Origin of the sequence: Aurantimonas aggregata (assembly GCF_010500835.1) — a bacterium.
In the GTDB taxonomy this organism is placed as follows: domain Bacteria; phylum Pseudomonadota; class Alphaproteobacteria; order Rhizobiales; family Rhizobiaceae; genus Aurantimonas; species Aurantimonas aggregata.
Genome location: NZ_JAAAMJ010000010.1, coordinates 109,975 through 153,851, shown reverse-complemented (window position 1 = coordinate 153,851; position 43,877 = coordinate 109,975). Strand labels below are relative to the sequence as shown.

Here is a 43,877-nt window from a genome sequence, read left to right as displayed (position 1 = left end):
ACTACGACGACATCGTCGCCCACTGCTGTGACGCTTGGAACAAGCTCGTCGATCAGCCCTGGAAAATCATCTCAATCGGAATGCGGGACTGGGCGCATGAGTTCTGATCAGCGCACGTTGGTATCAGACACTCGCCGGGCTGATGGTCGATCCTCGGAAGCGGCCGTTCGAGGCGGGTCGGCATCCGCTCTACGGCTGCGCCGCCCGTCGATGCCATGGTCACGACCGGATGGATCGCGAACGATCGGGAACTGACCTTCTCCGGGTGACCAGCCCCTGTGCCGACAGGTGGGACGGCACAGGGGCGTGCGGCTTAGGTGTTCAGGCCGCCGTCGACATTCAGGATCGCACCGGTGATATGCTTGGCTGCCGGACTCGCCAGGAACGCGACTGCCGCAGCGACGTCCTCCGGATCGCCATAGCGGCCGAGCGGCATCAGCGAACGCTGCCAGTCGGAGAACTGGCCGTCGGCCGGGTTCATGTCGGTGTTGGTCGAGCCCGGCTGGACGAGGTTCACGGTGACGTCACGTGGGCCCAGTTCCCGCGCTAAGCCGCGCGTGAAAGACTGAAGCGCCGACTTCGTCATGTAGTACACGGTTCCCGGATCGCCGACGATGCGCTCGGCGCCCGCCGAGCCGATCGAGACGATGCGCCCGCCCGCTTTCAGATGAGGGATAGCGGCCTGTGCGGCGAGGATAGGGGAGCGCACGTTCACACGGAGCAGCGCGTCGATTTCGTCCACGCCGAACTCGGCAATCGTGTTGTAGAGCGCGATCCCCGCGTTGTTGACGAGGATGTCGAGACCGCCCAGCGCGGCAACCGTCTCCTCCACCGACCGCTTGATGGAAGCTGGATCGCCGCTATCGGCCTGAATGGCCAGCGCCTTGCGGCCCTTCCCCTCGATCGTCCGGGCGACCTCGGCCGCCCGGTCCGCCGAACCGGAATAGGTGATCGCGACATCGGCGCCCTTCTCGGCCAACGCCACAGCGATTGCCGCGCCTATTCCACGCGAGGCGCCCGTCACCAAAGCGCGCTTGCCTACCAAGTCCTGCATGATCATCCCTTTCTGTGTTGATCGATACAAAAATAGGGCCCTTGTTGGCGGCGGTCAATCCAGTTATGTGTCGATCGATGCAAAATGATGGAAGTCGCATTACGAAGCTCTGTGAAACCAGACCCCGCGTTCGCGGGCGCCCCCGTGCGTTCGACCGCGAGACGGCGCTCGGCGCAGCAATGCGCCTGTTCTGGCAGAAGGGTTTCGAGGCGACTTCGATGGCCGAGTTGACGGAAGCGATGGGGATCGGGTCGCCGAGCCTTTATGCTGCCTTCGGTTCCAAGGAGGCGCTCTACGCCGAGGCGGTACGACACTACGTCGACAGCTACGAGCACCACGCCTGGACCTGCTTCCACTCAGCGAGAACGGCTCGAGAGGCCGTCGAGGCCTATCTTCTGGCATTGGCGGATGCGCTGACGGGATCGCTCTACGACAGTCCCCGGGGCTGCATGGTCACCTTGTCCTCCGTCGGGTGCGAGGGACATGCCGAGCTCGGCGCCTTGGTTCGTTCGGAGCGGAGCGTCTCGCTCGAGCGCATCAAGACACGCCTGGTCGAGGCGATAGAAAGCGGTGAGATCCCGGCATCGATCGACATCCATGCGCTCGGGCGCTTCGTGCAGACTGTTCAGAGCGGCATGTCCATCCTCGCGCGGGACGGCGCCAGCAGCCGGGAGCTGCGGTCGGTGGCCGAGACTGCTATGCTCGGATGGGACGCGCGAACAGTTCCGATCAGTCCTTGAACCGAAGCCCGGCATTGTCGGGAGGTATCGGGCCTGTCCGCTTTTGAAGATCCCGTCTCAGTAACAGAAGCCGGCGAGCCACCCTCGTCAGAAATGATTTCCGGCGGCGCTTCGGGCCGACAGCGGACCGGCAGCTTCTGGAGCTCCTTTGCGGATACCTGGCGTTCTGCTCACGACCCATCCACGACGTCGGCGACCGCCGCTACGCTACTCTAAAGCGGAAATTGCTATTAGATGCCGCGTGCAGTGCCGCAGTGTCATCCAATGCCGTTATGGAACATAGAACGTTGTATACAACTAGTCTTTGTTGGCGTCACGCACGAACGTGGCCAGTTCCTCCCCGAAGCGAACCGGCTCTTCGTAAAACGGGCTATGACCGCTCTCCTGATAAACTGAAAGCCGACTGTTCGGATGGATGGCCTGGATACGCTCCGACATGGCAATCCGAACCAGGCGGTCATGAACGCCATGCGTCAAAAGGATCGGGCCCGCATATGCTTTGAAGGCGGGTTCCAAGTCAGTTGTGTTGGATTGAAGGAACCCTTCGTTGGCCGCCCGTGCCGTCATGCCGTTGACGACAAGCATCCGCTGCATTTCGAGCTCCGTAGGAGGCTGATGGAAGCAGGCAGCGAGGAAGTCAACCGTCGCAGCCGTCCGCGTGGCGAGATCATGCGAAGTGCCCGTAACTGCAAAGGCCCCTGTCTCTTTGGTAAAAAGGTCCGGCGACAACTTGGTGACCGCATCCACTAGATTGACACCCGCAATCGCCTCGCCGCCATATTTGCGCAGGTAGGCGCCAGCCACGTAGCCACCGAGTGACCAGCCTACGAGTACGGGCCGTTGGAGTTTCGTCGCGCTGATCACGGCGGCAACGTCGTCCGCCCACTTGTCCGCTTCCGAATAGGCTTCAGGCATCTCGGGCTTATCTGAATCGCCGTGTCCGCGAAGATCGAAGCTCACGATCCGGAAACCACTGAGCGCCGGATCGGCGAGTTGCTTCTCCCAGCTCAGCCGGCTTTGCCGTAGTCCGTGGATGAGCAGAATCTCGGGCGCTTCTGGATTGCCCTGTACTTCCCCGACGAGGTTGGTGCCATCCTTTGAGCGAACGGCAAACGTCTCCCGGCCAACTGCATTTTTCGTTATTGAGAAGATGGCAGCAGTCGGGGAAGCGGGCGTAGCCTGGGCGTGCGGTGCGATGGCAGCCGTCCCGATCGCCAAAGCGACGAGGCCTGCGACGCCTGACAGGAACGCGCGTCGTGGGTTGGTCATTTGTTGTCTCCGAGTTGTTTACTGATCGCTAACTAACGCCATTGACACGGCCTGTCAAACTTTGTTTAGTGATCGGTATGCAACCTGAGAAGAAATCACGCGGCGGTCGACCTTGGAGTTTCGACCGAGACCAGGCTGTCGAGACGGCGATGCGCCTGTTCTGGCGAAGCGGCTATGAGGGCGTCTCGATCGGCGACCTCACGAAGGCGATCGGAATCGCCCCCCCGAGCCTCTACTCCGCTTTCGGGAGTAAGGAAGGGCTCTATAGGGAGGCGATCGATCGATACGAGGAGAGATACGGTTCCATTGAACTCGACTTTGGTGAAAACCCATCGTTGGCGGACGCCATGCGGACGCTGCTGGAGGGTGCCGTCCGGTCCGTGACACATCCCGACCGCGAGGGCGGGTGCATGGTCTCCAGCGGCATGATTGCATGTCATCCGGATCACGCCCCCCTGGCTCATGACGCTGCCGCACGGCGCGATGCCTTGCGAGGCAGGATCGGGACAGCGCTGCACCCCTTCTTGGACGAAGACACAGCGCAACGACTTGCCCGGCATCTGTCAGCCATCATGCAGGGCATTTCGATCCAAGCGCGGGATGGAGCCACACCGACTGAGTTGCAGGGGATTGTCGACGACGTCGTTGATGGCGTCGCTGCGCGTTTTCCCGCCTGATAACCAACAGCCCAGGGTCAGCGCGACGTACAATGTCTGCTTGTCCACAGTTGCTGCTCCGGAGCTGCCTGTCTGCATTCCACCCCAATCGGGAATAGTTTCGGTTACTCACATAAATTAACTGCGACGCTGGGACCGGGGGTGGCGCAGAGTATTGCCGAACGTGAGCCTTCGCACAACGCGTGCTACGCGGCCGCGGCGACGACCGTATCCCGACCGTTGGCCTTGGCTTGGTAAAGTGCCACATCCGCCGACTGGATTAACCCGGCGAGATCCCGCAGTTCCGCTCCCGCCCCTGCCGTCAACGTCGCAACGCCCGCGCTGATCGTCACGACACCGTGGCTGCTGCCGGAATGCGGAATCGCCAGTTCCCGGACTGCCTGACGCACGGCCTCTGCCCGCTCGAAGGCTCCGGCCGCGCTCGTGGCGGGCATCACCGCCGCAAGCTCCTCTCCGCCATAGCGCGCCGTAAAGTCCCCCGGACGCCGCAGGTTTCCCTCAAGCGCCCCGCCGATCCGGCGAAGGCATTCGTCTCCGGCTGGGTGCCCGTACGTGTCGTTGAAGGACTTGAAGCTGTCCACATCGATCAGGAGAAAGCTGAGGTCGGTCTTGGCGCGGACCGCCCTAGGGAACTCGGAGTCCAACTGCTCGTCGAGGGCGCGCCGATGGCTCGCCACCTCGGAGGCGCGCAAGCCCGCGCCGTAAGCGACCGAGAGCGCTGCCAGATGCTTCAGGCAGACGGTGGCGCCGAGCAGGCGGCGCACCTCGTCGGGGCTGAGAACATTGGGTAGGCTGCGGGGGTAGCGCAGGCGCACCAACTTGCGGGCGAGATCGGGTCGGTCGATCGTCTGGATAAAGAAGAAGCGTAGCGCCGAGACGATGGCGTTCATCGTCGGCACGCCGAGACCGGTCTCTTGGAGCGCAATATGGAAGCGGCGCAAATCCTCGGCGCTGGCCGTGTCGGGCGAGCGCCCGAGAAACGAGGCGAGGCGCCCGACGTCACGCAGATAGTTGCGCTGCGTCTCCATCGAGAAGCGGCGCATCGACATGTCGGCGATCAGGCGCTGGCGCAGCGGGCTGGCCGACGCTGCGGGAACAGGCAGGGTGTTCATGGGAAGGCTCCGTTCGAGTGAAGGAGCCAGGATCGTCCGCCCGCATCGGGCAACGCTCAATCAGCGCAAGGCGCTCATGTCAGTCCGCCAACGACGAAGCCGCCGCCCATCCCGCGGAAGCGGGTTCGTTCTTCCACCCAAAGCGGCCAATGCCGGACGCGACGAGCGCGCCTCATCCTTATCAGCACGATACCCGTTCGAACGTACTCGAATACCATCGTCTCACTCGGTGACGAAGGTGCCACACACTAGGGTCTCTAACCCCATGACCAACGCGCTCGTCCCGGAATTCGCCGTCACCGACTATCGCCGGTCGAGGAACTTCTACTGCGCTGTCCTCGGCTTCTCATGCGCTTACGAGCGCCCGGAGGAAGGATTCGGCTATCTCAAGCTGGGTTCGGCCGAGTTGATGATCGACCAGATCGGTCTGGGACGGACCTTCGGGGGAACGAGCCTCCCCGACACTTATCCCTTCGGAAAGGGGCTCAACGTCCAGATCCGCGTTCCCTCTTTGCGGCCTCTGCTTGAGTCGCTGAAGCGCAACCGGATCGCGCTTTACCTTCCCCTCGAGGAGAAATGGTACCTTGTCGGACCGATCGAGAAAGGCCATCAGCAGTTCGTGGTGGCCGATCCGGACGGTTACCTGCTCCGGTTCCATGAGGATTTGGGCTCGAGACCGGCGCGATGATGGCTTTTCGGTCGTGGGCAGCCGCTGTCGGTGCATTGTCCCCGGCCGCGCCGGTTCCCTCTAAGCCTGTCCGCGAGGCTCGGCCCGCATCGTGTCCCGACCGGCCGCCTTGGCCTCGTAGAGTTGGCGGTCCGCTCCCTCCACCATTGCCGCGGCGTCGACATAGCCCGAGCCGGCGGAGAGCGTCGCCACCCCGAGGCTCGCCGTGACGATGCCGAACTCGGATCCGGCGTGTTCACGGCCCAGCGAACGGATCGCGGAGCGGATGGCCCAGGCCCTGTCGGCCGCGCCCTCCGGAGGTGTTCCGGGAAGGATCGCGGCTAACTCCTCACCGCCGTAACGAGCGCCCACGTCGCCGGGCCGGTTGAGGCTCTGCCGGAAAACCGTGGCGACGAGACGCAGGCACGCGTCGCCTGCGGGATGGCCGTAGGTATCGTTGAAATTCTTGAAGCGGTCGATGTCGAGGATGATCAGGCTGAGATCGGTCTTGTCGCGGACAGCGCGCTTGAACTCGGCTTCGAACCGCTCGTCGAAGGCGCGACGGTTGGTCAGGCCCGTGAGAGCGTCCTCGAACGCGAGAACCCCGAGGCGACGGTTGGCCTCCTTGAGTTCCTCCTCGATCGTCACCCGCCGGGTGATATCGCGCACGACGAGCACCGCTCCGCCGCCCGCCAGCGGCCGTGCCGTCACTTCCACCCATTCCGCGACGGCATCCGGATGGCCGACGCGGAAGCGCACGTCGGAAACCCGATCGCCGCCCTGGAGCGTGGCGATCATCTCGACCACGACGCTGCGATCCTCGGGAACGCTGATCGCGGCTGGATCGGAGCCGAGCATGTCGAGAGGGTCGGTGCCCAGCACTTCGCGCGCTGCCGGTGACACGAAGGTGCACGTCCCCTCAGCGTCGAGCCGCACCACCACGTCGGCGGTGTTCTCGGCGAGCAGCCTGTAGATCGCGTCCCGTGCGGCGGCAGCTTGCTCCGCCGCCCGCACCGCCTGCAATCGCTCCGTCATCCGGTTGAGCTTGGTGCCCAGACGGCGGAACTCGGGGGCCTGCCAACGAGCGATCTCGACCCTCGTCTCGAGATCGCCGATGCCGATCCTTTCCGCCACCCTGGTCAGTCGGATGATCGGTCTGACATGGGTCCTCGTCCCGAGCCACCATGTCGTCAGGCAGGCGAGAAGGCAGACGAGGAGTGCCGTCGCCGCTGCCTTCATCGAACGGGCATATACCGGCGCGAGCGCGTCCGATTTCGAGACGCCGACCGACACGAAGAACCCCGTCGCCTCCGTTCCCGGCACCGCAGCGAAACCGAAGATCCTCTCGACACCGTCGAGGCCGACCGCATCCGTGATCCCGGATCGGGGACCCTCGACGGCGGCAAGCGCCAGCGCGTCGCCGGGAACGGCATCCGTCAGGCGTATGCCGCCTGCTTCGTCGACCGTGACAAAGCGCCCGCTTCGGCTGTCCAGCATCGATACGGTCGCACCGGCGGCCAGCTTGGTGTGATCGCTTATCGAGACGAGTTTCGCCAGATCGTAGCCGACGAAGGCAAATCCGATGCTTGGTGGGCTCCCGATCGCCATGCTCAGGATCGGCCGGTCCGTGACCATGCCCAACGTGAAATCACCGACGGCAAAACCATCGCCGCCGGCCTCTGCCACGCGCTCGAAGAGCCCGGTGTCCTCGAGCAACCCCGCCGCGCCCGCCGGACGGTCGCAGACCGACGTCCCTGCCTGGTCGACGATGCCGATGCTGTTGAACTGGGGGTTGGCATCCAGCAGACGCTCCAGCGCGGCGCCGCATCCGGGGCCGCCGGCGAGAATCGCAGGCAAGGAATATCGGAGCGTGTCGAGGAACACGCGGCTTTCCAGGAACGCTCTCGACTGGTGGCTGGCGGCTAGCTCGGCCGCAACCCGAACCTCCGCCCGAACGGCGGCGATGGTCTCGTGAAAGTCCGACCGGATTTCAACAGCGACCAAGACGACGAACGGGGTCACCGCCGCGAGGATCACGGCCAGCAGGCGGGGCCGGATGCCGACACGCTGTAACCGCGACACGAAAAGTCCCGGGGCCTGCCTCGTGGGTGCGACTGCCGGGAGTGCTGGCTGGGCATCTTCCGCTGGGATCGGTTCACGAAGCTCGAGCAATCTGGACGTTCCTTCGGACTCCGACGCACCGACGCCGATGGCCCGCTATAGGGGAAAAGCTCGCGCTTGATTGGACTTTCTCGCCGTACCCCGCCGCTCCATGGCAAGCTGGCTGGCAGGGCGGCGCAGAGCGCCTCGTCGTGCTGGTCTGTCCTCGGAGCGAAGCGCAGGCCGATCCGCCTGCCTATATCGCGGGCCGAAAACGTCCCTCTGCCGCCGGTCTTCCCCTAGATCGGCGCCACCGACTCCCTGATCTCCCCCAGCGCTTCCGTCCGCTGGGCGATGACGAAGGCCCGGCAGGACGGATAGGACAGATACCGGCCGACCTGGCCGTATTCGACCGCGTCCAGGTAGAACAGGCAGGTCTTGTCGCGATAGGCGAGCCAGGCGCGCTGCTCTTCGCGCAGCATCTCCTCGCTGGCCTCGGGGAGTTCATCGAGCAGCGCCTGCCACATCTCGTTCAGGCGCGCATCCTCGCGGTCGATCCATTCAGCGCCACAGGCGCCCATGTCCTGCATGCTGGCGTCGGCGTCGTTCAGACACGCGTCGTATTCGTCGTCGGCGCGCGCCGGCAGAGCGGCGAGCAGCAGGACGAGGATCAGCAGCAGTCGCATGGTGGTCTCCCCTTCACGTTCCTGAGGCAGCGCAACAGCCCGTTCACATCACCTGATACACCGGGCCCTCGCCGCCCTGCGGCGGCACCCAGTTGATGTTCTGGTTCGGGTCCTTGATGTCGCAGGTCTTGCAGTGGACGCAGTTCTGGCCGTTGATCACATAGGTCTCCTTGCCGTCCTCCCCGACGACCCATTCGTAGACGCCGGCCGGGCAGTAGCGCTGCGACGGGCCGGCATAGACGGCGTATTCCGAGGAATGCTGCAGCGCCGGGTCCTTCACCTGGAGATGGACCGGCTGGTCCTCCTCGTGATTGGTGTTGGAGAGATAGACCGAGGAGACCTTGTCGAAGGTCAGCACCCCGTCGGGCTTGGCATAGGTGATCGGCGTATGCTTCGCCGCCGGCTCGAGGCAGGCGTAGTCGGGCTTGCCGTGCTTGCGGGTGCCGAAGAACGAGAAGCCGAACAGCGAGTTCGTCCACATGTCGATCCCGCCCAGCGCGATGCCGAGCAGCGTGCCGTATTTCGACCAGAGCGGCTTGACGTTGCGGACCGGCTTGAGGTCGCGGCCGATGGCCGAGCCGCGCCAGGCATCGTCATAGGCGGCGAGCCGGTCGTGCGCGCGGCCGGCGGCGATGGCCTCGGCGGCCGCTTCCGCCGCCAGCATGCCTGATGTCATGGCGTTGTGTGCGCCCTTGATGCGCGGCACGTTGACGAAGCCGGCCGAGCAGCCGATCAGCGCCCCGCCGGGGAACACCAGTTTCGGCACCGATTGCCAGCCGCCCTCGGTGATCGCCCGCGCCCCATAGGCGATGCGCTTGCCGCCGGCGAGCAGCTCGGCGACGTCGGGATGCGTCTTGAAGCGCTGGAATTCCTCGAAGGGCGACAGATACGGGTTCTTGTAGTTGAGGTGGACGACGAAGCCGACATACACCTGGTTGTCTTCCAGGTGATACAGGAACGAGCCGCCGCCGGTGCCGCCGCCCAACGGCCAGCCGAAGGAGTGCTCGACACGGCCGGGCTTGGATTTCTCCGGCGCGATCTCCCAGAGTTCCTTGATGCCGAGGCCGAATTTCTGCGGCTCGCGGCCCTCGTCGAGGCCATAGGAGCGGATCAGCTGCTTGGCGAGCGAGCCGCGCACGCCCTCGCCGATCATCACGTATTTGCCGAGCAGCGCCATGCCGCGAGCGAAGGCGGCGCCCGGCTCGCCCTCGCGGGTGATGCCCATGTCGCCGGTGGCGACGCCGATCACGGCGTTGGCGTCGTCATAGAGGATCTCGGTCGCGGCAAAGCCCGGATAGATCTCGACGCCCAGCGCCTCGGCCTTCTCGGCCATCCATTTGCAGACGAGGCCGAGCGAGACGATGTAGTTGCCGTGATTGCCCATCAGCCGGGGCATCAGTGCGTTCGGCAGGCGGATCGAGCCCTTTTCGCCGTAGAGATAGAACCGGTCGTCGGTGACCTTCGTCCTGATCGGCGTCTCCTCGTCGCGCCACTCCGGCAAGAGGATGTCGAGCGCCGACGGATCGAGCACGTTGCCGGAGAGGATGTGCGCCCCGACCTCGCCGCCCTTCTCGAGCACCACAACCGTCAGCTCCGGATCGAGCTGCTTCAGGCGGATCGCCGCGGCGAGCCCGGCGGGGCCCGCGCCGACGATCACCACGTCGAACTCCATCGATTCGCGTTCCGGCAGCGTCTCGGCGTGGCTCATCTCGTCTCCCATTCTCGCATCCCCGGCCGGATCGCGCCGCCCTGGCCAGAAGCCGACAGACTAGCGCGATCCGATGTCTGGACGAGTTCTAACTTGATTGACGTGGGCGTCAATCGCACCGAATGCCTGCTGCTGTAACAGGTGAGCCGCTTGACCCGGCAAAGCGCGCCGGGAGAAGAGAGGCTTTCCGCCACCGCGAGGCTCCCCGTGAACGCTCTCTTCCTGGCCGTCGCCATTCTGTGCGAGATCGTCGGCACGACGGCGCTGAAATCAACCCACGGCTTCACGCGACTGCTGCCGTCGCTGGTCACGGTCGCGGCCTATGCGCTGGCGTTCTATTTCCTGTCGCTGCCGCTGCGCACGCTGCCCGTCGGCATCGTCTACGCGATCTGGTCGGGCGCCGGCATCGTCATCCTGGCGCTGGTCGACCTGTTCTGGTTCCGCACCTCGATCGATGCGGCGGGCTTCCTCGGCCTCGCGCTGATCCTCGCCGGCGTGCTGGTGATCAATCTGTTCTCGCAGACCGTGAGCCATTGAACGATCCCGCCCCGAACACGTCGCCTGCCGCGCCGAAATCGGCTAGGACGGATCCATGAACGCCGCACAGCCAGACATCGGCCGCGACGCCGCGATCGCGATGCTCGAATGGTATCGCGACGCCGGCATCGACTGCTTCGTCGGCGAGGCGCCGCGCGATCGGTTTGCCGAGACGCGGGCCGAAATCGCCGCGCGCGACGGGCGGCGGGCCGTGTCGTCGACGCCAGCCGTGCCGGCACCGGCGCAGCCGGCTCATGCGCCCGCCCCCACTTTGCCTGCCGAGCCCGCCGGCACCTTCGCCACCAGCCGCGCCGCCGTCCCGGACGACGTCGCGATTGCAGACGCCCGCGAGCGCGCCCGCTCGGCCGCGACGCTTGCCGAGCTGCAGGCGGCGCTCGACGCGTTCGAAAGCTGCAATCTCCGGATCACCGCCAAGTCCACCGTCTTCGGCGACGGCGCCGAGAGCGCCGAAATCATGTTCGTCGGCGAGGCGCCGGGCCGCGAGGAGGATATCGCGGGCGTGCCCTTCGTCGGCCGCTCCGGCCAGCTGCTCGACCGCATGCTGGCCGCCATCGGGCTCGAGCGGCAGAACGTCCGGGTGACCAACACCGTCCCCTGGCGCCCGCCTGGCAACCGGCCGCCGACGCCGGCGGAGACGCAGATCTGCCTGCCCTTCGTGCAGCGCCATATCGAGCTCGTGCGCCCGAAGATCCTCGTCTGCCTCGGCTCGCCTGCCGCCAAGGCGATCCTCGCCTCCGACGAAGGCATATTGCGGATCCGCGGGCGCTGGACGACCTACAGCTTCGGCCTCGGCGAGGCGGACACGATCGCCGCGACGGCGATGCTGCACCCGGCCTATCTGCTCCGCCAGCCGGCGCAGAAGAAGCTCGCCTGGCGCGATCTCCTCGCGCTAAAGGCCCGCCTGACGGAAAATTCGCCGCCGGACTGAGTTCCGTCCGATCCTCGTCATGATCGGCAGGCACAAGAGCCTCGCCAAAGCCGCCGTTAATCCCTAGAGCGGGCGAACGGCATTGCATTCCTGCCCGGCCGTCGAAGCCGGGCCCGTCGCAGACAGTCGCGCTGCCGCGCCATCCACTCCGTTTCGCCAAGGCCCGACATGCCCCTTCTGCCGATCGCCTCGCTGCTCGTATCCACCTTCTTCCTGATGGCGGGCGCCGGGCTGATGGGCATCCTCCTGCCGGTGCGCGGTTCGATCGAGGGCTGGTCGAGCTACCAGATCGGCGCCTTCGGCACGTCCTACGCCATCGCCTTCACGGCGGGCTGCATGATCATTCCGGCCATCGTGCAGCGCGCCGGCCACGTGCGGACGTTCTCGAGCCTCGCCTCGCTGATGGCGATTTCGGTGCTGCTGTGCGCCATCGTGGTCGATCCCTATGCCTGGATCCTGTTCCGGGCGCTCGCCGGCTTCGCGCTGGCCGGCTGCTACATGATCATCGAGAGCTGGCTGAACGAGCGCGTCACCAACGAGACGCGCGGCCGGATCTTCTCGATATACATGGTGGTGACGATGGGCGCGATGATGGGCGGGCAGTACGTCATGCCGCTCAGCCAGCCCCAGCTCACCGTGCCGTTCATGCTCTGCGCCATCCTGTTCGCGATGGCGGTCATCCCGAACGCCCTGTCCAAGGCGGAATCGCCGAAACCGCTGACGACGATCAAGATCAACCTGATCCCGATCTTCCGCAACTCCCCGGTCGCCGCCGTCGGCGTGCTGCTGGCGGGCGTCCTGTCGGGGGCGTGGAACAACATGGCGCCGGTCTTCGGCGAAAAGGCCGGACTGTCGACGACGGAGATCGCGACGCTGGTCGTCGCCGCCATGGCCGGCGGCATCGTCTTCCAGGTGCCGCTCGGGCGGATTTCCGACAAGGTCGACCGGCGCTACGTGATGACTGCGGCGGGCCTCATCGGCGTCGCCGCCGGCACCGCCGGCGTCTACCTCTCCGGCAGCAGCCCCGCGGTGCTCTTCGTCCTCGCCTTCCTGATCGGCGGCGTCGTCTATCCGGCCTATTCGCTCTCCGTCGCGCATGCCAACGACTACGCGGCCGATTCCGACTTCGTGAAGATCGCCAGCGGCATGCTGATCCTCTACGGCGTCGGCACGATGATCGGCCCGATCTACGCGGCGTTCCTGATGGAGACATACGGCCCGCGCGGCATCTTCCAGTCGATCGGCAGCGCCGCGGCGTTCTATGCCGCCTATTCCTTCTACCGGACCTACCGGCGCGAGGCGATGCCGATCGACGAGCGCCCGGACTTCCAGACCGTGCCCTTGGCGCGGACCCAGACCCCCGCCAGCTTCGCCCTCGACCCGCGGGCTGAGCTGGCGGATACGGCCGAGGAGCCGGCGGTGCCGAGCAAGGCCGCCTGATCGGTTGCAGCTGCCGATAATGGCATCGGCAGCCGCAACCGTCAGTCCGACGACGTGACGACGATCGGCCACCCTTGCCGAAGCCCACCCGGTGCGAATGCGCGCGGCGCACCGCCCATTGACCGCGTCGTCCGATCGGACGATGCTTTTCTGGAATGTTTACAAGCAACACCGGTGAGGCACTGATGCGGCGCGGCGGCCCTGCCACGGATACTTCCGCCGTCGCCCGGCGGACACTGCTCCAGGGGCTGGCGGCGACCGCGCTGGCTTCTGCCTTGCCTCGCCCGGCGATCGCCTCGACACGGACGGGGCTGGCCTTCGGCCTGACGCCGGTCTTTCGCAATTCCGATCTCGATCTTCTCGACAGGCTGCGCGCCTATCTGGAGAAGGCGACGGGTCTGCCGGTCGAACTGGTCAGCCGCCGGACCTACCAGGAGATCACCGCGCTGGTCGTTTCCGGCCAGGTCGATGCCGCCTGGATCTGCGGCTATCCCTTCGTGCAGTACGAAAACGAACTCTCCCTCGTCGCCGTGCCGGTCTGGCGCCAGCAGCCGCGCTACCAGTCCTACCTGATCGTCGACCGGAACCGGCCCGGCAGCGACTGGCGAATGCTTCGCGGCGACGTCCACGCACTGTCGGACCCGGATTCCAACTCAGGATACCTGGTGACGGCGGCGCTGCTGGCGGAAGCCGGCGAGAGCGTCGGGAGTTTCTTCCGCAGCAGCTTCTACACTTACGGGCACCGCAATGTCGTGCGGGCGGTGGCTTCGGGTCTAGCCGGTTCGGGCAGCGTCGACGGCTATGTCTGGGAGGTGATGCAGGAGCTGGAGCCGGAGCTCACCGGGCAGACGCGGGTGCTGCGCGCGTCTGAATGGCTGGGCTTTCCGCCGATCGCCAGCGCCAGGGCCGCCGCGGACAGTGCCGCGACACGGATGCTGCGCGACGCGCTGCTCGCCATGCGGACCGATCCGCTGGGACGCGAGGTGCTCTCCATGCTGCGGCTCGACGGTTTCGCTGCCGCGGAGCCCGATCTCTATGCCGGGATTGCGGGGATGGTCGATCAGCTCCGGCACGCAACCTGATGCCGCGGCGTCTCGCAGCCTCGTGGCCGCTCACCGTCAAGATTCCGACGCTCGTTGCGATGCTGATGGTGGCGGTCAGCGTTCTCGTCTCGCAGCAGGTGCTCAGCCGCCTCCAGGCGACCCAGGAAAAGCACCTTCAGGAGATGGGCAACGCCTATCTCGACGGCCTCTCCTCGTCGCTGATCCCGGCGCTGCTGCGCCACGACGTGTGGGAGGCGTTCGACACGATCGACCGTGCCAGGGGCATGTATCGCGGGCTCGCCCCCGCCGGCACGATCGTGCTCGACGCGCAGGCGACGGTCCTCGCGGCCTCCGATCCGCGCGCCGTGCCGACGGGCATTTCCCTGCCGGCGGACGTGGCCGCCCACTTTCCTCCGGGCGGCGGCTTTCTCGCCGAGGATGACGGGTCCCGCGCCTATCTCAGCCGCGACCTCGTCTTCCAGGATCGCACCCTCGGCAGCGTCTATGCCAGCTTCGACACGGCGCATCTGGCCGCCGAACGCCGCGAGGTGCTGCTGACGCTGATCGCCTCGAATGCGCTCATCACCCTCATCCTCGCCATTCTCGGCTATCTCGTCGTCAAGCGCATGGTCCGGCCGATCCGCATCCTCAGCGACCATCTGCAGAAGAGCGCCATGTCCGACGTGATGCCGGTCCCGGCCGCGCTGCAGACGGCGCGCGGCGAGACCGGGCGGCTGTTCCGGTCCTACGGCCGGCTCGTCGACGCGGTCCGCGAGCGCGAGGAACTCGCGCAGCGCCTCGCCGACGAGCAGCGCCTGGCGAGCCTCGGCCGGCTGGCCTCGGGCATGGCGCACGAGATCAACAATCCGCTCGGCGGGCTGTTCAACAGCCTCGACACGCTGAAGCGCCATGGCGACAAGCCGCTGGTCCGCAAGGCGACGATCGCGCTGCTGGAACGCGGCCTCGGCGGCATCCGCGACGTGGTGAAGACGGCGCTGGTCAGCTACCGGGCGGGCGGGGAATGCCGGCCGCTGCAGCCGGCCGATCTCGACGACCTGCGGCTGCTGATGCGCCCGGAAACCGAGCGCCGCGCGATCACCCTCGGCTGGACGAGCGAGATATCGGCAGGTATCCCGGTCGACGCGACGAAGATCCGGCAGACCTTGTTGAACCTGTTGCTGAATGCCTGCGCCGCCTCGCCGAACGGCTCGGTGGTGCTGTTCTCGGCCCGTCAGGCCGGCGCTCAGCTGGTGGCAACGATCGACGACAGCGGCTCGGGCCTGCCGGCGGAGGCCGCCCGGTTCCTGACATCGCCGGACGAGCCGCGATCCCCCTACGAGCCCCAGGCCGGCCTGGGGCTCTGGCTGGTCCGGCGGCTGGTGGCGGAGATGCGCGGCGAAATGGACGTCGCGACGAGTGCGCTGGGCGGAACGCGGATCGTTCTGCGGGTCCCGCTCCGTGAGGAAGAGGCTCTGTCCGATGTTGCTTGAGCGCCGCCGCATCGCCGTCGTCGAAGACGATCCGATCATGGGCGAGTCGCTCGTCCAGCGCCTGACGCTGGAAGGCGGCACCGTTCAATGGTGGCACGACGGCGCCCGCGCCGCGCGTGAAGTGGCCGCGTTCAAGCCGGACATCGTCATCTGCGACATGCGCCTGCCGCAGATCTCGGGCGAGGACGTGTTCCGGCAGGTGAGCGACAAGACGGCCGCCCCGTTCCTGTTCATCACCGGCTATGGCGACGTCGACCAGGCGGTGCGGCTGATGCGGGCGGGGGCCGGCGACTATCTGACGAAGCCCTTCAAGATGGACGCGTTCCTCAGCCGGCTCGACGGGCTGTTGCGCCCCATCGAGCCGACGGTCAGCGGCATTCTCGGCCTGTCGCCGGGGATGCAGGCGATCGAGACCCTGCTGCGGCGGCTGGCCGACCGGCCGGCCCCGGTGCTCGTCACCGGCGAGACGGGCGTCGGCAAGGAGGTCTGCGCCCGCTTTCTCCATGCCCAGTCCGGCAATGCGGGCGAACCCTTCGTGGCGGTGAACTGCGCGGCGATCCCGGACGATCTGCTGGAGAGCGAGATCTTCGGCCACGAGCGCGGCGCGTTCTCGGGCGCGGCCGGCCAGCATCTCGGCTACGCCGAACGCGCCGCGGCGGGAACGCTGTTCCTCGACGAGATCGGCGAAATGCCGCTGAAGTTGCAGGGCAAGCTGCTGCGGCTGCTGGAGAACCGCGAGATCGACCGCGTCGGCGGCGTGGCGCCGGTGCCGTTCCGTGCCCGCGTCGTCACCGCGACCAACCAGGCGCTGCCGAAGGCGGTCGCCGAGGGCCGTTTCCGCGAGGACCTGCTCTACCGCATCAACGTCGTCTCGATCGAGGTGCCACCGCTGCGCGACAGGCCGCAGGACATTCCCTGGCTGATGCAGCGCCTCTTCGATGCCCTGACGCAGGACGGCACGTCCCTGCGCGGCATCAGCTCGCTGGCCGAGGAGGCGGCGATCGCGCATGCCTGGCCCGGCAATGTACGCGAGCTCCGCAACCGGCTGGAGCGGGCCGTCGCGCTCGCCGACGGCGAGTGGATCGCGCCGGTGGACCTGTTCCCCGAACAGCCGGCCGACGCCGCCGAGCCCGCCGCCTTCGTCGCCTCGCTGGCGACGGCGCGGGACGCGGCCGAGCGCCGCGAGATCCTGCGGGCGCTCGATGCGACAAGCGGCCAGATCGGCGATGCCGCCCGGCTGTTGTCGGTCTCCCGAACGACGCTGTGGGAAAAGATGCGCCGCTTCGGCCTCGGCTCCTAGAGCCGTCGCCCGCGATGTTCGGGTTCGCGAACGGACGGCAGTGCAGCATGTCCGGATATCCGCACATGGACCCGCTCGCCCGATCCTGCCGCGGCGGTTTTTAGGGCGCTTCTAAACTGGCACGCGGCATGCAATGGCCTCCCGGACACCAGAGGGAGGTTTCCATGCAGAGATGCGACAAGAAGGTCGATATCGGCCGCCGCCAGTTCCTGCGCGGCAGCGCCGTTGCCGCGGCGGGCGCCGCCGCGACCGCCGCCTTGCCGGCGCAGGCCCAGACCGCAGCGCCGGCGCAGCTCGCGCGGGTGGCCTATCCGTCGAACCGCCTCGGCAATGTCAGCGAGCTGATTGAGAACGACCCGCTCTACGTCGCCTATCCGGACGACGATGCGCCGGGCGTGCTCCTGAAGCTCGGCAAGGCGGTGCCCGGTGGCGCGGGTCCCGACAGCGACATCGTCGGCTTCACCACGAGCTGCCCGCATCAGGGCTTCCCGCTCTCCTACACGGCCGATTCCCGGACCTTCAACTGCCCCGGCCACTACTCGGTCTTCGACGTCGAGCAGGGCGGCATGCAGGTCTGGGGACATGCGACCCAGAACCTGCCGCAATACGTGCTGCGCGTCGACGACAAGGGCGACATCTACGCCGAGGGCGTCGATGAGCTGCTCTACGGTCGTCTGTCGAACGTTCTCTGAGGGAGGATCACCATGGCTTACAAGAGACAGATCGATCGCCTGCCGATCATCCCCGCCGACGCCAAGGTGCAGACCGTGGTCTGCCACTATTGCATCGTCGGTTGCGGCTACAAGGCCTATAGCTGGGACATCAACCGCCAGGGCGGCGTCGCCGCCGCCGACAACGTGTTTGGCGAGGACCTTTCGGTGCAGCAGTACGCGCAGTCGGCCGCTTGGTACGCTCCCTCGATGTACAATGTCGTCAAGCAGGACGGCCGGGACGTGCATCTGGTGGTCAAGCCCGACCATGACTGCGTCGTCAATTCCGGCCTCGCCTCGGCGCGCGGCGCCCGCATCGCCGAGATGAGCTACAGCCGCGCCCGCCAGACGCAGATGCAGCGCCTCACCGACCCGCTGGTCTGGCGCTACGGCCAGTTGCAGCCGACGAGCTGGGACGACGCGCTCGACCTCGTCGCCCGCGTCACCGCGCGCATCGTCAAGGACCGCGGCGAGGACGCGCTGGTCGTGTCGGCTTCCGACCATGGCGGCGCCGGCGGCGGCTACGAATTCACCTGGGGCACGGGCAAGCTTTATTTCGAGGCGATGAAGGTGCGCAACATCCGCATCCACAACCGCCCGGCCTACAATTCCGAGGTTCACGCCACCCGCGACATGGGCATCGGCGAGCTCAACAATTGCTACGAGGATGCCGAACTCGCCGACACGATCTTCGTCGTCGGCGCGAACCCGCTCGAGGCGCAGACCAACTACTTCCTCAACCACTGGATCCCCAACCTGCGCGGCAGCACCGCCAGCCTCAAGGACAGCGAGACCCCGGGCGAGGAACACCCCGCCGCGCGCATCGTCTTCGTCGACCCGCGCCGCACCGTCAGCGTCAACGCCTGCGAGGCCGAGGCCGGGCCGGACAATGTCCTGCACCTTCCGGTGAAGGCCGGCACCGACATGGTGCTGCTCAATGCGATGTTCACCTATATCGCCGATCAGGGCTGGGTGGACCAGGAATTCATCGACGCCCACACCGCCGTCGCGGGCACCGAAACCGGGGCCGACCAGTCCCAGATGCTGCCGCGCAAGCCCTCCACCAAGGGCCAGCCGGCGCCGCTGACGACCTTCGCCGACGCGGTGGAGCGCAACCGCACCAGCCTCGAGCAGGCGGCGGAAATCACCGGCCTCTCGGTCGACGACATCCGCAAGGCGGCCGAATGGATCGCCCAGCCGAAGGGCGACAATGCGCGCCGGCGCACGATGTTCGCCTACGAGAAGGGGCTGATCTGGGGCAATGACAACTATCGCACCAATGGCGCGCTGGTGAACCTTGCGCTGGCGACCGGCAATGTCGGCCGCCCCGGCGGCGGCGTCGTCCGCCTCGGCGGACACCAGGAAGGCTACGTCCGGCCGAGCGATGCTCACGTCGGCCGCCCGGCCCCCTATGTCGACCAGCTCCTGATCAATGGCGAAGGCGCGGTCCACCACATCTGGGGCTGCGACAACTACAAGACGACGCTCAACGCCATGCAGTTCAAGCGCACCTACAAGGAGCGCAGCGACAAGGTGAAGGACGCGATCAACTCGGTCCCCTATGGCGACCGCGAGGCGCTGGTGAACGCCATCGTCGCGGCCATCGACGATGGCGGGCTGTTCGTGGTCGATGTCGACATCGTCCCGACCAGCATCGGCGAGGCAGCGCACGTCATCCTGCCGGCCGCCACGTCCGGCGAGATCAACCTCACCTCGATGAACGGCGAGCGCCGCATGCGCATCACCGAGCGCTACATGGACCCTCCCGGCCAGGCGATGGGCGACGCGATCATCGCCGCGCGGCTCGCCAACAACATGGAGCGGGTGCTGCGCGAGATGGGCGACGCGGCCTATGCAGACAAGTTCCAGGGATTCGACTGGCAGACCGAGGAGGACGTCTTCGAGGACGGCTACCGCAAGAACGCCGCCGGCGGCGAGCACGTCACCTACGACCGGCTGCGCGCCATGGGCACCAACGGCTTCCAGGAACCGGCGACGGGCTTCGAGAACGGCGAGATCGTCGGCACCAAGCGGCTCTATGCGGACGGCCAGTTCGGTACGGATGACGGCCGCGCGCTGTTCCTCGTCGCCGAATGGGGCGGGCTGCAGGCCGAGGGCAAGGAAGCCGAGCGCGAGCGCTTCCCCTTCCTGATCAACAACGGCCGGGCCAATCTGGTCTGGCAGTCGGCCTATCTCGACAAGGAAAACGAGATGGTCATGGATCGCTGGCCCTACCCGTTCATCGACATGCATCCCGACGACATGGCCAAGCTGTCTGTCGCCGAGGGCGATCTGGTCGAGGTCTGGAACGATGTCGGCTCGACCCAGGCGATGGTCTATCCCACGCCCTCCGCCCGCCCTGGCGAGACCTTCATGCTGTTCGGCTATCCGAGCGGCGTGCAGGGCAACGTGGTCAATGCGGGGGTCAACGAGCTGATCATCCCGAACTACAAGAACACCTGGGCGAACATCCGCAAGCTGGCCGACAAGCCCGCCTCGGTCGATCACCTCTCCTTCAAGTCGAAGGAATACCGGATCTGAGGAAGCAAGGGCGGCGCAAGCCGCCCTTCTCTCGCGGCGACACGGCAATCGGGATGGCGGGCATGGCACGAACCGACGATCCGGGCGCCGACATCTGTTCGGATGCGCGGCGCCTGCTGACACCTTCGGAAGCAGCCGCCCGGGTACTGGCGACGCTGGTACCGATCGCCGGCGTCGAGCCGGTCCCTCTCGGCCGGGCGCGCGGCCGCATCCTTCGGGGTGCGATCGCGGCGCCACGCAGCCTGCCACCCTTCGATCATTCGGCGGTCGACGGCTACGCCCTCGCCTTCCGTTCCGCGGCCGACCCGGCCGCCGGTTTCAGGCTGGTCGGCCGCGTCGCGGCGGGCAGGCCGAGGAGCGACGAGGTTCGCCCCGGCGACGCCGTCCGCATCTTTACCGGTGCCGCCATTCCGCCCGGCTGCGATGCGGTGGTGATGCAGGAACATGCCGACGTCGTGGACGGGGTCGTCATGCCCCGCCGAAGCTACCGCGCCGGCGACAACATCCGGCTCGAAGGCGAGGACGTGCCGGCCGGCGCCGATCTGCTGCCGGGCGGCACGGTCATCGACCCGCGGCATCTGGCACTGCTCGCCGCGTCCGGACTTTCGCACGTGACGGTCGGACGGCGGTTGCGGGTCGCCGTCCTGTCCACCGGCACGGAACTGCGGGCGCCGGGCGAAACCCTCAGCGAAGGGGCGATCTACGATCCCAACCGCGTCATGCTGCTGGCGCTGCTCGATCATCCTGCCATCAAGACGATCGACGCCGGGATCGTTCCCGACGATGCCGCGGGGATCGCGGCGGCGATCGGGGATGCGGCGGCAACGGCCGATCTCGTCATCACCTCGGGCGGTGTCTCGGTCGGCGAAGAGGACCTCGTCCGCGGATCGGTGGAAGCCGCCGGCGGCTTCCTGACACCGCTCAAGATCGGCATGAAGCCCGGAAAGCCCCTCGCCTTCGGCCGCATCGGCGAAGCCTTCATCCTCGGCCTGCCCGGCAATCCGCTGGCCGCCCTGGTGGGCGCCATGATCATCGGCCGACAGGTCGTGGCGGCACTGGCCGGCATGGCCGCGCCAGCCTTGCAGGACCTGCCGGCGACGGCCGGGTTCGAGCGCCGTGTCACCCCGGGCCGTATCGAGTTCGCCCCTGCCTTGATCACCGGGCGCGATCGCGACGGCACCATCATCGTCGAGACGCTGGGGCGGGGCGGCTCGGCCCGGCTGATGCCGCTTGCCGCCGCCGACGGATTCTGTGTCATTCCGGCGGACGCCGAAAAGGTGTCGCCCGGCGACCGCGTGCGCTTCCTGCCGATGGACCGTCTCTGCCTGTTTGGCAGCGCCTGAGCCTGACGGGCGAACGGTCGTCGATGGCGCCGCCGGCAGGTCTTCGGGGGGCGGAAGCGGGCGATCTCGTGTCCACGTGACGCCGCTCCCGCAAAGTCCCAACGCCTTCCCGCCGACGGAGCGCAACTTTGGCCTCCCCCGCGCATAAGGGCTGATCCGTCAGCCGTCCGGACATTCATCGTTTTGTCATCCGGCTGTTGCGCCGCTGTCATTTGCACCGGCTATCCGGCCTCAGGGGTCATTAAAACGCCGCAGCCCCTCGGCTCTCCTCGACAGGGAACGCGACCCATGAACCTCAGGAAGCTCTCCGCTCACGCCTTCGCCACGGCTGGCGCCCTCGCCCTGCTGATCGGGACCGCGCAGGCCCAGTTCGCGCTCGACAGCCGCTTCACCGACAGCGACGGCGACCTCCTCGCCGACATTCCGACCGAGGCGAGCGAACTCGTCGATCCCGATACGCTGGTCTTCGCCTACACGCCGGTCGAGGACCCCGCCGTCTACGCCGGCGTCTGGGAGGGCTTCCTCGAGCACCTTTCGGAAGTCACCGGCAAGGACGTGCAGTTCTTCCCCGTGCAGTCGAACGCCGCGCAGCTGGAAGCGATGCGCGCCGGCCGCCTGCACATCTCCGGCTTCAACACCGGCGCCAACCCGATCGCCGTCGCCTGCGCCGGCTTCCGCCCCTTCGCCATGATGGCGGCCAAGGACGGTTCCTTCGGCTACGAGATGGAGATCATCGTCCCGGGTGATTCCGAGGCCACCGAGGTCGAGGATCTGCGCGGCGGCCAGATCGCCTTCACGCAGGAAACCTCCAATTCCGGCTTCAAGGCGCCGTCGGCGATCCTGGCCAGCGAGTTCGACATGACGGCGGGCGAGGATTTCGAGCCGGTCTTCTCCGGCTCGCACGACACCTCGATCCTCGGCGTCGCCAACAACGACTATCCGGCCGCGGCGATCGCCAATTCGGTGAAGACCCGCATGGTCGAGCGCGGCGCGGTCGAAGCCGATGCGACCAAGGTCGTCTACACCTCGCAGACCTTCCCGACCACCGGCTACGGCACCGTCTACAACCTGACGCCGGAGCTCCAGGAGAAGATCCGCGAAGCCTTCATGTCCTTCCCCTGGGAAGGCTCGAAGCTGGCTGAGGAATTCGGCAAGTCCGGCGAGGAGCAGTTCATCGAGATCAGCTTCAAGGACGACTGGTCGGTGATCCGCCAGATCGACGAGGCCAACGGCGTTTCGTATTCCTGCCAGTAAGGTCTGCTTCCAGGCCGGACTGATCTGACCGAACTGAGACGACGCGGGCCTTTCGCTCGCGTCGTCTCTTGCCGCCGGAGCCCATCCGGTGGACGGACCAATGCCCGCCGATTGCGGAAAGGCACCACGACATGCTGACGATCGAGGCCCTCGAGAAGCGCTACAAGACCGGCGATCTCGCATTGCGCGGCGTTTCCTTCTCGGTGGCGCCCGGCGATGTCGTCGGGCTGATCGGCCCCTCCGGCGCCGGCAAGTCGTCGCTCATCCGCTGCATCAACCGCCTGGTCGAGCCGACCGGCGGCAGCGTCCGCCTCAACGATCTCGACGTCACCAAGCTCGGCCGCGGCGAGTTGCGCAAGGTGCGCCGCCGGATCGGCATGATCTTCCAGGAATTCGCGCTGGTCGAGCGGCTGACGGTGATGGAGAATGTCCTCTCCGGCCGGCTCGGCTATGTGCCCTTCTGGCGCTCCTTTACCCGTCGCTATCCGCAGGCCGACGTCGACACGGCCTTCGCGCTGCTCGACCGGGTCGGCCTGTCCGATCATGTCGACAAGCGCGCCGACGCGCTCTCGGGCGGCCAGCGCCAGCGCGTCGGCATCGCCCGGGCCCTGGCGCAGAACCCGGAGCTGCTGCTCGTCGACGAGCCGACGGCCTCCCTCGACCCAAAGACCTCGCGCCAGATCATGCGGCTGATCGTCGAAATCTGCCAGGAGCGCACGCTCCCGGCGATCGTCAACATCCACGACGTCATGCTGGCGCGCATGTTCGTCGGCCGGATCATCGGCCTGCGCGCCGGCGAAGTCGTGTTCGACGGCCCGCCCGAGGCGCTCGACGACGCGGCGCTGACCCGGATCTACGGCGAGGAAGACTGGACGCAGATGCGCGCAGCCGCCGACGAGGATGCCGAGGACTCGGCCGCGGTCGCCGCCTTCGAGCAGGCGCGGGACGAGCGCCTGGAGACCCTGGCGTGACCTCGGCAGCTTCCAGGGCAACGGCAGGCCAGCGCACCTGGCGACGGCCGCCGGTCCTGATCCCCGACCGGCGCTGGCGGATCGCCATCTATGGCGGCGCGCTGATCTATCTCGTTGCGGCCCTCGCCACCGTCGACGTCGACTGGATGCGGGTGATGGAAGGCATGGACCGCGCCGGCCGGTTCATCCAGGGCTTCCTCGTCCCCGATTTCACCACCCGCGCCGGGGACATCTGGAAAGGCTTCGAGGAAAGCCTGACAATGACCGTGTGCGCCACGGTGGTCGGCATCCTGCTCTCGGTCCCCGTCGGGATCGGCGCGGCGCGCAATATCGCGCCAATGCCGGTCTATGCGGTCTGCCGCGCGATCATCGCCGTCTCCCGCGCCTTCCAGGAGATCGTCATCGCGATCCTCTTCGTCGCGATGTTCGGCTTCGGGCCGTTCGCCGGCTTCCTGACGCTGTCCTTCGCGACGATCGGCTTTCTCGCCAAGCTTCTGGCCGAGGACATCGAGGACATCGACGAGGCCCAGGCCGAGGCAATCCGCGCCACCGGCGCGTCCTGGTGGCAGCTGGTCAATTACGGCATCCAGCCGCAGGTCATGCCGCGGCTGATCGGCCTGTCGCTCTACCGCTTCGACATCAACTTCCGGGAATCGGCGGTGATCGGCATCGTCGGTGCCGGCGGCATCGGCGCGACGCTCAACACCTCGATGCAGCGCTACGACTACGACACCGCCGGCGCGATCCTCATCCTGATCATCATCGTCGTCATGCTCGCCGAATACGGCTCGAGCTACATCCGCAAATGGGTCCAGTAATGCCGGTTTCGCGCACACTCGACGGCCCGATCTGGCGCCGGCGCACGCGCCAGTCCGACTGGCTGCGCTATGCTGCCTGGGTGGCGCTGGCGATCCTCTTCGTCTTCTCCTGGGAGGTGATGAACCGCGGCACGCTGTGGGTCTTCGTCGAGGACGCGCCGCGGCAGGCGGCCGATCTCGCGTCCCGCTCCTGGCCGCCGCGCTGGGAGTACCTGCCGCGGCTCTGGCAGCCACTGTGGGACACGATCAACATGGCGACGCTCGGCACGCTGATCGGCACGATCATCGCCGTCCCGGTGGCGTTTCTTGCGGCGCGCAACACGACGCCCAGCGCGGTGATCCTCCGGCCGGCGGCGCTGTTCATCATCGTCGCCTCGCGCTCGATCAATTCGCTGATCTGGGCACTGCTGCTGGTCACCATCGTCGGGCCGGGGCTTCTGGCCGGCATCATCGCCATCGCGCTGCGTTCGATCGGCTTCATCGGCAAGCTGCTCTACGAGGCGATCGAGGAGATCGATCCGGGACAGGTCGAGGCCGTGAAAGCCACAGGCGCCAGCCAGGCGCAGGTCATCGACTACGCCATCGTCCCGCAGCTCCTGCCGGCCTTCGCCGGCATCACCGTCTTCCGCTGGGACATCAACATCCGCGAGAGCGCCATTCTCGGCCTCGTCGGTGCCGGCGGTCTCGGCCTGAACCTGCAGGCCTCGCTCAACATGCTGGCCTGGAGCCAGGTAACCGTGATCTTCGCGCTGATCCTGATCACCGTGCTGGTCAGCGAGTGGGTGTCCGCCAAAGTCCGCCACGCGATCATCTGAGCCGCAGGGCTGATGCCGCCCAACGGGCCATCAAGACCCGCATCGCGAAGGCCATCGTCCCAAGGCGGAGCATCGTCCCGTTGGCGCTTCCGGTACCGATCGCCGATGCCCTTCTCGTCATCGGCCATGCCGTCGCGTGGAAGGCGAAGCGGTCCAACGCAGCGATGAAATCAACAGGGCGAGAATGCGGGTTCTGACAGGCCGAATGCGTCGCTTAACCGGCGTGCCTTCGTCAATCGCACCGCTCCCCCGGAACCGGCGACCGCCGGGCATGTGGCGCGACAACGCCCGGATGCTGGCCGACCGCCTCGATCGCCGGGCTGTCCCATACCCTAGCAAGGCCTGCAATGGCCGCCATGGCCATCGCGCCGCCGAACGAAAAAGGGCGGCCCGACAAGGACCGCCCCTTTCTGTTCACTGTAGCGACGAGCGTCAGGCGATGCGACCGCCGCCCTGCTTGGTGATGGCCACCACGGACGGGCGCACCGGCAGGGCGTCGTCGAAATCGGGCCAGCGGGTCGACGGATCCTCGTAGTAGGACGGCCGGCCGAAGCCTTCCCAGTCGTCGCCGCCGTCGCCCGGATGCTGCACCGCGAGGAAGGCGGTCTGCATGTCCGGCAGGAACAGCGGGCCGCACATCTCGGCGCCGACCGGCACGCGGAAGAACAGCTTCGAGGTGCCGCGCGCCTCGCCGTCCGTGTCGACCGCCCAGAGGCCGTCGGTACGCCCGGTCGCCTTCGGCGAATTGCCGTCGGTCGAGACCCAGAGCCGGCCGTCGGCGTCGACGGCGCAGTTGTCGGGCATGCCGAACCAGCCGTTCTTGGTGGTCTCGGTCGAGAACGTCGCGCCGACTTCGGCGACGGACGGGTCACCGCACTTCACCAGGATTTCCCAGGTTCCGGTGGTGGCGGCGAAATCGCCGCCTTCTTCGGCGATCTCGACGATGTGGCCAAACTTGTTGTCGACGCGCGGGTTGGCCGCATCGGCCTCCTCGCGCTTGGTGTTGTTGGTCAGCATGACGTAGACGCGGCCATTGGTGCCGTTCGGCTCGATGTCTTCCGGCCGGTCCATCTTGGTGGCCTCGAGAAGGTCGGCGGCGCGGCGTGTCTCGATCAGCACGTCAGCCTGGCTCTCGAAGCCGTTCTCGGCGGTCAGCGGGCCTTCGCCGTGGACCATCGGCAGCCATGCCACCGTGCCGTCCTCTTCGAAGCGCGCGACATAGAGCGTGCCCTCGTCGAGCAGGTCCATGTTCGCGGCCCGGTCGGTCTCGTTGAAGGTGCCGGCGGTGACGAACTTGTAGACATATTCGAAGCGCTCGTCGTCGCCCATGTAGAACACCACGCGACCGTCGCTGTTGACGATCGACTCGGCGCCCTCGTGCTTCATGCGGCCGAGCGCCGTGCGCTTCTTCGGTACCGAGTTCGGGTCCATCGGGTCGACCTCGACCATCCATCCGAAGCGGTTCGGCTCGTTCGGCTCCTTCGACACGTCGAAGCGGTCGTGGAAATTGCCCCATTCATAGGATTCGCCCGGCACGCCGTAGCGGTCGTGATTGCCTGCCTCGGCGTGATCAGCGGCTACCGCGCCGATGAAGTAGCCGTGGAAGTTTTCCTCGCCCGACACCACCGTGCCCCAGGGCGTCGTGCCGCCGGCGCAGTTGTTGATCGTGCCGAGCACCTTGCTGCCCGTGGCGTCGGCACTGGTCTTCAGGCGATCGTGCCCGGCCGCCGGACCCGTCATCGCCATCTCGGTTTCGACCGTGATGCGGCGGTTGTTGGCGCCGTCGAGAACCACCTGCCACTTGCCCGCATCCTTGCGGATCTCGACCACCGTCATGCCGTGCGCCGCCATCTCGGTATCGACCCGGTTGCGGTCGGCCGGTGCGATCTGGGGCTCGCCGTCGGCGATCGTGACGATGCCCGGGAACATCAGATGTTCGTTGGTGTATTCGTGATTGACGACGAGGAGGCCATGTTCGGACGAGCCGTCTTCCAGCGGCACGAAGCCGACATAGTCGTTGTTGTAACCGAACTGGCGGGCCTGGCTCTCGGCGGTCTGCGCGTTCGGGTCGAAGGCCGGCGAGTCCGGGAAGATCGCGTCGCCCCAGCGGATGAGAACGTCGGCGTCATAGCCTTCGGCGACGTGGTGCGTCGCATCGACGCCGGCCTCGACCTCGGTGAAGTCGAAGCGGGTGCCGGCGGCGCCCTGCGCCTTGGCTTCGCCGGCCGCCATCAGCGCCATCGGGCTGACAGTCGCCGTGATCGCCGTCGCTGCCATCGCGCCGCGCAGGAAGTCGCGGCGCGAGAAGCGGGCGGCGATGATCTCGCCCATCGTGCGGTTGTCGGTCTTGTTGGTGCCCTCGCCGTCCGCCAGCTCGAGCTGGCTGGTACGGAAGACTTTGCGGTCTGTCGTGTGTTCGTTCATCGGTGACCCCTGTCGCAGAAGAGATTGCGAACCCTCGCGGCGCCGAGCGCCGGACTGGAATGGTTCCAGACTGAGGTAGCCGGGGAAGGTCACAGATGGATGACGGTCTGCGGCCTTTGCCGGCGGGTCATCCTGCCGACAGGGGCCAGCAGGCCTGACAGGGGCGCGCCTCTGTAAGGCCCAGCTCCCGCCTAGTGCCACGGCTTCTCGAACAGCGCGTCGTTGCGGCTGCGCCAGTCGGTGTTCGACAGCCAGGTGTAGTCCTGGTCGGGCATCAGCGGGATGGTCTTCACCTCGGTCTCGGGCATCGGCAGGAAGAACACGTCGCGTTCCTGCGAGACCTTGAGGAACCGGATCGGCGCGATGATGCTGTCGGTGCCGGGGATGAAGAAGCCGCCGGAGGCGATGACCGCGTAGCCGTCGTGGTCCTTGGTCTCGAAGACGACGTTCCTCACCTCGCCGATGATCCGGTCGTCGGAGCTGCGCACTTCCGAGCCGATGAACTCGTTGGCCCGCAGCCCCGGCGACAGCTCGGCGATGGCGACGAGCGGCGTCGCGCCGACGTCGTCGCGATGGCCTTCCGTCGCGCCGCGCCGGACCATGGGCTCGCGGGCGGCGAACTGCTGGTCCGCCTCGTCCTCGTCGTTGCCGCCCATGCTGGCCATCGACGGCTCGGAGACGAGCTCGCGGATGTTGCCCATGACCCGCGCGCAGTCGTCGGTGCGGCCGTAGGACCAGAGGATGAAGGCCGTATCGCGCAAGTGGCGGAGGTCGCGCACCATGTGGCGCCCTTCCGGCCCGCGCAGCTCCGGCTTCTGGATGATCGCCTCCTCCAGCCCGGAATCGGCAAGGTTGCACTCGGCCAGGGCCGAAGCTGTTCCGAGCCCGCCGAGAAGAGCGAGGGAGAGGAGGATCTGGGATCTCATGGCGGGTCCAATCGGAGGAAAATGAAGCTGGCGAGACGGCGTGTCGAACGGCTGGTCGAGCCGCGGCTTCGAGCCGGAGCGGCCTCGCGACACGCGAAACTAGCCCGGCGCAACTTTTGCGAAGCTGATGCCTTCGCTCAATAATTCGTGATCCATAGCCGCGACCCGATCATCGGGAGGAGGTCTGCGATACCGCCTTGGCGTTAGTTGCGAATTCCCAGCTCACGACCCCTCGACGGCCACCATCCCAGGGTCCTCAGCCATTCCCTCGTCGCCTGCGCCGGAACTGCAGCCGACACCAGCCCATTGCGCCCTGAAGGCACAGGAGATTCCATGGACGACATACTCATCTGGATAGGGATAGCCGTCTGCATCTCGCAGTCGGCCTTGTTCTCCGGTTCCAACATCGCCGTGTTCAGCCTCAGCCGCCTTCGGCTGGAGGCGGCGGCTGCGGCGGGGGACAAGAGCGCGTCCAGCGCCCTCGAATTCCGGCGGGACGCGAATTTCACGCTCGTCACCATCCTGATGGGCAATGTCGCCATCAACGTGCTGCTGACCATGCTGGCGGATTCGGTGATGACCGGCTTGCTGGCCTTCCTGTTTTCCACCGTCGTCATCACGGCGTTGGGCGAGATCGTGCCGCAGGCCTATTTTTCCCGCCATGCTTTGCGGGCCGTCGCCTTCTTCGCCCCGGTCCTGCGGTTCTACCGCATCATCCTGTGGCCACTCGCAAAGCCCACCGCACTACTTCTCGACGCATGGGTGGGCACCGAGACCGTGCCCTGGTTCCGCGAACGCGAGCTGCACAACATCCTGCGCTATCATGCCGTGAACGATGAAAGCGAGGTGGGTCGGATAGAGGCGATCGGCGCCACCAACTTCCTGGCGCTCGACGACCTCGTCGTCCGGGACCAGGGCAAACCGCTCGATCCCGACAGCGTCATGCGGTTGCCCTTCGAGGGAGCCGACCCGGTGTTTCCCGCCATCGGCGGCGCGCAGGATGATCCCTTCGTCGCCAGGCTGGCGGCCTCCCGCAAGAAGTGGATCGTCCTCACGGATGACGAAGGTCTGCCGCGCCTTCTGATGAACGCGTCCGCTTTCCTGCGCGACGTCCTGGTGCTGGGCGACCAGGCCTCTCCCCGCGCCTATTGTCATCGTCCGGCAGTCGTCACCCGGCCGACCGACACGCTCGATACCGCCCTTGGCATCCTTGCCCTGCGCCGCGGCCAGGAGGCCGGGCATGACGAGACGGTCATTCTCCTCTGGTCGCCGGAGGAAAAGCGCATGATCACCGGGTCGGACGTCCTGCGATGCCTGCTAAGCGGCATGGGTGAAAAGAAGGGCCTCGCGGCCGAGGCAGCGCCCGGCACCCGCGCTGCGGTCGGGGGAACATGATCCGCCGATCATGGCCAGCCGGAGGATCGGCGTCGGGCTTGCGGGCCGGCGCGATGGCGGGCGGCATCCGCCGAAACATCGCCGTAACGGAAATGTCGACGATCCCGTGGCCTGCGGCCGCTCCTTCCAGCCTGGCCTTTCTCGGAACGATCACGGGCAGCTCTCGTTGGCCATGGGACGATCCGGGCATCCAGCCCGAGAGGAGAAAACGATGAGCAACGAACAGACCGACGGCAAAGCCAAGGAAATTGGCGGCTCGATCAAGGAAAAAGCCGGCAAGCTGACCGGCAACGATCGCATGGAAGCCGAAGGCACCGGCGATCGCGTCGAAGGCAAGACCGAGAAGAACATCGGCAAGGCCAAGGACGCGGTGAAAGATCAGTTCAGCTGATCCTGCGGTGCTGATTGCGAGACGGGAGCGGTGGCGACGCCGCTCCCGTTTTGCTGTCTGCGTTCAGGCGTGATGCCGGCCGAGACGGCGATGCCGCCCCCGATCAGGGTTTCGAGGCCCAGCGCCTCGCCGAACAGGACATAGCCGGTGGGGAGGATCATCGCCGCGCGTTCGAACGGCGCGACGGTGGAGCCTCGGCGCAGCGACAGGCCGCCGGCGGTCACACCCTCACCAGGATGGCACCGGCGATGACATCGAAGAGATGGTCCGCGCGGGGCGCCAGCGAGGGTTGATCGCGCAGCCAGGCGAGTGCGCCGAGCAGCGCGAAGAGGTCGGTGCCGTCGAGATCGGCGCGGGCCTCGCCCGTGGCCTGGGCGCGCGCCAGGAGATGGGCGCCCGCCGCGCGCATGGCGTGGCAGGAGGCGTGCAGCGCCGATTCCGGGTCGGCGATCGCCGCGACCATCGACTCGATCGCGCCGCTGTAGACATGCGCGACGGCGACGGCTTCCCGCAGCCACACGGTCAGCGCCTGCCCGGGCGCGGCCGAGCCTTCCAGATCCCCCGCCCGTCGCGTGAGTTCATCGAAGCTCGCGCGCAGCAGCGCGTCGAGCAGTGCCTCGCGCCGCGGAAAATGCCGGTAGAGCGTGCCGAGCCCGACCCCCGCCTGGCGGGCGATATCGCGCAGGGACGCCTCGGCGCCCTGCTCGGCGATCACCGTGCGCGCCACGGCGAGCAGGTGATCGTAATTCTTCCTCGCGTCGGCGCGCATGGTTTCCCTTGACAAACGGGTCGGTGCTCCGCTTATACGGATCACTGCTCCGCTCATGCGATAGAGCAATTCCCGGCAAGGTGGAAGCGATGGCGACAGAAATGATGAAGGCGATCCGGCAGCACGGCTTCGGTGGCCCCGAAATGCTGGTCTACGAGGACGCGCCGGTCCCGGCGCTAGCGGCCGGCGACGTGCTCGTCCGCGTCCGCGCGGTGGGGATCAACCCGCCGGACTGGTATCTGCGCGAGGGCTACAGGATGCTGCCGCCCGAATGGCAGCCGAAGGTGGCGTTTCCCCTCATTCTTGGGACGGATATTTCCGGCGTCGTCGCGGCGGTGGGCGACGACGTGACGGCGTTCGCCGTCGGCGACGCGGTTTATTCGATGGTCCGCTTCCCGGAAGGCCTTGCCGGGGACAGCCGGGCCTATGCCGAGTTCGTCGGCGTCCCGGCGTCGGAGCTCGCCGGCAAGCCCGCCGGCATCGACCATGACCATGCCGCCGCCGCGCCGATGTCGCTGCTGACCGCCTGGCAGTTCCTGATCGAGCTGGGGCACGATGGGCCGAACCCGCTGCAGCCGCACCGGCACGAACCGGTCCCGCTCGAGGGCCGGACCGTGCTGGTCAACGGCGCCGCCGGCGGCGTCGGGCACTTCGCGGTGCAGCTGGCGAAATGGCGCGGGGCGCGGGTGATCGCGGTCGCGTCCGGCGAGCACGCGGCGTTCCTGCGCGATCTCGGGGCCGACGAATTCATCGACTACACGGCGACACCGCCCGAAAATGTCGTCCACGGGGTGGATCTCGTCCTCGACGCCGTCGGTGGTCCGACGACCGGCCGCTTCCTGCGCACGCTGAAACGCGGCGGCGCGCTGTTCCCGGTGTTCCCGCTGGGCTTCGATGGTACCGACAAGGCAGCAACGCTGGGGGTCACCGTCTCGACCACCCAGGTTCGCTCGAACGGCGCGCAGCTGGAGGAAGTCGGGCGCCTGCTCGACGACGGCACCGTCCGCGTCGCCATCGACAGCGTCTTCCCGCTCGCCGACGCCCGCAAGGCGCACGAGCGCGCCGCCGGCGGGTACATCCGCGGCAAGATCGTCCTCACGGTCGGATAGCGCGGACGCGCGTCATCGGCCGCCGCTCAAGCAGCGGCGGCCCCGTCATGGAAAGGAAGTCCGATGGGCTCGGATGCAAGGCTGCGCCAGGGAACGACCGCCTGGTTCGAGATGGTCGGAACGATGATGTGCGAAGCCGCCACGCGGGCGGCGCTGTCGACGGCGCTGAGCCTGTCGCTGGTCGAGCGCTATACCGAAGGGGTCGAACTCTCCGACGGCCTCGTCCAGGGACTTCGCTTCGACATCGTAGCGGGCACGCCGTCGTTCAGGGCCGGCGTGCAACCAAACGAGCGGGCCGCGGTGACGATCGAGATCACGGCGGCGGCGGCGCGAACGCTCAACCTGCTGCGCAGCGACGATCCGGCGTTTCACGCCGCCCTCGACGGGTTCCGGCGTTCGGGCGCGATGCGGGTCGACGGCGATCCGTCGCAATTCGGCCGCTGGCTCGAACAGCTGCACGATCCGATCGTCGCACTGACGCGCTAGGCGGGCGACAGGCCGGATGTGGCGGCCCCTCATCCCCCCGGCGGCGACACGCCCCTCGCCCGGTTGCGCTCGATGCCCAGCCGGTGCTCGCGCCAGATGATGAAGATACCCGCCGACACGACGATGCCGCCGCCGATGAGGGTCGCAAGGCCGACCGCCTCGCCGAACACGAAATAGCCGATGGCGATGGCGAGGATCATCGAGGTGTATTCGAACGGCGCGACGGTCGAGGCGTCGGCGTAGCGATAGGCGGAGGTGAGCAGCAGCTGGCCGACGCCGCCGCAGAGCCCTGCCACGACCAGGAACGCCGCCTGCTGCGGGCTCGGCATCACCCAGGGGAAGATCAGCGCCGAAACTGCCGCGATCGCCGAGCAGGTCAGCGAGAAATAGACGACGATCGTCGCTGTCGCCTCGGTGCGCACCAGCCGGCGGATCTGGATCATCGCGATCGCCGCGACGGTCGCGGAGATCAGCGCGGCGCCGATGCCGACCAGCTCGGCATCGTCCAGCGGCTCCGCGGTGACGGAAAGGCTGGGCAGCGTCACCACGACGATGCCGAGCAGCCCGACGATCGCCGCGCTCCAGCGATAGAGCCGAACCACCTCCTTGAGGAACACCGCCGCGAAGACCACCGTCAGCAGCGGCGCCGCATAGGAGATGGTGATCCACTCCGGATAGGGCAGCCGGGTCAGGGCGAAGAAGCCGAAGCCCATCGAGGTGACGCCGACGAGCCCGCGCACGACATGGCCGGGCAGGTCGTCGGTCTTCATCGCGGTGCCGAGGTCCCCAAGCCAGGCGAGGTAGATCGCCACCGGGATCAGCGCGAAGAAGGAGCGGAAGAACACGATCTCGCCGGCCGGGATCGCCTCGCCGCCCGTCTTGATCGCCGTCTGCATGCCGACGAAGACCACCACCGAAATGCATTTCAGCAAAATGCCGAGCATCGGGCGGGATACCCGCCCGTCCGCCGTCGAACTGTTCATGCCCTGCTATCCCCCTCGCGGCGGCTCTTGCCGCCGGGCCGTGCGATCGCTCGCTTCGACCGTCAGTGCGCTGCCTGCAGCGCCTCCCAGATCCGCAGCGGCGTCGCCGGCATGTCGATATGGTCGACGCCGGCCGGCCGGAGCGCATCGGCGACGGCGTTCATCACCGCCGGCGCTGCCCCGATCGTGCCCGCCTCGCCCGCGCCCTTGATGCCGAGGGCGTTGGTGGTCGAGGGAACGTTGCGGGTGCGGAAGTCGAAATTCGGCAGATCCTCCGCCCGCGGCATGGCGTAGTCCATGAAGCTTGCGGTGACCAGCTGTCCCTCGCCGTCATAGACGGCGTTCTCGATCAGCGCCTGGCCGATGCCCTGCGCGACGCCGCCATGGATCTGGCCAGCCAGCAGGATCGGATTCACCGTCACGCCGAAATCGTCGACGATCGTGTAGGCGACGATGTGGGTCGCGCCGGTTTCCGGGTCGATCTCGACCTCGCAGACATGCGTGCCGTTCGGATAGGTCGCCTCTTCCTGCTTGAACTCGCCGGTCGCCTTGCGGTCCGCGTCGCTCTTCGCGGCGGCCGCCAGCGCGGCGAAGTCGATCGACCGGTCGGTGCCGACGATGCGCGCCGTCCCGCCATCGAGCTCGATGTCGGCGACGGCAGCCTCCAGCTCGTCGGCGGCGAGCTTCTTCAGCTTGTCGGCCAGCGCCTGGCTCGCCCGGCGCACCGAGACGGCGCCGAGCGGGATCGAGCGCGAGCCGCCGGTGCCGCCGCCGGTCGGCGTCTCGTCGGTGTCGCCCTGGCGCACGTCGATCAGGTCGTAGTCGAGCTTCAGCTCCTCGGCGACGAACTGCGCATAGGCGGTCGCGTGGCCCTGGCCGTTGGTCTGGGTGCCGATCTTCAGCTCGACGCGGCCCTCGGCGGTCAGCTCGACATAGGCGGGCTCCGACCCAGGGAACGCGCAGGCCTCGACATAGGCGGCCAGCCCGATGCCGCGCAGCTTGCCCTCTTCCTTCGCGGCCGCGCGGCGGGTCTCGAAATCCGCCCAGCCGGAGCGGCGCAGCGCCTCGTCCAGATGGCCGGTGAAATCGCCGGTGTCGTAGAGCCGCCCGAACGCCGTGCGGTACGGCAGCTGGTCGCCGCGGATGAAATTGCGCCGGCGCAGTTCCACCCGGTCGATCCCGAGATCGAGGGCGCACTGGTCGACGAGGCGCTCGATCAGATAGGCCGCCTCCGGCCGGCCGGCGCCGCGATAGGCGTCCACCGGCACGGTGTTGGTGTAGTAGGCGCGGCAGTCGACGTCGATCGCCGGGATGTCGTAGAGGCCGGTCGCCATCGACATGCCGAACCAGGGGATCATCGGCCCGTATTGCGAGGCATAGGCGCCGAGATTGGCGGCCAGGTCGATCGACAGCGCGGTGAAGCGCCCGTCCGCGTCCATCGCCATCTTGCCGGTGACGATGTTGTCGCGGCCATGCGCGTCGCTGACGAAATGGTCGGTGCGGTCGGCGGTCCACTTGACCGGCTGGCCGAGGCGGCGCGCCGCGACCAGCACCAGCGCATGCTCGCGGTAAACAAAGGCCTTGGTGCCGAAGCCGCCGCCGACGTCGCGGGTGACGACGCGCAGCTGGTCGTTGTCGATCTTCAGCACGCGGCCCGCCAGGATGTTGCGCATCCCGTGGACGCCCTGGCTGCCGGTGGTCAGCGTGTAGCGCGGCTCGGCATATTCGCCGACCGCCGAGCGCGTCTCCATGTAGTTGCAGACGAGACGGTTCTGCGCCAGCGTGACGGTGGTGACATGCACCGCTGCGGCAAAGGCCGCCTCGGTCGCCGCCTTGTCGCCCTCGTGGAGGCGGGTGGCGAGATTGTCGGCGCTGCCCTCGGACGCAAGGATCGCACCCTCGGCGCGGGCGCTGGCGATGTCGGCGACGGCAGGCAGCGGGTCGTAGTCGACCTCGACAAGCTCGGCGGCGTCGCGCGCTTCCATGGCGCTGTCGGCGACGACGAAGGCGACGGCGTCGCCGACATGCTGGACGATGTCTCGCGCCAGCACCGGCGCGTTGCGCGGCGCGAAAGGCATGCCGTCGGCCGGCTTGATCGGCGCCATGCAGGGAATGTCGCCGAGATCGGCGATGTCCTCGTGGGTGAGGATCAGCCGGACGCCGGGTGCCGAGCGGGCGGCCTCGAGATCGGCAATCGTGAAGCGGGCATGGGCGTGCGGCGAGCGCACCACGACGGCGTGCAGCAGGCCTTCGCGCGTCTCGTCGTCGGTGTAGTGGCCGGCACCGCGGATGAAGACATCGTCCTCCTTGCGCAGCACCGAGGCGCCGAGGCCGAACTTGGGGGTCATGACGTTCATGCTGATGATTCCTCGCACGCGGTCCGCAACGGCGCCGCTCGAACCATGCGTCGACCGGTCCGCGCTGAAAAGCCGCCCGTCCCATTTATTGCGGCAGCGCGCCGGCGTCGAGGGCAGCAACGGCAAGCTTTGCGGTGAAACGGTTGGCATTCGTGCCGCGCGGGCCTACCTGCGTGACGATCAAAGAGGATACGCCCCATGCTGCGCACCGATGACGGCCCGACGATCAAGCTCGAGGACTACCGCCCGACCGACTTCGTCCTCCACTCGGTGGCGATGACCATCCGCCTGTTCGAGGGCAGCGCCGAGATCGACACGCAGCTGGTCCTCGAGCGTCGCGAGGGCGTCGGTGCCGATACGCCGCTGGTGCTCGACGGCGACGAGCTGACGCTGAGCGGCGTAACACTGGACGGCGCCGCACTGGCCGCCGACGCCTACACCGCCTCGCCCGAGCGGCTGGAAATCTCCGCCCTGCCCGCCGCCGGCCGCTTCACCCTCGCCATCGGAACGCGCATCGTGCCGGAGGAGAACACCAAGCTGATGGGGCTCTACCGCTCCAACGGCGTCTGGTGCACGCAGTGCGAGGCCGAGGGCTTCCGTCGCATCACCTATTTCCTCGACCGGCCGGACGTGCTGGCGCCCTACAAGGTACGGATCGAAGCCGACAAGGCGGCCGCGCCGATCCTTCTGTCCAACGGTAATCCGGCCGAGCACGGCGAATTGCCGGACGACCGGCACTTCGCCGTCTGGGACGACCCGTTCAACAAGCCATCCTATCTCTTCGCCGTTGTCGCCGGCGACCTCGATTCCATCCACGAGGAATTCACCACCGCCAGCGGCAAGCCGGTGACGCTTGGCATCTACACCGAGAAGGGCCGCGTCGCGCAGGCCGGCTACGCCATGGACGCGCTGAAGCGCTCGATGTGGTGGGACGAGCGGCGCTTCGGCCGCGAATACGATCTCGACGTGTTCAACGTCGTCGCGATCTCCGACTTCAACATGGGCGCCATGGAGAACAAGGGCCTCAACGTCTTCAACCACAAATACGTGCTGCTCGATTCCGACACCGCGACGGACGCCGACTATGCCGGCGTCGAGACGGTCATCGCGCACGAATATTTCCACAACTGGACCGGCAACCGCATCACCTGCCGCGACTGGTTCCAGCTCTGCCTGAAGGAAGGCCTGACGGTCTATCGCGACCAGGAGTTCTCGGCCGACGAGCGCTCGGCGCCGGTGCAGCGGATCAACTCGGTGCGGCGGCTGAAGGCGCACCAGTTCCCCGAGGACCAGGGACCGCTGCAGCACCCGGTGCGGCCGCGCGAATACAAGGAGATCAACAACTTCTACACCGCGACCGTCTACGACAAGGGCGCCGAGCTGGTTCGGATGATCGCAACGATCCTCGGCCGCGACGATTTCCGCAAGGGCATGGACCTCTATTTCGAGCGCCATGACGGCGATGCCGCGACGATCGAGGATTTCATCGCCTGCTTCGAGGACGCCGCCGGCGCCGACCTCACGCAGTTCGCGCTCTGGTACAGTCAGGCCGGCACGCCGTCGCTGGCGATCACCGAGGACTACGACGCGGCCAGCGGCACGTTGACGGTCGGACTGAAGCAGGCGCTGGAAGTCGGCGCCTCTGGCACCGGCGGCGCGCCGTTCCACATCCCCGTGCGCTTCGGCCTCGTCGGCTCCAACGGTGAAGACAAGGCGTTCACGGTCGCCCATGGCGCCGAGGTCGACGGGGATGTCATCCATCTCACCGGCGAAGAGGAGACCGTGGTCTTCGAGAATGTCGGCGAGCGGCCGTATCTGTCGGTGCTGCGCGACTTCTCGGCGCCGGTGACGCTGCATCACGAGCAGAGCCTGTCCGACCGGCTGGCGCTGGCGCGGCTCGATCCGAACCTCTTCAACCGCTGGCGGATTCTCAACGACCTCGTCGCCGAGGCCCTCGTCGAGGCCAGTCGCAAGCCACTGGCGCCCTCGCAGCCGCCTTTGCCGCCGGAGATCGTCGACGCGATCCTCGGCTCGGCCGGCGACGAGAGCATCGAGGCCGCCTATCGCGCCCAGGCGCTGGCGCTGCCCAGCGAGCCGGAAATCGCCCGTATGCTCGCCGAGAACGTCGATCCCGACGCGATCCACGCAGCCGTCGAGGCCGCCAAGCGGTTCATCGGCGAACGGGGCCGCAAGCTGTTCGAGGCCATCCGCGCCGACGCAAGGCCGGCCGCGGACTTCTCGCCCGATGCCGACAGCGCCGGCCGGCGGTCGCTCGCCAACGTCGCGCTCGGCTATCTGGCGGCGGCCAGCGGCGATCCGGCCCCCGCCGAGGCGCAATACGCGGCGGCGCGCAACATGACCGACCGTCTCGCCGCGCTGGCGATCCTCGTGCACCGCTTTCCAGCGGCGGACGCGTCGAAGGCGGCGCTGGCCGACTTCTACACCCGCTTCGAGGATGACGGACTGGTCGTCGACAAATGGTTCGCGCTGCAGGCGACGATCCCCGACGTGGCGGCGCTCGACACCGTCGCCGGCCTGCTCGACCATCCGAAATTCACGCTGCGCAATCCCAACCGTGTCCGCGCCCTCGTCGGCACCTTCGCGGGCGGCAACCAGCTCGCCTTCCACCGCGCGGACGGCGCCGGCTACCGCTTCGTGGCGGAGCGGATAGCCGAACTCGACAAGCTCAACCCGCAGATCGCCGCACGAATTGCGACCACATTTCGTTCGTGGCGGAGCTTCGAGGCGGGTCGGCGGCATGCCGCAAAGGCAGCGCTGGAAAACCTTGCAGCGATTCCAGATCTTTCCAACGACACCAGGGATATTGTGGGGAGATCGTTGCGCTGAGCGACGGTCTCATTGATTTCTTAATTCCTCCTCATTCTGACTCTGGACAAGGTGATTCGGGTCTGCTCAATTGGAAGTGATTCGGGATGTGCGGCGTCCCGGATCAGAGAATGCGGCCACGAGGGGTGAGACATGCGAGCGGACGCGTCAAGCGCGCCGGCAGGGGGACGTTTGTCCCGATTCGAGACCCTGCTGAGCGCTAAAGCCGAGATCGTCGGACACGCGAAGATCCTCGCCGCCCCTGCCTACGAAAAGCTTCTTCGCTCCGAGCGGCCCCTGCGCCGCAGCATCCCCATCCTGATCATCCTGTTCCTGACCATCGCCGCCGTCGCCCGGCTCTCGGCGCTGGTCGCCGAGCGCTACGAGATCGAGAACGACGTCGCCCGCGACCTGAAGATCGCAGCAACGCTGATGCGCGCCGAAAGCCAGTTCGCGCTGATGTCGGAAGGTCAGATCGACGGCGCGGCGCTGCTGACCAGCGAGGTCCCGCGCGAAGTCATCGAATACGGGCGCTTCGCGGTGATCAGCGACGCGACCGGCCGGATCACCGCGGCGATGCCCGGCTACGAGCGGCTGATCGGCCAGGACCTGCGGCTGCTGATGGGCGAGTCCCAGGCATTGCTGATGTTCGGCGAGCGCGCCGGCGTGCAGGAGACCGATTTCGAGGGCCACGATGCCTTCGTCGCCAGCGCCACGCTGGCCGAGGACGCCGGCACGGTCAGCTTCATCCAGCCCGCGACGGATCTCTTCGCCGGCTGGCGCCAGTCGGTGCACGTCAACGTGACGCTGTTCGCCCTGACCAGCATCATCATGCTGATGGTGCTCTACGCCTATTTCCGCCAGGCGACGCGGGCCGAGGACGCCGACGCGCTGTATCTGGAGACGCACCTGCGCGTCGATACCGCCCTGTCGCGCGGCCATTGCGGCCTGTGGGACTGGGATATCGGCCGCGGCCGGATGTACTGGTCGCGCTCGATGTACGAGATCCTCGGCATGAAGCCGAAGGACGACGTCCTGTCCTTCGGCGAGATCGCGCCGCTGCTGCACCCGCTGGACGGCAGCCTGTTCGACGTGGCGCGCCGGGTCGCGTCCGGGCGCATCGGGCATCTCGACCGCGTCTTCCGCATGCGCCACAGCAACGGCAACTATGTCTGGCTGCGCGCGCGCGCCGACGTCACGCGCTGCGCCGACAACGAGGTGCATCTCATCGGCATCGCCGTCGACGTCAGCGAGCAGCAGGAACTTGCCCGCCGGTCGGACGAGGCCAACGAACAGCTCAACAGCGCCATCGAGAACATCTCCGAGACCTTCGTGCTCTGCGACAATCGCGACCGGGTCATCCTCTGCAATTCGAAATATCGCGAGACCTTCGGCCTGACAGAGATGGACGTCGCCCGCGGCACGCCGCTGGAAACGGTGATGGCCAAGGCGCGGCGGCCAATCGACAGCCAGCTGGTGACGAGCCCCACCTTCGCCGCCGGCGAGCGCGCCTCCGAGGCGCTGCTGCCGGACGGGCGATGGCTCTTGATGTCGGAGCGCCGCACCACCGATGGCGGCTTCGTCTCGATCGGCACCGACGTCACCCAGCTGAAGCTGCACCAGGCGCGGCTGTCGGATTCCGAGCGCCGCCTGATCGCGGTGATCGAGGATCTCTCGACCGCCCGGCGCGACGCCGAGCGCAAGGCCGGACAGCTGACCGAGCTGAACACCAGCTTCGCCGCCGAGAAGGAGCGCGCCGAGACCGCCTCACGCGCCAAGACCACCTTCCTCGCCAACATGTCGCACGAGCTGCGCACGCCGCTGAACGCCATCCTCGGCTTCTCCGAGATCATGCGCGACGGCACGTTCGGGCCGATCGGCTGCCAGAAATACACCGAATATTGCGAGGACATCCACCAGAGCGGCCACTATCTGCTGCGGCTGATCAACGACATTCTCGACATGGCCAAGATCGAGGCCGGCCGCCTGATCCTCAACCCCGAGGATATCGATCTCGCCGAGACCGTCGCCGAGGCGATGAAGATCGTGGCGATCCAGGCCGAGAAGAAGCAGCTGACGCTGGCCGTCGCGGCGCCGCCGACGCTTCAGATCCGCTCGGACCGCCGCGCCACCAAGCAGATCCTCATCAACCTTTTGTCGAATGCCGTGAAGTTCACCGAGCCGGGCGGCTCGGTGCGGCTCGGGCTTAAGCAGGTCGGCGACGCCGTGCTGATCTCGATCGGCGACGACGGCATGGGCATCCCGCAGGAAGCCTTGCGAACGCTCGGCCGGCCGTTCGAGCAGATCGAGAACGAGTGGACACGGACCAACAAGGGCACCGGCCTCGGCCTCGCCATAGCGCGCTCGCTGGTCGAGCTGCATGGCGGCCGGATGCGGATCTCCTCGCGCGTCGGCATCGGCACGATCGTCGCCCTGCGCCTGCCGGTCGCGGGATTCGAGCAGAGTGAGCAGTCGGCGATCGCCATGGCTTCCGCCGCCTGACCAGCCTCAGCGCTGGCGCGTCGCGCCGGCCGGCGGACTCTCCGCGGCTTCTTCGTCCAACGGCAACAGCGTCTCGAAGGCCCGCCGCGTGGCGATGGCGTCGGCTTCGAGCTGCGGCTCGATCTCCTCGGGCGATTCCGCCCCGATGGTCCGTGCCAGGCGCTCGCGCAGGCCCGGCGGCAGCTCCGACACGTCGCCGACCCCGCCCGGCCCCAGCCGCAGCACCTGGATCACCGCGGTGAGACAGCGCATCGTCCCCGGCAGGTTCGCCTCGATGCAGGCGGCCGCATCGCCGAAATCCGCCGCGGCAAGAACATCGGCCGTCGGATGGCCGACGAGATCGAGCGGCGCCCGTCCGGTCAGCAGCGCCCATTGCGCCAGGAATTCGAGGTCGATCAACCCGCCGGGCCGCAGCTTGAGGTCGAGCGGACCCTTCGGCGGCTTCTCCCGTTCGATCCGCGCCCGCATCGCCGCGACGTCGCGGGACACGGCGGCAGGATCGCGGGGCTCGGCCAAAAGCTCCGTGATCGTTGTCGTGACCATATCGCGAAGCGCGGAATCGCCGGCCACGGGCCGTGAGCGGGTCAGCGCCATGCGCTCCCAGGACCAGGCCTCGACCTGCTGGTAGCGCCGGAACCGGTCGATATGGGTTGCCAGCGGGCCCATGTTGCCGGATGGGCGGAGGCGGAAATCCACCTCGTAGAGCACGCCTTCGCGCATCGGCGCGGTCAGCGCCGCGATCAGCCGCTGCGTCAGCCGGGCGAAGTAGACGTTCACCGGCAGCGGCTTCTCGCCGTCGGATTCCTCCGCCGCCGGATCGTGGTCGAAGAGCAGGATGAGGTCGACGTCGGAGCCCGCCGTGAGCTCGCGGCTGCCGAGCCGGCCCATGCCGAGCAGCGCGACGCGGGCGCCGGGCACCTGGCCGTGGCGCTCGGCGAACGCATCCGAAACGGCTGTCAGCGTCGCGTCGAGCACCACGTCGGCAATGTTGGAGAAGGCCGGTCCCGCCTCCGCGACATCGACGACGCCACTGAGCAGGCGCGCGCCGACCAGGAAGCGCTGCTCTGAGGCGAAGATCCGCAGCCGCGCCAAAACGTCCTCGTAGCCCTGCGCATCGGCCAGGAACGGCGCCAGTCGCGCGGCCATCAGGTCGCGATCGGGCACCTCGTCGAAGAAGGCCGGGTCGAGCAGCGCATCGAACACATGCGGTCGCGCGGCCATGGTTTCGGTCAGCATCGGCGACGAGGTGATGATCAGCGCCAGGAGGTCGAGGATGCGCGGGTTGGAGGCGATCAGCGAGAAGAACTGGATGCCCGCGGGCAGCCCAGCCAGGAACGTGTCGAAGGCGGCGATGGCGGCATCGGGGTCGCGCGCATCGGCGAAGGCCGTCAGCAGCATCGGCATCACCTTCGCCAACCGCTCGCGCGCGGCTTCCGAGCGCGTCGCACGGTAGCGGCCGTAATTCCAGGAGCGAACGATCCGCGCAATGTCGGCGGGGCGCGCATAGCCGAGCTCGGCGAGGCGGGCGAGGCTTTCCGGGTCGTCGTCGGTGGAGAGGAGGCGCTCGAAGCCGCCCTCCGGAACCACATCCGCGTCCCTGTCGCGCCCGTCGTTGAACAGCCGGGTGAAATGCCGGTCAACGCGGCGCAGGCGCTCCAGCAGCGCCGTCGAGAAGGCTTCGCGGTCCTCGTAGCCGGCCAGGCGTGCGATGCGCTCCAGCCCGTCCGCATCGTCCGGCAGCGTGTGGGTCTGCGCGTCGGCGACCATCTGGATGCAGTGCTCGATGCGGCGCAGGAACCAGTAGTCGTCGGAGAGTTCACGCTCGGTGTCGGCGGCGATCCAGCCACCGGCGGTCAGCGCCGCCAGCGCTCGGTCGGTGCGCCGCTGCCGCAGGGCCGGCGAGCGGCCGCCGGCGATCAGCTGCTGCGCCTGGACGAAGAACTCCACCTCGCGAATGCCGCCGCGCCCGAGCTTGACGTTGTGGCCCGCCACCGCGATGTCGTCGAAACCGCGGTGCTCGTCGATGCGCGACTTCATCGCCTGGATGTCGGCGATCGCGGCAAAGTCGAGGTAGCGCCGCCAGACGAAGGGCGTCAGCTCCTGCAGGAAGGCCTCGCCCGCCGCCCGATCCCCGGCGATCGGCCGGGCCTTGATCATCGCGGCGCGCTCCCAGTTGCGCCCGCTTCCCTCGTAATAGGTCATCGCGGCGTCCGTGGAGATCGCCAGCGGCATGGCGCCGGGGTCGGGGCGCAGGCGCAGGTCCGTGCGGAAGACGTAGCCCCCCGCCGTCCGCTCCCCGATCATCCGCACCAGCCGTCGCACCAGCCGGGAGAACATGTCCACCGCCTCGCCCGGATCGGCGGCGATGCCGGCGCCTGCGTCGAAGAACACGATCAGGTCGACGTCGCTGGAATAGTTCAGCTCGCCCGCCCCGAGCTTGCCCATGCCGAGGACGAAGATGCTGCAGCCGCGCTCCGGCTGGTCC

Annotated in this window: 35 protein-coding genes (1 of these 35 running past the window's edge); 22 read left to right on the top strand and 13 right to left on the bottom strand. The window is 67.4% G+C overall.

What is annotated here, in order from left to right; translation table 11 throughout:
* Window positions 1–313: 313 nt before the first annotated feature.
* Complete coding sequence (locus GTW51_RS14100; protein WP_163044615.1) at window positions 314–1,054, bottom strand: SDR family NAD(P)-dependent oxidoreductase; 741 nt, start codon at window positions 1,052–1,054, stop codon at window positions 314–316.
* Between the two features lie 77 nt (window positions 1,055–1,131).
* Between GTW51_RS14100 and GTW51_RS14095 the strand changes: the two genes are divergently transcribed.
* Window positions 1,132–1,794: a TetR/AcrR family transcriptional regulator gene (locus tag GTW51_RS14095; RefSeq protein ID WP_163044639.1), complete on the top strand. Its 663-nt coding sequence runs from the start codon at window positions 1,132–1,134 to the stop codon at window positions 1,792–1,794.
* A 297-nt stretch (window positions 1,795–2,091) separates the two neighbouring features.
* Here GTW51_RS14095 and GTW51_RS14090 read toward each other — a convergent pair whose 3' ends face one another.
* On the bottom strand, window positions 2,092–3,063 hold the full coding sequence (locus tag GTW51_RS14090; protein ID WP_163044613.1) for an alpha/beta fold hydrolase: 972 nt from the start codon (window positions 3,061–3,063) through the stop codon (window positions 2,092–2,094).
* A 77-nt stretch (window positions 3,064–3,140) separates the two neighbouring features.
* Here GTW51_RS14090 and GTW51_RS14085 point away from each other — a divergent pair, with 77 nt between their 5' ends.
* Window positions 3,141–3,740 (top strand): TetR/AcrR family transcriptional regulator, encoded by a 600-nt coding sequence (locus GTW51_RS14085; protein ID WP_163044611.1) that lies wholly within the window; start codon window positions 3,141–3,143, stop codon window positions 3,738–3,740.
* Window positions 3,741–3,925: 185 nt separating this feature from the next.
* Here GTW51_RS14085 and GTW51_RS14080 read toward each other — a convergent pair whose 3' ends face one another.
* Window positions 3,926–4,852 (bottom strand): diguanylate cyclase, encoded by a 927-nt coding sequence (locus GTW51_RS14080; protein WP_163044609.1) that lies wholly within the window; start codon window positions 4,850–4,852, stop codon window positions 3,926–3,928.
* 265 nt (window positions 4,853–5,117) lie between these two features.
* Here GTW51_RS14080 and GTW51_RS14075 point away from each other — a divergent pair, with 265 nt between their 5' ends.
* Window positions 5,118–5,540, top strand: coding sequence for a bleomycin resistance protein (locus GTW51_RS14075; RefSeq protein ID WP_163044607.1), 423 nt, complete (start codon window positions 5,118–5,120; stop codon window positions 5,538–5,540).
* Between the two features lie 60 nt (window positions 5,541–5,600).
* Here GTW51_RS14075 and GTW51_RS24510 read toward each other — a convergent pair whose 3' ends face one another.
* From GTW51_RS24510 to GTW51_RS14060, 3 genes are all read right to left on the bottom strand, one after another.
* A complete protein-coding gene (locus GTW51_RS24510) occupies window positions 5,601–7,601 on the bottom strand; it encodes a diguanylate cyclase (RefSeq protein ID WP_163044606.1) in 2,001 nt (666 codons plus the stop codon).
* A gap of 317 nt (window positions 7,602–7,918) precedes the next feature.
* Window positions 7,919–8,305 carry a lysozyme inhibitor LprI family protein gene (locus GTW51_RS14065; protein WP_163044605.1) on the bottom strand — a complete coding sequence of 129 codons (387 nt, stop codon included), beginning with the start codon at window positions 8,303–8,305 and terminating at the stop codon, window positions 7,919–7,921.
* 43 nt (window positions 8,306–8,348) lie between these two features.
* Complete coding sequence (locus tag GTW51_RS14060; RefSeq protein WP_163044637.1) at window positions 8,349–10,013, bottom strand: electron transfer flavoprotein-ubiquinone oxidoreductase; 1,665 nt, start codon at window positions 10,011–10,013, stop codon at window positions 8,349–8,351.
* A 207-nt stretch (window positions 10,014–10,220) separates the two neighbouring features.
* On the opposite strand from GTW51_RS14060, the gene GTW51_RS14055 reads away from it, so the two are divergent.
* The 13 genes from GTW51_RS14055 (at window position 10,221) to phnE (GTW51_RS13995) (ending at window position 25,224) form a co-directional block, all read left to right on the top strand.
* Entirely contained in the window at window positions 10,221–10,550 is a 330-nt protein-coding gene (locus tag GTW51_RS14055) for an SMR family transporter (RefSeq protein WP_163044604.1), read from the top strand.
* Between the two features lie 55 nt (window positions 10,551–10,605).
* Window positions 10,606–11,499, top strand: a complete 894-nt coding sequence (locus GTW51_RS14050) for a uracil-DNA glycosylase (RefSeq protein WP_163044603.1) — start codon at window positions 10,606–10,608, stop codon at window positions 11,497–11,499.
* 168 nt (window positions 11,500–11,667) lie between these two features.
* The gene (locus GTW51_RS14045; protein WP_163044602.1) at window positions 11,668–12,939 is read left to right on the top strand and encodes an MFS transporter; all 1,272 of its coding nucleotides are present in this window, start codon (window positions 11,668–11,670) and stop codon (window positions 12,937–12,939) included.
* Between the two features lie 155 nt (window positions 12,940–13,094).
* Window positions 13,095–14,021 carry a substrate-binding domain-containing protein gene (locus GTW51_RS14040; protein ID WP_246233107.1) on the top strand — a complete coding sequence of 309 codons (927 nt, stop codon included), beginning with the start codon at window positions 13,095–13,097 and terminating at the stop codon, window positions 14,019–14,021.
* Window positions 14,021–15,472: a sensor histidine kinase gene (locus GTW51_RS14035; protein ID WP_163044601.1), complete on the top strand. Its 1,452-nt coding sequence runs from the start codon at window positions 14,021–14,023 to the stop codon at window positions 15,470–15,472. Before GTW51_RS14040 ends, GTW51_RS14035 begins: the two co-directional genes overlap by 1 nt.
* A complete protein-coding gene (locus tag GTW51_RS14030) occupies window positions 15,462–16,772 on the top strand; it encodes a sigma-54-dependent transcriptional regulator (protein ID WP_163044600.1) in 1,311 nt (436 codons plus the stop codon). The genes GTW51_RS14035 and GTW51_RS14030 overlap by 11 nt, the downstream gene beginning before the upstream one ends.
* Window positions 16,773–16,936: 164 nt before the next feature.
* Complete coding sequence (locus tag GTW51_RS14025) at window positions 16,937–17,464, top strand: arsenate reductase (azurin) small subunit (RefSeq protein WP_163044598.1); 528 nt, start codon at window positions 16,937–16,939, stop codon at window positions 17,462–17,464.
* 12 nt (window positions 17,465–17,476) lie between these two features.
* On the top strand, window positions 17,477–20,023 hold the full coding sequence (locus GTW51_RS14020; RefSeq protein ID WP_163044596.1) for an arsenate reductase (azurin) large subunit: 2,547 nt from the start codon (window positions 17,477–17,479) through the stop codon (window positions 20,021–20,023).
* A 62-nt stretch (window positions 20,024–20,085) separates the two neighbouring features.
* Complete coding sequence (locus tag GTW51_RS14015) at window positions 20,086–21,366, top strand: molybdopterin molybdotransferase MoeA (protein ID WP_163044594.1); 1,281 nt, start codon at window positions 20,086–20,088, stop codon at window positions 21,364–21,366.
* 288 nt (window positions 21,367–21,654) lie between these two features.
* Complete coding sequence (gene phnD / locus GTW51_RS14010) at window positions 21,655–22,620, top strand: phosphate/phosphite/phosphonate ABC transporter substrate-binding protein (protein ID WP_163044592.1); 966 nt, start codon at window positions 21,655–21,657, stop codon at window positions 22,618–22,620.
* A gap of 131 nt (window positions 22,621–22,751) precedes the next feature.
* Entirely contained in the window at window positions 22,752–23,591 is an 840-nt protein-coding gene (phnC, locus tag GTW51_RS14005; protein WP_163044590.1) for a phosphonate ABC transporter ATP-binding protein, read from the top strand.
* On the top strand, window positions 23,588–24,409 hold the full coding sequence (gene phnE / locus GTW51_RS14000; protein ID WP_163044588.1) for a phosphonate ABC transporter, permease protein PhnE: 822 nt from the start codon (window positions 23,588–23,590) through the stop codon (window positions 24,407–24,409). The genes phnC and phnE (GTW51_RS14000) overlap by 4 nt, the downstream gene beginning before the upstream one ends.
* Window positions 24,409–25,224: a phosphonate ABC transporter, permease protein PhnE gene (gene phnE / locus GTW51_RS13995; RefSeq protein WP_163044586.1), complete on the top strand. Its 816-nt coding sequence runs from the start codon at window positions 24,409–24,411 to the stop codon at window positions 25,222–25,224. The genes phnE (GTW51_RS14000) and phnE (GTW51_RS13995) overlap by 1 nt, the downstream gene beginning before the upstream one ends.
* A gap of 432 nt (window positions 25,225–25,656) precedes the next feature.
* Here phnE (GTW51_RS13995) and GTW51_RS13990 read toward each other — a convergent pair whose 3' ends face one another.
* Both GTW51_RS13990 and GTW51_RS13985 read right to left on the bottom strand, forming a co-directional pair.
* Entirely contained in the window at window positions 25,657–27,648 is a 1,992-nt protein-coding gene (locus GTW51_RS13990) for a PhoX family protein (protein ID WP_163044584.1), read from the bottom strand.
* A gap of 191 nt (window positions 27,649–27,839) precedes the next feature.
* Window positions 27,840–28,574 (bottom strand): PRC-barrel domain-containing protein, encoded by a 735-nt coding sequence (locus tag GTW51_RS13985; RefSeq protein WP_163044582.1) that lies wholly within the window; start codon window positions 28,572–28,574, stop codon window positions 27,840–27,842.
* Window positions 28,575–28,907: 333 nt separating this feature from the next.
* On the opposite strand from GTW51_RS13985, the gene GTW51_RS13980 reads away from it, so the two are divergent.
* A complete protein-coding gene (locus GTW51_RS13980; RefSeq protein ID WP_163044580.1) occupies window positions 28,908–29,969 on the top strand; it encodes a DUF21 domain-containing protein in 1,062 nt (353 codons plus the stop codon).
* A gap of 10 nt (window positions 29,970–29,979) precedes the next feature.
* Window positions 29,980–30,360, top strand: a complete 381-nt coding sequence (locus GTW51_RS23955; RefSeq protein WP_246233105.1) for a CsbD family protein — start codon at window positions 29,980–29,982, stop codon at window positions 30,358–30,360.
* Here GTW51_RS23955 and GTW51_RS13970 read toward each other — a convergent pair.
* Together GTW51_RS13970 and GTW51_RS13965 are read right to left on the bottom strand one after the other, a co-directional pair.
* Window positions 30,348–30,584 (bottom strand): hypothetical protein, encoded by a 237-nt coding sequence (locus GTW51_RS13970; RefSeq protein WP_163044578.1) that lies wholly within the window; start codon window positions 30,582–30,584, stop codon window positions 30,348–30,350. The two genes, GTW51_RS23955 and GTW51_RS13970, sit on opposite strands and share 13 nt — an antisense overlap.
* Window positions 30,581–31,129 (bottom strand): TetR/AcrR family transcriptional regulator, encoded by a 549-nt coding sequence (locus GTW51_RS13965; RefSeq protein ID WP_163044577.1) that lies wholly within the window; start codon window positions 31,127–31,129, stop codon window positions 30,581–30,583. Before GTW51_RS13965 ends, GTW51_RS13970 begins: the two co-directional genes overlap by 4 nt.
* Before the next feature lie 89 nt (window positions 31,130–31,218).
* Between GTW51_RS13965 and GTW51_RS13960 the strand changes: the two genes are divergently transcribed.
* Together GTW51_RS13960 and GTW51_RS13955 are read left to right on the top strand one after the other, a co-directional pair.
* Window positions 31,219–32,238, top strand: coding sequence for an NADP-dependent oxidoreductase (locus GTW51_RS13960; RefSeq protein ID WP_163044576.1), 1,020 nt, complete (start codon window positions 31,219–31,221; stop codon window positions 32,236–32,238).
* A 63-nt stretch (window positions 32,239–32,301) separates the two neighbouring features.
* Entirely contained in the window at window positions 32,302–32,724 is a 423-nt protein-coding gene (locus tag GTW51_RS13955) for a hypothetical protein (RefSeq protein WP_163044575.1), read from the top strand.
* Window positions 32,725–32,753: 29 nt separating this feature from the next.
* Here GTW51_RS13955 and GTW51_RS13950 read toward each other — a convergent pair whose 3' ends face one another.
* A complete protein-coding gene (locus tag GTW51_RS13950; protein WP_246233103.1) occupies window positions 32,754–33,707 on the bottom strand; it encodes a DMT family transporter in 954 nt (317 codons plus the stop codon).
* 62 nt (window positions 33,708–33,769) lie between these two features.
* A complete protein-coding gene (locus GTW51_RS13945; protein WP_163044574.1) occupies window positions 33,770–36,064 on the bottom strand; it encodes a xanthine dehydrogenase family protein molybdopterin-binding subunit in 2,295 nt (764 codons plus the stop codon).
* A 198-nt stretch (window positions 36,065–36,262) separates the two neighbouring features.
* Between GTW51_RS13945 and pepN the strand changes: the two genes are divergently transcribed.
* Together pepN and GTW51_RS13935 are read left to right on the top strand one after the other, a co-directional pair.
* Entirely contained in the window at window positions 36,263–38,911 is a 2,649-nt protein-coding gene (gene pepN / locus GTW51_RS13940) for an aminopeptidase N (protein WP_203566075.1), read from the top strand.
* 171 nt (window positions 38,912–39,082) lie between these two features.
* Window positions 39,083–41,392 (top strand): PAS domain-containing sensor histidine kinase, encoded by a 2,310-nt coding sequence (locus GTW51_RS13935; protein ID WP_246233101.1) that lies wholly within the window; start codon window positions 39,083–39,085, stop codon window positions 41,390–41,392.
* Window positions 41,393–41,398: 6 nt separating this feature from the next.
* Here GTW51_RS13935 and GTW51_RS13930 read toward each other — a convergent pair whose 3' ends face one another.
* A protein-coding gene (locus GTW51_RS13930) for a bifunctional [glutamine synthetase] adenylyltransferase/[glutamine synthetase]-adenylyl-L-tyrosine phosphorylase (protein ID WP_163044571.1) crosses the window boundary here: on the bottom strand, window positions 41,399–43,877 show its 3' portion. 518 nt of this gene lie beyond the right edge of the window; the window shows 2,479 of its 2,997 coding nt (coding positions 519–2,997); its start codon lies beyond the right edge, outside the window; the stop codon is at window positions 41,399–41,401.

What these genes read in the sequence shown, in the direction of transcription:
- GTW51_RS14100 (WP_163044615.1), bottom strand. Translation starts at nt 1,054, where the DNA reads ATGCAGGACTTGGTAGGCAAGCGCGCTTTGGTGACGGGCGCCTCGCGT.
- GTW51_RS14095 (WP_163044639.1), top strand. Translation starts at nt 1,132, where the DNA reads ATGCAAAATGATGGAAGTCGCATTACGAAGCTCTGTGAAACCAGACCC.
- GTW51_RS14090 (WP_163044613.1), bottom strand. Translation starts at nt 3,063, where the DNA reads ATGACCAACCCACGACGCGCGTTCCTGTCAGGCGTCGCAGGCCTCGTC.
- GTW51_RS14085 (WP_163044611.1), top strand. Translation starts at nt 3,141, where the DNA reads ATGCAACCTGAGAAGAAATCACGCGGCGGTCGACCTTGGAGTTTCGAC.
- GTW51_RS14080 (WP_163044609.1), bottom strand. Translation starts at nt 4,852, where the DNA reads ATGAACACCCTGCCTGTTCCCGCAGCGTCGGCCAGCCCGCTGCGCCAG.
- GTW51_RS14075 (WP_163044607.1), top strand. Translation starts at nt 5,118, where the DNA reads ATGACCAACGCGCTCGTCCCGGAATTCGCCGTCACCGACTATCGCCGG.
- GTW51_RS14065 (WP_163044605.1), bottom strand. Translation starts at nt 8,305, where the DNA reads ATGCGACTGCTGCTGATCCTCGTCCTGCTGCTCGCCGCTCTGCCGGCG.
- GTW51_RS14060 (WP_163044637.1), bottom strand. Translation starts at nt 10,013, where the DNA reads ATGAGCCACGCCGAGACGCTGCCGGAACGCGAATCGATGGAGTTCGAC.
- GTW51_RS14050 (WP_163044603.1), top strand. Translation starts at nt 10,606, where the DNA reads ATGAACGCCGCACAGCCAGACATCGGCCGCGACGCCGCGATCGCGATG.
- GTW51_RS14045 (WP_163044602.1), top strand. Translation starts at nt 11,668, where the DNA reads ATGCCCCTTCTGCCGATCGCCTCGCTGCTCGTATCCACCTTCTTCCTG.
- GTW51_RS14040 (WP_246233107.1), top strand. Translation starts at nt 13,095, where the DNA reads ATGTTTACAAGCAACACCGGTGAGGCACTGATGCGGCGCGGCGGCCCT.
- GTW51_RS14035 (WP_163044601.1), top strand. Translation starts at nt 14,021, where the DNA reads ATGCCGCGGCGTCTCGCAGCCTCGTGGCCGCTCACCGTCAAGATTCCG.
- GTW51_RS14030 (WP_163044600.1), top strand. Translation starts at nt 15,462, where the DNA reads ATGTTGCTTGAGCGCCGCCGCATCGCCGTCGTCGAAGACGATCCGATC.
- GTW51_RS14025 (WP_163044598.1), top strand. Translation starts at nt 16,937, where the DNA reads ATGCAGAGATGCGACAAGAAGGTCGATATCGGCCGCCGCCAGTTCCTG.
- GTW51_RS14020 (WP_163044596.1), top strand. Translation starts at nt 17,477, where the DNA reads ATGGCTTACAAGAGACAGATCGATCGCCTGCCGATCATCCCCGCCGAC.
- GTW51_RS14015 (WP_163044594.1), top strand. Translation starts at nt 20,086, where the DNA reads ATGGCACGAACCGACGATCCGGGCGCCGACATCTGTTCGGATGCGCGG.
- phnD (WP_163044592.1), top strand. Translation starts at nt 21,655, where the DNA reads ATGAACCTCAGGAAGCTCTCCGCTCACGCCTTCGCCACGGCTGGCGCC.
- phnC (WP_163044590.1), top strand. Translation starts at nt 22,752, where the DNA reads ATGCTGACGATCGAGGCCCTCGAGAAGCGCTACAAGACCGGCGATCTC.
- phnE (WP_163044586.1), top strand. Translation starts at nt 24,409, where the DNA reads ATGCCGGTTTCGCGCACACTCGACGGCCCGATCTGGCGCCGGCGCACG.
- GTW51_RS13990 (WP_163044584.1), bottom strand. Translation starts at nt 27,648, where the DNA reads ATGAACGAACACACGACAGACCGCAAAGTCTTCCGTACCAGCCAGCTC.
- GTW51_RS13985 (WP_163044582.1), bottom strand. Translation starts at nt 28,574, where the DNA reads ATGAGATCCCAGATCCTCCTCTCCCTCGCTCTTCTCGGCGGGCTCGGA.
- GTW51_RS13980 (WP_163044580.1), top strand. Translation starts at nt 28,908, where the DNA reads ATGGACGACATACTCATCTGGATAGGGATAGCCGTCTGCATCTCGCAG.
- GTW51_RS23955 (WP_246233105.1), top strand. Translation starts at nt 29,980, where the DNA reads ATGGCCAGCCGGAGGATCGGCGTCGGGCTTGCGGGCCGGCGCGATGGC.
- GTW51_RS13965 (WP_163044577.1), bottom strand. Translation starts at nt 31,129, where the DNA reads ATGCGCGCCGACGCGAGGAAGAATTACGATCACCTGCTCGCCGTGGCG.
- GTW51_RS13960 (WP_163044576.1), top strand. Translation starts at nt 31,219, where the DNA reads ATGGCGACAGAAATGATGAAGGCGATCCGGCAGCACGGCTTCGGTGGC.
- GTW51_RS13955 (WP_163044575.1), top strand. Translation starts at nt 32,302, where the DNA reads ATGGGCTCGGATGCAAGGCTGCGCCAGGGAACGACCGCCTGGTTCGAG.
- GTW51_RS13950 (WP_246233103.1), bottom strand. Translation starts at nt 33,707, where the DNA reads ATGAACAGTTCGACGGCGGACGGGCGGGTATCCCGCCCGATGCTCGGC.
- GTW51_RS13945 (WP_163044574.1), bottom strand. Translation starts at nt 36,064, where the DNA reads ATGAACGTCATGACCCCCAAGTTCGGCCTCGGCGCCTCGGTGCTGCGC.
- pepN (WP_203566075.1), top strand. Translation starts at nt 36,263, where the DNA reads ATGCTGCGCACCGATGACGGCCCGACGATCAAGCTCGAGGACTACCGC.